Annotated in this window: 60 protein-coding genes and 1 pseudogene (1 of these 61 running past the window's edge); 29 read left to right on the forward strand and 32 right to left on the reverse strand. The window is 71.8% G+C overall.

All coding sequences use genetic code 11. From position 1 onward, the window contains the following. Positions 1–227: 227 nt before the first annotated feature. On the reverse strand, positions 228–773 hold the full coding sequence (locus VFZ92_RS32825; protein WP_330880132.1) for a zinc-binding dehydrogenase: 546 nt from the start codon (positions 771–773) through the stop codon (positions 228–230). A gap of 76 nt (positions 774–849) precedes the next feature. Beyond that, positions 850–1068 (reverse strand): annotated as a pseudogene (locus tag VFZ92_RS32830) (alcohol dehydrogenase catalytic domain-containing protein); the annotation flags it as partial. 193 nt (positions 1069–1261) lie between these two features. Between VFZ92_RS32830 and VFZ92_RS32835 the strand changes: the two are divergent. The 3 genes from VFZ92_RS32835 (at position 1262) to pflA (ending at position 4852) form a co-directional block, all read left to right on the forward strand. Beyond that, positions 1262–1705 carry a hypothetical protein gene (locus VFZ92_RS32835; RefSeq protein WP_330880134.1) on the forward strand — a complete coding sequence of 148 codons (444 nt, stop codon included), beginning with the start codon at positions 1262–1264 and terminating at the stop codon, positions 1703–1705. A 178-nt stretch (positions 1706–1883) separates the two neighbouring features. Continuing rightward, a complete protein-coding gene (gene pflB, locus VFZ92_RS32840; RefSeq protein WP_330880136.1) occupies positions 1884–4130 on the forward strand; it encodes a formate C-acetyltransferase in 2247 nt (748 codons plus the stop codon). After that, the gene (gene pflA / locus VFZ92_RS32845; RefSeq protein ID WP_330880138.1) at positions 4127–4852 is read left to right on the forward strand and encodes a pyruvate formate-lyase-activating protein; all 726 of its coding nucleotides are present in this window, start codon (positions 4127–4129) and stop codon (positions 4850–4852) included. Before pflB ends, pflA begins: the two co-directional genes overlap by 4 nt. A 23-nt stretch (positions 4853–4875) precedes the next feature. Here the strand turns inward: pflA and VFZ92_RS32850 are convergent, their stop codons facing one another. The 12 genes from VFZ92_RS32850 to VFZ92_RS32905 form a co-directional block, all read right to left on the reverse strand. After that, positions 4876–5307, reverse strand: a complete 432-nt coding sequence (locus VFZ92_RS32850) for a pyridoxamine 5'-phosphate oxidase family protein (RefSeq protein WP_330880140.1) — start codon at positions 5305–5307, stop codon at positions 4876–4878. A gap of 341 nt (positions 5308–5648) precedes the next feature. Next, entirely contained in the window at positions 5649–5918 is a 270-nt protein-coding gene (locus VFZ92_RS32855) for a DUF1918 domain-containing protein (protein WP_330880142.1), read from the reverse strand. A gap of 110 nt (positions 5919–6028) precedes the next feature. Beyond that, on the reverse strand, positions 6029–6226 hold the full coding sequence (locus VFZ92_RS32860; protein WP_330880144.1) for a DUF4342 domain-containing protein: 198 nt from the start codon (positions 6224–6226) through the stop codon (positions 6029–6031). A 45-nt stretch (positions 6227–6271) separates the two neighbouring features. Further along, positions 6272–6967, reverse strand: coding sequence for a CBS domain-containing protein (locus VFZ92_RS32865; RefSeq protein ID WP_330880146.1), 696 nt, complete (start codon positions 6965–6967; stop codon positions 6272–6274). Positions 6968–7016: 49 nt separating this feature from the next. Further along, positions 7017–8213, reverse strand: a complete 1197-nt coding sequence (locus VFZ92_RS32870; protein WP_330880148.1) for an HAD-IC family P-type ATPase — start codon at positions 8211–8213, stop codon at positions 7017–7019. 84 nt (positions 8214–8297) lie between these two features. Continuing rightward, positions 8298–8642, reverse strand: a complete 345-nt coding sequence (locus VFZ92_RS32875; protein ID WP_330880150.1) for a hypothetical protein — start codon at positions 8640–8642, stop codon at positions 8298–8300. A 103-nt stretch (positions 8643–8745) separates the two neighbouring features. Continuing rightward, the gene (locus tag VFZ92_RS32880; RefSeq protein WP_330880152.1) at positions 8746–11325 is read right to left on the reverse strand and encodes a cation-transporting P-type ATPase; all 2580 of its coding nucleotides are present in this window, start codon (positions 11323–11325) and stop codon (positions 8746–8748) included. 21 nt (positions 11326–11346) lie between these two features. After that, positions 11347–11868 carry a flavodoxin family protein gene (locus tag VFZ92_RS32885; protein WP_330880154.1) on the reverse strand — a complete coding sequence of 174 codons (522 nt, stop codon included), beginning with the start codon at positions 11866–11868 and terminating at the stop codon, positions 11347–11349. Positions 11869–11902: 34 nt separating this feature from the next. Beyond that, on the reverse strand, positions 11903–12784 hold the full coding sequence (locus VFZ92_RS32890) for a universal stress protein (RefSeq protein ID WP_330880156.1): 882 nt from the start codon (positions 12782–12784) through the stop codon (positions 11903–11905). Positions 12785–12809: 25 nt separating this feature from the next. Continuing rightward, complete coding sequence (locus VFZ92_RS32895; RefSeq protein ID WP_330880158.1) at positions 12810–13850, reverse strand: zinc-dependent alcohol dehydrogenase family protein; 1041 nt, start codon at positions 13848–13850, stop codon at positions 12810–12812. Between the two features lie 61 nt (positions 13851–13911). After that, positions 13912–14301, reverse strand: a complete 390-nt coding sequence (locus tag VFZ92_RS32900; protein WP_330880160.1) for a hypothetical protein — start codon at positions 14299–14301, stop codon at positions 13912–13914. A gap of 93 nt (positions 14302–14394) precedes the next feature. Next, on the reverse strand, positions 14395–14841 hold the full coding sequence (locus VFZ92_RS32905) for a universal stress protein (protein WP_330880162.1): 447 nt from the start codon (positions 14839–14841) through the stop codon (positions 14395–14397). A gap of 175 nt (positions 14842–15016) precedes the next feature. On the opposite strand from VFZ92_RS32905, the gene VFZ92_RS32910 reads away from it, so the two are divergent. Beyond that, positions 15017–15469 carry a universal stress protein gene (locus VFZ92_RS32910; RefSeq protein ID WP_330880164.1) on the forward strand — a complete coding sequence of 151 codons (453 nt, stop codon included), beginning with the start codon at positions 15017–15019 and terminating at the stop codon, positions 15467–15469. On the opposite strand, the gene VFZ92_RS32915 is transcribed toward VFZ92_RS32910, so the two are convergent. Further along, positions 15444–16061 carry a hypothetical protein gene (locus tag VFZ92_RS32915; protein ID WP_330880166.1) on the reverse strand — a complete coding sequence of 206 codons (618 nt, stop codon included), beginning with the start codon at positions 16059–16061 and terminating at the stop codon, positions 15444–15446. The genes VFZ92_RS32910 and VFZ92_RS32915 overlap by 26 nt on opposite strands. 167 nt (positions 16062–16228) lie before the next feature. Between VFZ92_RS32915 and VFZ92_RS32920 the strand changes: the two genes are divergently transcribed. Together VFZ92_RS32920 and VFZ92_RS32925 are read left to right on the forward strand one after the other, a co-directional pair. Continuing rightward, positions 16229–16723 (forward strand): universal stress protein, encoded by a 495-nt coding sequence (locus tag VFZ92_RS32920; RefSeq protein ID WP_330880168.1) that lies wholly within the window; start codon positions 16229–16231, stop codon positions 16721–16723. 143 nt (positions 16724–16866) lie between these two features. Continuing rightward, a complete protein-coding gene (locus VFZ92_RS32925) occupies positions 16867–17523 on the forward strand; it encodes a response regulator transcription factor (protein WP_330880170.1) in 657 nt (218 codons plus the stop codon). Between the two features lie 2 nt (positions 17524–17525). Here the strand turns inward: VFZ92_RS32925 and VFZ92_RS32930 are convergent, their stop codons facing one another. Continuing rightward, positions 17526–19217 (reverse strand): GAF domain-containing protein, encoded by a 1692-nt coding sequence (locus tag VFZ92_RS32930; RefSeq protein WP_330880172.1) that lies wholly within the window; start codon positions 19215–19217, stop codon positions 17526–17528. 218 nt (positions 19218–19435) lie between these two features. Here VFZ92_RS32930 and VFZ92_RS32935 point away from each other — a divergent pair, with 218 nt between their 5' ends. The 5 genes from VFZ92_RS32935 (at position 19436) to VFZ92_RS32955 (ending at position 24024) form a co-directional block, all read left to right on the forward strand. After that, a complete protein-coding gene (locus VFZ92_RS32935) occupies positions 19436–20446 on the forward strand; it encodes an Acg family FMN-binding oxidoreductase (protein ID WP_330880174.1) in 1011 nt (336 codons plus the stop codon). Positions 20447–20626: 180 nt separating this feature from the next. Continuing rightward, entirely contained in the window at positions 20627–21448 is an 822-nt protein-coding gene (locus VFZ92_RS32940) for a universal stress protein (protein WP_330880176.1), read from the forward strand. Positions 21449–21604: 156 nt separating this feature from the next. Beyond that, on the forward strand, positions 21605–22627 hold the full coding sequence (locus VFZ92_RS32945; RefSeq protein WP_330880178.1) for an Acg family FMN-binding oxidoreductase: 1023 nt from the start codon (positions 21605–21607) through the stop codon (positions 22625–22627). Further along, on the forward strand, positions 22624–23406 hold the full coding sequence (locus tag VFZ92_RS32950; protein WP_330880180.1) for a universal stress protein: 783 nt from the start codon (positions 22624–22626) through the stop codon (positions 23404–23406). Before VFZ92_RS32945 ends, VFZ92_RS32950 begins: the two co-directional genes overlap by 4 nt. Positions 23407–23409: 3 nt before the next feature. Further along, positions 23410–24024: a CBS domain-containing protein gene (locus VFZ92_RS32955; RefSeq protein ID WP_330880182.1), complete on the forward strand. Its 615-nt coding sequence runs from the start codon at positions 23410–23412 to the stop codon at positions 24022–24024. Positions 24025–24081: 57 nt separating this feature from the next. Here the strand turns inward: VFZ92_RS32955 and VFZ92_RS32960 are convergent, their stop codons facing one another. From VFZ92_RS32960 to VFZ92_RS32975, 4 genes are read right to left on the reverse strand one after another with little or no spacing between them, the layout of a single operon-like run. Next, on the reverse strand, positions 24082–24414 hold the full coding sequence (locus VFZ92_RS32960; protein WP_330880184.1) for a BON domain-containing protein: 333 nt from the start codon (positions 24412–24414) through the stop codon (positions 24082–24084). Beyond that, positions 24411–24719 carry a CBS domain-containing protein gene (locus VFZ92_RS32965; protein WP_330880186.1) on the reverse strand — a complete coding sequence of 103 codons (309 nt, stop codon included), beginning with the start codon at positions 24717–24719 and terminating at the stop codon, positions 24411–24413. Before VFZ92_RS32965 ends, VFZ92_RS32960 begins: the two co-directional genes overlap by 4 nt. A gap of 15 nt (positions 24720–24734) precedes the next feature. After that, positions 24735–25826, reverse strand: a complete 1092-nt coding sequence (locus VFZ92_RS32970) for an acetate kinase (protein WP_330880188.1) — start codon at positions 25824–25826, stop codon at positions 24735–24737. Further along, positions 25826–28216 carry a phosphoketolase family protein gene (locus tag VFZ92_RS32975; RefSeq protein ID WP_330880190.1) on the reverse strand — a complete coding sequence of 797 codons (2391 nt, stop codon included), beginning with the start codon at positions 28214–28216 and terminating at the stop codon, positions 25826–25828. Before VFZ92_RS32975 ends, VFZ92_RS32970 begins: the two co-directional genes overlap by 1 nt. A gap of 266 nt (positions 28217–28482) precedes the next feature. Between VFZ92_RS32975 and VFZ92_RS32980 the strand changes: the two genes are divergently transcribed. From VFZ92_RS32980 to VFZ92_RS33000, 5 genes are all read left to right on the forward strand, one after another. Next, on the forward strand, positions 28483–29067 hold the full coding sequence (locus tag VFZ92_RS32980; protein WP_330880192.1) for a DoxX family membrane protein: 585 nt from the start codon (positions 28483–28485) through the stop codon (positions 29065–29067). Positions 29068–29150: 83 nt separating this feature from the next. Next, positions 29151–29393, forward strand: coding sequence for an SHOCT domain-containing protein (locus VFZ92_RS32985; RefSeq protein WP_330880194.1), 243 nt, complete (start codon positions 29151–29153; stop codon positions 29391–29393). A gap of 38 nt (positions 29394–29431) precedes the next feature. Next, positions 29432–30823 (forward strand): wax ester/triacylglycerol synthase family O-acyltransferase, encoded by a 1392-nt coding sequence (locus VFZ92_RS32990; protein WP_330880196.1) that lies wholly within the window; start codon positions 29432–29434, stop codon positions 30821–30823. 94 nt (positions 30824–30917) lie between these two features. Further along, a complete protein-coding gene (locus VFZ92_RS32995) occupies positions 30918–31631 on the forward strand; it encodes a hypothetical protein (RefSeq protein ID WP_330880198.1) in 714 nt (237 codons plus the stop codon). Between the two features lie 101 nt (positions 31632–31732). Next, positions 31733–33154 carry a hypothetical protein gene (locus VFZ92_RS33000; RefSeq protein WP_330880200.1) on the forward strand — a complete coding sequence of 474 codons (1422 nt, stop codon included), beginning with the start codon at positions 31733–31735 and terminating at the stop codon, positions 33152–33154. A gap of 137 nt (positions 33155–33291) precedes the next feature. Here VFZ92_RS33000 and ppk2 read toward each other — a convergent pair whose 3' ends face one another. Genes ppk2 through VFZ92_RS33015 form a run of 3 tightly spaced genes read right to left on the reverse strand, consistent with a single transcriptional unit; the run spans position 33292 to position 35161 of the window. Beyond that, positions 33292–34101 carry a polyphosphate kinase 2 gene (gene ppk2 / locus VFZ92_RS33005; protein ID WP_330880202.1) on the reverse strand — a complete coding sequence of 270 codons (810 nt, stop codon included), beginning with the start codon at positions 34099–34101 and terminating at the stop codon, positions 33292–33294. Further along, a complete protein-coding gene (locus VFZ92_RS33010; protein WP_330880204.1) occupies positions 34101–34544 on the reverse strand; it encodes a CBS domain-containing protein in 444 nt (147 codons plus the stop codon). Before VFZ92_RS33010 ends, ppk2 begins: the two co-directional genes overlap by 1 nt. A 23-nt stretch (positions 34545–34567) precedes the next feature. Further along, positions 34568–35161 (reverse strand): hypothetical protein, encoded by a 594-nt coding sequence (locus VFZ92_RS33015; protein WP_330880206.1) that lies wholly within the window; start codon positions 35159–35161, stop codon positions 34568–34570. A 200-nt stretch (positions 35162–35361) separates the two neighbouring features. Between VFZ92_RS33015 and gap the strand changes: the two genes are divergently transcribed. Both gap and VFZ92_RS33025 read left to right on the forward strand, forming a co-directional pair. Next, positions 35362–36372, forward strand: coding sequence for a type I glyceraldehyde-3-phosphate dehydrogenase (gene gap / locus VFZ92_RS33020; protein WP_330880208.1), 1011 nt, complete (start codon positions 35362–35364; stop codon positions 36370–36372). 26 nt (positions 36373–36398) lie between these two features. Beyond that, positions 36399–36869, forward strand: a complete 471-nt coding sequence (locus VFZ92_RS33025) for a Crp/Fnr family transcriptional regulator (protein ID WP_330880212.1) — start codon at positions 36399–36401, stop codon at positions 36867–36869. Between the two features lie 282 nt (positions 36870–37151). Here the strand turns inward: VFZ92_RS33025 and VFZ92_RS33030 are convergent, their stop codons facing one another. After that, a complete protein-coding gene (locus tag VFZ92_RS33030) occupies positions 37152–39788 on the reverse strand; it encodes a GNAT family N-acetyltransferase (RefSeq protein ID WP_330880214.1) in 2637 nt (878 codons plus the stop codon). Positions 39789–39822: 34 nt separating this feature from the next. Beyond that, positions 39823–40335, reverse strand: coding sequence for a universal stress protein (locus VFZ92_RS33035; protein WP_330880216.1), 513 nt, complete (start codon positions 40333–40335; stop codon positions 39823–39825). A gap of 183 nt (positions 40336–40518) precedes the next feature. On the opposite strand from VFZ92_RS33035, the gene VFZ92_RS33040 reads away from it, so the two are divergent. Continuing rightward, the gene (locus VFZ92_RS33040) at positions 40519–40944 is read left to right on the forward strand and encodes a universal stress protein (RefSeq protein ID WP_330880218.1); all 426 of its coding nucleotides are present in this window, start codon (positions 40519–40521) and stop codon (positions 40942–40944) included. 56 nt (positions 40945–41000) lie between these two features. Here VFZ92_RS33040 and VFZ92_RS33045 read toward each other — a convergent pair whose 3' ends face one another. The 3 genes from VFZ92_RS33045 to VFZ92_RS33055 form a co-directional block, all read right to left on the reverse strand. Beyond that, positions 41001–41879 carry a universal stress protein gene (locus VFZ92_RS33045; RefSeq protein ID WP_330880220.1) on the reverse strand — a complete coding sequence of 293 codons (879 nt, stop codon included), beginning with the start codon at positions 41877–41879 and terminating at the stop codon, positions 41001–41003. Then, positions 41876–42454 carry an HPP family protein gene (locus tag VFZ92_RS33050; RefSeq protein ID WP_330880222.1) on the reverse strand — a complete coding sequence of 193 codons (579 nt, stop codon included), beginning with the start codon at positions 42452–42454 and terminating at the stop codon, positions 41876–41878. The genes VFZ92_RS33045 and VFZ92_RS33050 overlap by 4 nt, the downstream gene beginning before the upstream one ends. 94 nt (positions 42455–42548) lie before the next feature. Continuing rightward, positions 42549–43019: a universal stress protein gene (locus tag VFZ92_RS33055; protein ID WP_330880224.1), complete on the reverse strand. Its 471-nt coding sequence runs from the start codon at positions 43017–43019 to the stop codon at positions 42549–42551. 162 nt (positions 43020–43181) lie between these two features. Between VFZ92_RS33055 and VFZ92_RS33060 the strand changes: the two genes are divergently transcribed. From VFZ92_RS33060 to hypE, 5 genes are all read left to right on the forward strand, one after another. Continuing rightward, positions 43182–43634 (forward strand): universal stress protein, encoded by a 453-nt coding sequence (locus VFZ92_RS33060; protein WP_330880226.1) that lies wholly within the window; start codon positions 43182–43184, stop codon positions 43632–43634. A gap of 123 nt (positions 43635–43757) precedes the next feature. Then, positions 43758–46004, forward strand: coding sequence for a carbamoyltransferase HypF (gene hypF / locus VFZ92_RS33065; RefSeq protein WP_330880228.1), 2247 nt, complete (start codon positions 43758–43760; stop codon positions 46002–46004). Positions 46005–46011: 7 nt separating this feature from the next. Further along, complete coding sequence (locus VFZ92_RS33070) at positions 46012–46257, forward strand: HypC/HybG/HupF family hydrogenase formation chaperone (RefSeq protein ID WP_330880230.1); 246 nt, start codon at positions 46012–46014, stop codon at positions 46255–46257. Continuing rightward, the gene (hypD, locus tag VFZ92_RS33075) at positions 46254–47351 is read left to right on the forward strand and encodes a hydrogenase formation protein HypD (RefSeq protein WP_330880232.1); all 1098 of its coding nucleotides are present in this window, start codon (positions 46254–46256) and stop codon (positions 47349–47351) included. Before VFZ92_RS33070 ends, hypD begins: the two co-directional genes overlap by 4 nt. After that, positions 47348–48388, forward strand: a complete 1041-nt coding sequence (hypE, locus tag VFZ92_RS33080) for a hydrogenase expression/formation protein HypE (protein ID WP_330880234.1) — start codon at positions 47348–47350, stop codon at positions 48386–48388. The genes hypD and hypE overlap by 4 nt, the downstream gene beginning before the upstream one ends. Positions 48389–48777: 389 nt before the next feature. Here hypE and VFZ92_RS33085 read toward each other — a convergent pair whose 3' ends face one another. Then, entirely contained in the window at positions 48778–49722 is a 945-nt protein-coding gene (locus VFZ92_RS33085) for a TerC family protein (protein ID WP_330880236.1), read from the reverse strand. Between the two features lie 243 nt (positions 49723–49965). On the opposite strand from VFZ92_RS33085, the gene VFZ92_RS33090 reads away from it, so the two are divergent. Continuing rightward, a complete protein-coding gene (locus VFZ92_RS33090) occupies positions 49966–50343 on the forward strand; it encodes a MarR family winged helix-turn-helix transcriptional regulator (protein WP_330880238.1) in 378 nt (125 codons plus the stop codon). 197 nt (positions 50344–50540) lie between these two features. Here VFZ92_RS33090 and VFZ92_RS33095 read toward each other — a convergent pair whose 3' ends face one another. Then, on the reverse strand, positions 50541–51143 hold the full coding sequence (locus VFZ92_RS33095; protein WP_330880240.1) for a DUF21 domain-containing protein: 603 nt from the start codon (positions 51141–51143) through the stop codon (positions 50541–50543). Positions 51144–51244: 101 nt separating this feature from the next. Continuing rightward, on the reverse strand, positions 51245–52609 hold the full coding sequence (locus tag VFZ92_RS33100) for an MBL fold metallo-hydrolase (RefSeq protein ID WP_330880243.1): 1365 nt from the start codon (positions 52607–52609) through the stop codon (positions 51245–51247). 253 nt (positions 52610–52862) lie between these two features. Between VFZ92_RS33100 and VFZ92_RS33105 the strand changes: the two genes are divergently transcribed. From VFZ92_RS33105 to VFZ92_RS33120, 4 genes are all read left to right on the forward strand, one after another. Further along, positions 52863–53486: a hypothetical protein gene (locus VFZ92_RS33105; RefSeq protein WP_330880245.1), complete on the forward strand. Its 624-nt coding sequence runs from the start codon at positions 52863–52865 to the stop codon at positions 53484–53486. After that, on the forward strand, positions 53483–54385 hold the full coding sequence (locus VFZ92_RS33110) for an ABC transporter ATP-binding protein (RefSeq protein WP_330880247.1): 903 nt from the start codon (positions 53483–53485) through the stop codon (positions 54383–54385). Before VFZ92_RS33105 ends, VFZ92_RS33110 begins: the two co-directional genes overlap by 4 nt. Next, positions 54375–55178 (forward strand): ABC transporter permease subunit, encoded by an 804-nt coding sequence (locus VFZ92_RS33115; protein ID WP_330880249.1) that lies wholly within the window; start codon positions 54375–54377, stop codon positions 55176–55178. The genes VFZ92_RS33110 and VFZ92_RS33115 overlap by 11 nt, the downstream gene beginning before the upstream one ends. Positions 55179–55276: 98 nt before the next feature. After that, a complete protein-coding gene (locus VFZ92_RS33120) occupies positions 55277–55657 on the forward strand; it encodes a hypothetical protein (protein ID WP_330880251.1) in 381 nt (126 codons plus the stop codon). Between the two features lie 45 nt (positions 55658–55702). Here VFZ92_RS33120 and VFZ92_RS33125 read toward each other — a convergent pair whose 3' ends face one another. After that, positions 55703–55886 carry the final stretch of a lycopene cyclase family protein gene (locus tag VFZ92_RS33125; RefSeq protein WP_330880253.1) on the reverse strand. The gene runs 947 nt beyond the window's last position, so only the last 184 of its 1131 coding nucleotides appear in the window; the start codon falls outside the window, past its right edge; its stop codon occupies positions 55703–55705.

A 55886-nucleotide genomic window follows, 5' to 3' on the forward strand; every position in this document is an offset into this window, starting at 1 on the left:
CTTCGGGTCCGACTCTCGGTACAGCCGGACGGCACGGGTCCTCAACTCGTCAGGGTACTTCTTCGGTGGTGCCACGGACGACTCCCTTCAGGTCCTATCGGACCATGTTTGGAAAGCCTCCGAGCTATCGGGGGAACCTCAGCTGGAGTGGTGGCGGAGGAATGAGCCGGACTGACGTGACCCCGTTGGGTTTACCCAGATCACCTGGTCCAACTATCGGGGTCCCGTCAGATGCCCCTGAGCACCACGTCGAACACCGGCAGGTCCAGCCGGCCGTCCGCGGGCCGCCCGCCGCGGACCAGCCGACCACCGCGACGAAGGGACGCAAAGGCCTGCTCGAAGCTCCGCGGTGACGCCGCTAGGGCGATCGCCACGTCGGCGCCGCCCAGTGCCTGGATCTCGGCGACCGGGTCGGACGTGGCGGCGTTGACGGTGTGGTCTGCGCCCAGGCGCAGGGCCGGCTCCAGCTTGGTGTCCTCCACGTCCACCGCCACGGTGAACCCCCCGGCGATCCGGGCGTACCGCAGCTCCAGGTGGCCCAGTCCGCCGATGCCGAACACCGCGACTCGCTCGGCGGACCGCACACCGGCCACCTTGACGGCCTTGTACGTGGTGACACCGGGGCGCGTCAGCGGTACCGCGTCCACACTGGACACCCCTTCGGGCACCGGGACGACGTACCGGGCGTCGGCCAGCACGTGCTCCGCGTAGCAGCCGTCGACCGAGCAGCCGGTGTTCTGCTGCTGCTCGCACAGCGTCTCCCACCCCGACACGCAGCAGGAGCACTCCCCCGCAGGCGTGTCCGAGCCACGGGATCGCCACCCGCGTCCCGATGCGCGTGGCGCTGACGCCTTCGCCCACGGCCTCGATCACGCCGACGCCGTCGTGCCCCGGCACGAACGGTGGTGTCGGCTTCACCGACCAGTCGCCGTGCGCGGCGTGGATGTCGGCGTGGCGGATCCCCGATGCCTCCAGCCGCACCCGAACCTGGCCGGCACCCGGTTCCGGCACCGGCACTTCGTGGATCTCCAGCAGTGCGTCCAGCGTCGCGACGACTGCTTCCCCCACGGTGGCTGCTCATCGTGGTGGTGCGTCCGAGTCGGAGTTTTCGCCGACCGCATCGCTAGCGACGCGGTCGGAGGTCCCGTGTCAGCAGGTTCCTTGAGCCCTTCCGCCCGCTCGCCGGGGCGAGAACGCTCGAAGGTGGAGGGGTTCCACTGGTCGACCCGATCCGTGGACGGTGCACCGCGCGGAGGCGACCATGACGAGCACATCGGCTCGATCGACCCGTGGGACGGCGCAGCGGACGGGCTGCTTCGTCGCCGCGCTGGTCGACGTGGTCCTGTTGGTGTTGATCAACGTGTCGCCGGGGTGGCGGGTGGTTCCGTTCTTGACCGAGCAGGCAGGCGATGTAGTTCGAGTGGCCGACATCGGTCTGGCGGTGGGGATCGTGGTCAACCTGGTGTGCCTGGTCGTGCCGCGACGTCAGGTAGCTCTGCTCGGTGACGTGGTGACCACGGCGGTCGCCCTGGCCGTCCTGTGGCGGATGTGGGTGGTGTTCCCGTTCGACTTCGACGACCTCTCGGTCGACTGGGCGACCATCGCGAGGATCGCGTTGCCGATGGTGGGCGTGGTGGTGTTCATCGCGCTCGTGGTCCAGGCAGTGGCATTGGCGCGCGCGCTGGTGCGACCCGAAGCGCGGTGATCCCCGGTCCGCGGCCGGAAGTCCGTGCTCAGGACCTTCACCGGAGTGCGATGGGACCTCGGGCCCTGTCACCGGATGCGCACCGGCCGGAAGATCGAAGTGGGAAATGAGATCCGAGGAGGGGCGACATGGCAACGCTGGTCGAGGACCGGACGAGGAGCTCGATGGTGGTGAGGGCATGACCACCACCGAGGAACGTCTTGACGCCTGGCGCGGATTCCGCGGGGAGGACTGGCGCGGCGGCATCGACGTGCGCGGGTTCATCCAGGCCAACTACACGCCCTACGAGGGCGGCGCGGGTTTCCTGTGCGGGCCGACCGACCGGACCTCGAACCTGTGGAACGGCCTGGAGGGCTTGTTCGCGCTGGAGCGCGAGCGCGGTGTCCTCGACATCGACACGCACACCCCCTCGTCGATCACCGCGCACCGACCCGGTTACCTCGACCGGTCCACCGAGATCATCGTCGGCTTGCAGACCGACGCTCCGCTCAAGCGCGCGATCATGCCCAACGGTGGGCTGCGGATGGTGCAGGCGAGTCTCGACGCCTACGGGTACGAGATGGATCCGCTGGTGCGGGAGGTCTTCACCAAGTACCGCAAGACCCACAACGACGGCGTGTTCGACGCCTACACCGAGGAGATCCTGCGGGCCCGCCGGGCCGGGATCGTCACCGGCCTGCCCGACGCCTACGGGCGCGGCCGGATCATCGGTGACTACCGGCGGGTCGCGCTCTACGGCGTGGACCGGCTCGTGGCCGCCAAGAAGGCCGAACGATCCCTCCTGGACGTGGTCCCCTCCACCGAAGCGGTGATCCGCGACCGGGAGGAACTGGCCGAGCAGGTGCGAGCGCTGGACGAACTCCGGACGATGGCCGCGAGCTACGGGGACGACATCTCCGGGCCCGCGACAACCGCTCGGGAAGCCGTGCAGTGGTTGTACTACGCCTACCTCGCGGCGGTGAAGGAGCAGAACGGTGCCGCGATGTCGCTCGGTCGGACCTCCACGTTCCTCGACGTCTACCTCCAGCGCGACCTCGACGGGGGAACGCTGACCGAGGAGCAGGCCCAGGAACTGGTCGACGACCTGGTGATCAAGCTGCGGATCGTGCGCTTCCTGCGCACCCCTGCCTATGATCAGTTGTTCTCCGGCGACCCGACGTGGGTCACCGAGAGCATCGGTGGCATGGGCGAGGACGGGCGTCCGCTCGTCACCCGCACCAGCTTCCGGTTCCTGCAGACCCTCTACAACCTCGGCCCCGCACCGGAACCGAACCTCACCGTGCTGTGGTCGCCCCGGTTGCCCGAGGGCTTCAAGCGGTTCTGCGCCGGGGTGTCGGTGGACACCAGCTCGATCCAGTACGAGAACGACGAGCTGATCCGGCCGAGGTTCAGCGACGACACCGCGATCGCCTGCTGCGTGTCGGCCATGAAGGTCGGCGAGCAGATGCAGTTCTTCGGCGCGCGGGTCAACCTCGCGAAAGCACTGCTGTACGCGATCAACGGTGGACGCGACGAGGTCAGCGGTGACCAGGTCGCTCCCCCGTTCCCCGCGATCACCGGCGAGTACCTGGACTACGAGGTGGTCCGTGCGGCGCTCGACCAGACGACGGACTGGTTGGCCAAGACCTACGTCGACGCGTTGAACATCATCCACTCCATGCACGACAAGTACGCCTACGAGCGCATCGAGATGGCGCTGCACGACCACCCGGTGCAGCGGCTGCTCGGGTGCGGCATCGCGGGCCTGTCGGTCGTCGCGGACAGCCTGTCGGCGATCAAGCACGCGCGGGTGCGGGTGGTCCGCGACGAGTCCGGCATGGCCGTCGACTACGCCGTGGAGGGCGAGTTCCCGCGCTACGGCAACAACGACGACCGCGCCGACGCCATCGCGGTCGACTTGGTCGAGGACTTCATGGCCAAGGTGCGGCGCTACCCTGCCTACCGCGACGCGGTGCACACCCAGTCGGTGCTGACCATCACCTCCAACGTCGTCTACGGCAAGCACACCGGCAACACCCCCGACGGACGACGAGCTGGTGAACCGTTCGCGCCCGGCGCCAATCCGATGAACGGCCAGGACCGGCACGGGCTGGTCTCCGCCGCGCTGTCGGTGGCGAAGCTGCCCTACGACCAGGCGCTGGACGGGATCTCGCTGACCGCGAGCATCACGCCCCCCGGTCTGGGCCGCACCCCGGAGGAGCGGGTGACCAACCTGGTCGGTGTGCTGGACGCCTACGTCGACGCGGGCGGCTTCCACCTCAACGCCAACGTGCTCAACCGGGAGGTCCTGCTCGACGCGATGGAGCACCCGGAGAACCACCCGCAGCTGACCATCCGCGTCTCCGGGTACGCGGTGAACTTCGTGCGGCTGACCCGCGAGCAGCAGCGGGACGTGATCAGTCGAACCTTCCACGGGTCGCTGTGAGCACCGGGGCGGTCCACTCGTGGGACATCGCGACCGCGGTGGACGGTCCCGGCACCCGCTTCGTCGTCTTCACCGCGGGATGCCCGTTGCGCTGCCGGTACTGCCAGAACCCGGAGACCTGGCACGAGCGCGACGGGCAGCGCGTGTCCGTGGACGAGCTGATGGCCGAGATCGTGAAGTACCGGCGGTTCATCGAGGTCGCGGGCGGCGGTGTCACCGTCAGCGGTGGGGAACCGCTGCTGCAGCACACCTTCGTGGCCGAGCTGCTGCACCGGTGCAGGGAACTCGGTCTGCACACCGCGCTGGACACCTCGGGATTCCTCGGCCACCACGCGACGGACGCTCTGCTGGCCGACACCGACCTGGTGCTGCTGGACATCAAGTCCTGGGATCCGGCCACCTACCTGCGGGTGACCGGCGAGGAGGTGGCACCGACGCTCGAGTTCGCCCGTCGGCTCTCGGCCATGGGCAAGCCGATGTGGATCCGGTTCGTCCTGGTGCCCGGACTGACCGACGACCGGGACAACGTGGAGGGGATCGCGGAGTTCGTCGCGACGCTGGAGTCGGTCGAGCACGTGGACGTGCTGCCGTTCCACAAGCTCGGCGCGCCCAAGTACGCGCGGCTGGGCATCCCGTTCCCGCTCGCGGACACCCCGACGCCCGACGCGGCACTGGTCGGGAGAGTTCGCGGGCAGTTCATCCGCCACGGTCTGCGCGCTTGATCCGACGGGCTCCGGAGCCGCCGTCAGCCTTGTGGCTCCGGAGCCGTGGACAGTTCGAACCCGGTCACCATCTCCGGCACGATCCGGATGACGTGGTCCATCGACCCGCGCACCCAGGGCCGCAGGACCTCCTCGAACCCGGCCGCGTCGTCGAGGTCGAAGACGCGCTTCGCCACGCCGACCACGATCACGCTCCACCCCAGGCGCGACACGGGATCGATCGCATCGGCTTCGTAGGCGACCACCATGCCCACGGCGGAGAGCACGGCGGCACCGAGGTGCGTGCGGATGATGATGGTGCCCCGGTCGACGACGTGGTTGACCGGACGGATCGCGGGCAGCGCGTCGCGCGAGAACACGACACGGCCGAAGGGCACGCCGGCCAGCAGGTCCAGGGACTTCGCCTCCGACAACCGCACCAGTCCCCTGGGCTCGTCCTGCGTGGCGCCGCTCATCGCGCGCCGCCGAGGTGAAGGTCCCGCGGTGACCGTCGCACCAGCGGCAGGGTCCTGGAGGAGGGTATCCGGGTCACCGGGAGCTCGCTCCGCCCACACGCGTGGCAGCTCGGCATCTCGACCGCAGATCGCACCGCGGTTCCGTGGCGCGTTTCTCGCTGGCGCAACTCGACTCCTGTGGCACTGTCGACACCGCGCACGAGGCGGACGGGCCATCGCCGCCACCGGATGCACCGCGCGTGCTGGCGTTCATTGTCGACAGCGGTGATTCGGGTTCAGCAGGGCACAAAGTCCCTGATGATCAAGCGCCAGGACCCTGGCGGGACGATTCGACGAGCACGTCAGGACCCGCGGTGGCGGGCGCTGATGAGCCGTTGCAGCGCGACGGCCCGGTTTGCGGTGCGCGCGTCCGACTCGGCCAGTTCGACAGCCGTCACCACGTGGGCGTCAGGTCCGGGGTAGACGAGCGTCTCGTGCCCGGTGTCGAGCCATCGCACGAGGTAGGGCGGCCCGCCGTCAGCACGGCGGACGCCGACGATCCGTCCCCTGCGCGCTGGTCTGTCTACGCTGGACTGCTCGACGAGCAACCAGTCACCGGTCTGGGCCCGCATGGTGTTCTCCTCCGTTCACCGGACGTCCCACGCCGTCGGCTGTTGTTTCGGACAAGGTCTTCCGGGAGCGCGACTGAGCGCGCACGACCGGGTGTTCGGTGCCGTCGCGCTCACTCGATCTCGGCGGACCAGTCGTTGGCAGGCGCGGCGACGGTTCCTACGGCGGCCACCAGCGGTGCGACCACCGCGGCGAGCACACCCGCGTCCATGGACACCTCGACGACCGGGTGGCCGCTGCGATCCCTGACGACGATGTGGTGGGCGTGGTGCGCCGCGGCGTCGACAGCGGGTTGTTCGAGGGTCGGCACGACGGTCTCCCGGTGGGATGTTTCCGCGGATCGACTCGGCAGGGTTCAGTACCTGGGCCTCAGACCCGATTCGGCCTTGACGACCGTGTCGTCCCAGCCATAGGTGAGGTCGGACTCCACGTCGACCACTCCCGGCATCGCCTGGATCAGGCGGACGGCCAACTCGGTGTCGCCACGTCGTTCCAGCCGCCCTCGCACGGACACGACGCCGCCCTTGGCGTGGACCTCGAAGGTGGCGGGGTCGGCGAGCAGCACGCGGTGGAACACCTGCTGGAGCACGTCGGCGCGCAGTTGCTCGTCGTCGCGGAGGAACAGCCGCAGCAGGTCGCGCCGGGAGACGACCCCCACCAGTGTCCCCTCCGGGTCGACCACGAACAGTCTGCGCACACCGGACCTCGCCAACTGGCGCGCTGCGGCGCTCACCGGCGCCTCCGGGGTGATGGTGATGACAGGAGCGGTCATGATCTCACCCGCGGAAACGGCTCCGGACTTGCGCCACCTGTCCTTGCGGGCGCGGGCGGCGAACAGCGCGGGCGACGGTGCGGTGCCGCCGAGGAACTCCTCCTTGGCCAGCAGGTCGGCCTCCGACACGACGCCGATGGCCCGCTTGCGCTCGTCCACCACGGGAAGCGCGCTGAAACCACCGCTGTCGAGCAGCTCCACCAGTTCCTTGAACGGGGTGGCCGTCCCGACGGTGACCACCTCGCGGGTCATCACCTGATCAACGCTGGGCTCTCGCATCTCGACCTCCAACTCCGGGGACTTCTCCTTCCAGCTTCGACTCCGCCGGTCACGGATCGCAGTGGCCAAAGTCCGCCGAACCGGGGCGAAGGTCCCGGCTTCCCCTGGCGGCGGGTTCGGCGTCGGCTCCGTGCGGCGCTGTGGTGCCCGCGGCCGGACTCCGCGGACCTGACCGGGACGGCTGGGGCTCGGCCGCACGCTCGGCCGCGGCCGAGCCCCAGCCGCCCAAGGCCACTCCGACGTCCGCGGCGGCCAGCGCGGGAGCGTCGTCGATGCCGTCGCCGACCATCGCGGTCACCCCTGCCGCTTTCTCCGCCCTCACCCTCGCGACCTTGTCCGCCGGGTCGCACGCGGCGTCCACCTCGTCGAAACCGAGCCCGTCCGCGGTCCTCAGCGCGACCGCCCAGCGGTCACCGATGAGCAGCACGAGCCTGGTCAACCCGGCCGAGCGCAGCCTGCCCGTGGTCTGGGCCGCGTCGGACCGGACGGGGTCGCGCACGAGGAGAACGCCGACGGGGTCGCCGTCGGCGGAGATCCACACGGTGCCCGCGCCATCCTGACGGGCGCTGGTCTCGGCTTCCCGGATCCAGTCCGCTCGGCCCCGCTGCGCGGGATCGAGCCCACCCACGGCGATCCGGTGCCCGTTCACGGTGCCCGCGGTCGCCTGTCCGGACCGCTCGACCACGTCGGTGGCGGGAGCCGGTCCACGGCCTGCCGTCTCGGCTGCGACGACCACGCACGCCGCGAACACGGGGGAGGACACCTGCTCCACCGCGGCGGCGGGGTCGAGCACGTGGTCGCGGGACCGGCCCGGAGCGGTCAGCACCCCGGTCACGGCGGGTCGTCCGAGCGTGATCGTCCTGGTCGTGTCCAGCACGCCGGTCCGGAGGTCGCCGAGCACCTCCAGCGAACGCCCGTCACGCACGACCACACCGACCCGCGAGGCCCTGGACATGCCCGCGGTGATGGCGACCGGCACCGCGAGCGGCAGCGGGCACGGCGTCGCGGTCACCAGGACGGCGACCGCGCGGGTGAGGTCGTGGGCGAGGAACGCCGCGAGGCCGGCCACGGCGAGCGCCACCGGCAGGAACACGGTCGCGACCCGGTCGGCGAGGCGGATCGCGGACGCGGTGGTAGCCGCGGCGTCCCGTGCCAGGTCAAGCGCACCGGCGTAGGTGCTGTCGCGTTCGGTGGCGACCGCACGCAGGTCGACCGACGCTCCCGCGTCGACCACGCCGCTGCGCACCCGGTCGCCCGCCGGGCGCGGCTTGGCCGGTCGACGCGGATTCGTCGGGGGTGGCCGGTCCGAGCGGCGTGGGGCCCACCGGGGTCACCTCGCCCTGGCCGAGCACCAGGTGCTGCCCCGGTCGCACGTCCCGCACGGGGAGCAGCCGCAGTCCGGTGTCGGTGCGCAGCCGGACGGCGCGCGGTCCAGCAGTGCGCTCAGGTCGCGGCCTGCTCGGCGCTGGGCGTAGGCGTCGAGCGCGCGTCCGCCGCCGAACATGACCGCGACGACGGCACCCGCGAAGCCCACCAGGACGGTGCCCACGAGGGCGAGCACGTCGGCTCCGAACCGGCCGGAACGCAGGTCGGCGGCGACCCGCACGACCGCGGGCACCGCGGCGACGACCGCCGCCGCGGTCCACGCCCACTCGGCTCCCGGAACCCCGGCCACCCACAGCCCGACACGGCGGCGAGGAGCAGGCTGACCGCGCTGAACAGCAGGACCTCGCCCGCGAACTTCCGGCTCGCGCGGCTGCGGGTTCGCTCGAACGCGGTCACCCGACCGCTGCCCTGGTGGCGCGGCGGTTCGCCCTGATCGACTTGTGCAGGGTGTCCGCCGCGAGGACAGCGGGTACCGCGCAGGCCGCCAGGACCCAGCCCAGCGCCGAGGGGAAGGTGCCGCCCAGCAGGTCTGCGACCGGTGGCACGCCGAGGAACGCGAGCAGCAGCACCAGTTCCACCAGGATCGCCCAGCCGAGCAGCCGGTTGCCGCGCAGGCCGACGCCTGCCACCGTGCGCGAACCGCTGCGACAGGCGAACGCGTTGGCCAACTGGCCGAGCACGACCGCGGCGAACGCGGTGCCCGACGCGACCGTCAGCAGTTCGGCGTCCGGTGTGCGGCCCAGTGCCCAACCGCCCGCCAGGAGCACGCCGAGGAAGGCGCCCATCTCGACGACGGCCTCGCTGGGGCCCAGGACGCCGAACACCCGGACGAGCACCGTGCGGTCGATGAGCGCGCCCGTGGGTGCCTTGCCGTGCATGGTCTTGGGGTTGGGTGGTTCCGCGCCCAGTGCGAGCGCGGGCAGCAGATCGGTGCCGATGTCGAGCGCCAGCACCTGGAGCACGGTCAGCGCGAGCGGGATGGAACCGCCGGACAGAGCCCAGACCACGAACGGCGTCAGTTCCGCGACGTTGTCGGTCAGGTGGTAGGTCAGGAACCGGCGGATGTTGGCGAAGGTGGCGCGGCCGAGTTCGACGGCGGCGACGATGGTGGCGAAGTGGTCGTCCAGCAGGACAAGGTCGGCTGCTTCCCTGGCCACGTCGGTGCCGGACGCGCCCATCGCCACGCCGATGTCCGCGGCGCGCAGGGCGGGCCCGTCGTTGACGCCGTCGCCGGTCATGGCGACCACGTGTCCCCTGGCCTGCAACGCCTTCGCGATCCGCAGCTTGTCCTCGGGGGTGACCCGCGCGACGACCGCGCCGTCGCGGTCGAGCAGCTCTCCCAACTCGGCCTCGTCCTGCGGCAGACCCGCTCCTTCCAGCACGAGCTCGTCCGGTCCGAGAAGCCCCACCTGGCGGGCGATCGACCGCGCGGTGGCGGGGTGGTCGCCGGTCACCATGAGCAGCCGGATCCCGGCGGTGCGGCAGGACTCGATGGCGGAGGTGACGTCGTCGCGCGGCGGGTCTTGCAAGCCGACCAGGCCTACGAGTTCCAGGTCGCGTTCGGCGGCCTCCCACCCCGTGTCGTCACCGGCTCGCCGTTCCCGGCGCCGGGCCACGGCCAGCACCCGCAGGCCGCTGTCGGCCAGGGTCGTGATCGCCTCCGCGGCACCGGTGGTGGACGCGCAGAGCGGCAGGACGGAGTCGGGCGCGCCGGACACGTGCACGCCGTCCGCATCGACCACAGAAGAGCGCCTGCGCCGCGGGTCGAAGGGGTGCTTGACCTCGGCGGTGGTCGGGACTTCCGCACCGGATCGAGCGGCCAGCACGTGCAGGGCGACCTCCATCGGGTCGCCCACCGGGAGCCACTTCCCGTCGCGGTGTTCCACGTGCGCGACCGGTGAACACCGGGCCGCGCTGACGGCCAGTTCGCGCACCCGTACCCGGACCGCCTCCGATCCAACGACCTCGCCGGCCGGGTCGTAACCCACGCCCTCGACCTTCGCTTCGCCGATCGGGGTCCAGACCGTCACGACCGACATCTCGTTGCGGGTCAGGGTTCCGGTCTTGTCGGTGCAGATGAAGGTGGTGGCGCCCAACGTCTCCACGGCGTCGAGCCTGCGCACGAGCGCGTTGCGCCCAGCCATGCGCTGCGCGGCACGGGCGAGCGACAAGGTGACGGTGGGCAGCAGGCCCTCGGGCACCAGAGCGACGGTCACGCCGACGGCGAAGAGGAACGCTTCGATCGGCGGCAGGCCGAGCAGTACTGCGATGCCGAGGAACGTGGTACCGACCGCGATGGCGGTGAACCCGACCACGCGCACGACCTTGTTGAGCCGCAGTGTGAGCGGACTCGGCGGCCGGGTCGCGCGGCCGGTGAGGGCGGCGATGGCCGCCAACCGGGTCCTCGCACCGGTGGCCGTGACGACGGCGGTCGCCTCGCCTTCCACGAGGTGGGTGCCCGCGAGCACCGCGCTCCCCCGCTGGGTGCGCACGGGCTTGCTCTCACCGGTCAGCATGGACTCGTCCACGGCCAGACCGGCGAGGTCGACGACCTCGGCGTCCGCGCTCACCCGGTCGCCCGCCGCCAGCAGCACCACGTCGCCCACCACCAGGTCGGTGGCGTCCACGAGGACGGGTCGGCCGTCGCGCAGTACCTTGGTCTTGACCGGCAGCAGGTCGCGCAGCTTCTGCGCGGCCCGGTCGGCCCGGTACTCCTGGGCGAAGGCGAACGCGCCGTTGAGCAGCACGACCACGGCGATGGCCACCGACAGCGACGGCATACCGGCGATGTGGGCGAGCACGGCCGCGACCCAGAGCATGACGGCGAAGATGTGCACGAGTTGCTTGGCCAACAGCACCAGCGGATGCGCGCGCTTGCCAGTGGGCAACGTGTTGGGGCCGTCGCGGCGCAGCCTGATCGCCGCTTCGGCCCCGCTCAGCCCCTCCCTGCCGGTGGTCGAGGTGGACAGCACGGTGTTCGCCTTCCTCTTGGGTCAGTTGACGTGCTGGCGCGCCGAGTGCGTCGCCGCGAGCTTCGCTCCCCAACTCCGGGCGCGGTCGATCTCGCCGTCCTTGAGCGGGCCTGGTGTGCCGTGGACGTAGAAGCTCTCGGACCGCAGGAGCGGCGGGAAGCCGAGCCTGCGCAACCGACCGAGCGCCCGGCGGGCCGCGGAACCGGGCATCATGGCGAGCTTGACCCGCGTGTCGAACGCGGAGACCACCGCGGTGCCGGGCGTCAGCTCGTCCAGCCACTCGCGCAAGCCGATCCCGGTGGAGACGATCTCCCCGACCGCCTGGTCGGCCGCCGACTTCCTGGTGGTGGGCCTGCTCAGCCCGAACGCGTGGGTGGGAGCGCCGACGACCAGCAGGTCGACGTCGTCGGGCAGCGGGACCGGAGCCTCCCCCACCTCCACCAGGTCGACGGTTCCCGCGTCGGCGAGGCCTTCCGCCACCGCTTTCGCGACCTCCCTCGTGTTGCCGAACATCGATTCGTAGACGACCAGCACTCGTGTCATGGCTCTCCCCTTCCTGCTGGACAACGGTTCGACGTCAGTGCCGCTGCTCGTCGCGGACGATCACGACGGGGCAGGGCGCGTGGTGCAGCAGCGCTTGGCCGGTGGAGCCGAGCAGCAGACCGGCGAAGCCGTCCCGGCCGCGGGATCCGACCACGACCAGGCGAGCGGTGTCGGAGTAGTCGACCAGGCGCCGGGCCACGTGCCCTTCGGCGACGACCCGTTCCACGTGCACGTCGGGGTGCTTCTCCTGCCACCCCGCGAGCCGCTCCGACAGCAACCGGTGGTGCTCGGCCTCCCTCTCCACCCGGTCGCGTTCGTCGAGGGCGATCGCGTCGATCCAGGTGGGCAGGCGGTGCCACACGTGCACCGCGACCAGGTCGGTCCCCTCCAGGTCGGCCTGCTCGAACGCGCGGCCGATCGCCTGTTCGGACGCGGGCGACCCGTCGACCCCCACGACGACCGGCCCACGGCCCGTGACGGAGCCGCGGACCACGACGACCGGGCTGTGGGCGTGCGCGCTCAGCGCCATCGCGGTCGAGCCCGCCATCAGCCCGGTGAAGCCCCCGTATCCGCGGGAGCCGACCACGACCTCGTAGGCGGAGGCGGACAACCCGATGAGTGCGGTCACCGGCTCACCGGCTTCCAGGCGCACTTCGGGTTCGAGGCCGGGTGCGGCCTCGCGGGCGACGTCGGCGGCTTCGTGCAGCCACCGCCAGGCCACCCGGTGCAAGTCGTCGCGCAGCCGGTCGGTGAGTTCGAGGTTGTCGAACGGCAGCGGGAGCTGCGCGTGCACCACCAGGAGCCTCCGGTGTCGCCGCTGGGCTTCCCGTGCTGCCCAGGCGACCGCGTCCAGCGCGGACCGGGACCCGTCGACACCCACCACCACGGCGGCGCCCTGTTCGTTGTGGACTGTCATGTCCGCTCATTCCCTCCTGGTCGTTCTAGCCTCGGGACAGGACGACCTTGAGGGCGCCCGTTTCCTGGGGTCGGGCGAACACGTCGTAGGCGGCCTCCATCTCGTCGAGGCCGAACCGGTGCGTGAGGAACCTGGTCGCGTCGAGCTGGCCGGTGGCGAGCATCCGCAGCAAGGCTGGGGTGGACCGCGTGTCGACCAGACCGGTGGTGATGGTGACGTTGCGGATCCACAGGTCTTCCAGGTGCAGCGTGGCGGGCTTGCCGTGCACACCGATGTTGGCCACTCGACCGCCCGGACGGACCAGCCTGGTGCAGAGCTCGAAGCTCTCGGGCACGCCGACCGCTTCGACGACCACGTCGGCGCCCAAGCCTTCGGTCAGCTCCGCGACGACCGCCTCGGGATCGTCGGTCAGGGTCACGGTGACGTCGGCGCCGAACTGCTTGGCCGCGTGGAGCCTGGCTTCCGAGAGGTCTACCGCCACTACGTGGCGGGGACTGAACAGGTGCGCGGTCATGATCGCGGCGAGACCGATCGGGCCCGCACCGACGACGACCACGGTGTCACCGGGGGCGACCTGGCCGTTGAGCACACCGACCTCGTAGGACGTGGGCAGGATGTCCGCCAGCATCAGCGCGGCCTCGTCACCGACCCCGGAGGGCAGCAGGTGGGTCGAGGTGTCGGCGAACGGGACCCGCACGTACTCGGCCTGGGTGCCGTCGATGCGGTGGCCGAGGATCCAGCCCCCGCCGCCGAGGCACTGGCCGAACATGCCGATCCGGCAGTACCGGCACCGGCCGCACGCGCTGATGCACGAGACCAGCACCCGGTCGCCGGGCTTGATCCCGCGCACCGCGGCGCCGACCTGCTCCACGGTGCCGACCGCCTCGTGCCCGAGGATCCGGCCGGGCTCGACCGCGGGCACGTCGCCCTTGATGATGTGCAGGTCGGTGCCGCAAATGGTCACCGCGTCGACCCGCACGACCGCGTCGGACACGTCCTGGACCTCCGGACGGGGCACGTCGTCCCACGAGCGCTTGCCGGGTCCGTGGTACACCAAGGCCTTCATGACTTCTCCTGTTCCCGGCGGGCTCGCCGCCGTCCGAGTGATCGGCAACTGCGGTGCGGTGTCACGGCCGCGGGGAGCCTGCGCGGCCGTCGTCGTCGGCCATGGCCGCGGTGAAGAGCCCGGTGTGGCGCAGCGTCGCGAATCCCCACAGCCCGACGATGTTCAGCACGAACACGAAGAGCAGCAAGGAGTGGGCGGTGATCAGCGTGGCCACGCCGAGCAGGGTCGCGGTCGTGCCGAGGACGGCACCCACTCGCATGGCCAGGTCGTCGGTGGCGCGGTGCCGGCCACCGACCGCCGCGGCGCTGACGCCGAGGGCGAAGCACACGGCCGCGACCACGCGCACGTCCCCGAGGAACGGCTGAGACGTCAGCTCGAGGTGCTCGGTGTACAAGGCGACGGCCGCGATGACCAGGACCGTCGCCCAGGTGTCCTTCACGTTCGGTCTCATGTGGACCTCCAGTCCCGGCCGGGCTTCGCCTTCAACGGTGTCGCGTCGCGGTGGGGTGGCACAGGGCCTTTGGTCCGCTCGACACCGGGCCGGTCAGCTCACACGGGGGGCGTTCACGCCGGCGGGCAGCACGACTACCGGCACGGTCGACCGCCGCGCGCACGCCGTGCTCACCGAACCGAGGACGGCCTTGCGCAGGCGTTCACCGCGATGGCTCGCGACGACCAGCAGAGCGGCGTCCTCCGAATGGCGGATCAGCACCTCCGCCGGGCCTCCTTCGGCGCTGACCTGCTCGATCGGCGGGGTCTCGCTCCGCCCGCCCACCACGGCGGCCACGGCCTTCGCCAGCTCGACCGCCGCCCAGTGCTCGGCTTCTCGCAGCGCGGCGAGAGCGGTGAGCCCCAGCGGCTCGAAGACCCACGCGCGGACGGCGCGCACGCCGCAGCCCCGCAGCAGTGCCTCGTCGAGCGCCCGGTCCAGTGCGCGCTGGGCCGCCTCCGACCCGTCGACACCCACCACGATCGGCTTCGGACCGCTCATCACGCCACTCCCTTCGGCTTCGCCCCGCCCCAACGGTCGTCGCATCGGCGAGGTGCGACGAGAGCCGGAAGTCACCGCCGACGGGGACCATTCGTCACTGCCGGATCCGGAGCGCCCGGACGACAGTGGGAGTCGCGATCGGGTGCACCGTTCCAGTCCGATGTGGAGGAGTGCCGTGGAGAACTCGCCCAAGACCATCGTGGTCGGCGTTGACGGATCACCCGCGAGCGCCGCCGCACTGCGGTGGGCGCTGGAGGAAGCGGTGCGCGGGGGAGCGGAGGTGGAGGCGATCACGACGCGCGAACGCGAACCGGCGTTCGCGCCCGCCACGTCGACGGGCTTCTTCCCGCACGGCGAGAAGCCGCACCGGCATCTGGTGCGCGAACTGCACGAGATGGTGCGGGACGTCTCCTCGCGGCTGGAGAACCCGCCGGAGGTGACCGAGGCGGTCCTGCTCGGTGATCCGGCGGTGGAGTTGGCGCGCATGTCGCACCACGCGGACCTGCTCGTGCTGGGCGCCCACGGTCACGGCAGGGCGGCCGGGATGCTGCTCGGCAGCGTCGTCTCCGAGTGCCTGCGCCACGCCGCCTGCCCCGTTGTGGTCATCCCGCCGGGTGCGGCTCGCTGATCCCGGAGACGGTGAGCGAAGCCCACACGTGCGCAGGCAGCGGGCCGCGGCCCACCGTCGCCGTCAACCCCAGTTCCCGAGCCTTGAGCCGGACCGCCTGAAGGGCGGCACCCGCGAGCAGCACATCACGCCTGCTGTCCCCCTCGGTCGACACGTGCAGCGTGACCGAGCCGCCGGTGTCGACCGGCCGCACCCGCGTTCCCTCCCAGTGGTTCGCCGCCACGAGAACAGGCAGCACGGCCGGGTCGGACGTCCCCCGCTCCTCCACCGCCTGTCGGCCAACAGCTGCCAGCACCGCGAGGAGGTCCGGCTTCGCCGCGTCCCTCGGCAGCGACACCTCGACCCGCCAACCGGCCGCACGGAGAGCCGCGTGGAGGTTGTGCAGGACACCGCCGCAGGTCAGCAAGCGGCCGATGCCGAGCCGGTCCCGGAACGAGTGGCGCGGCAGCTCGTAGAGGGCCACAGCGCGCCCGTGCGGTTCGAGCACCCACGGGTGCCCGCCGCCGTAGACCGGTGCGCTGCGCGCTGCGCGGACCAGCAGGTCCACCTCGCTGGAGCTCCACTCCGGTGTTTCGGTCCGCGTCCCGCGCACGTCGGCCACCTCCCCCCACCACGGTGCCGAGGAGCGCGGCGCGCCGACAGTGCGCCGAGTCCCCTCACGGGCGGCGATGGCCCCGTCCGGACGGGGCCCTTCGCCCCTCGCCCGGCCCCCTCGCCGGACTAGAGCATCGAGGGACCACAGACGAGGAGTTGACCACCATGAAGACCGCACAACGGATCATCGTCGGCATCGACGGCTCGCCCGCGAGCACCGCCGCCCTCGCCTGGGCGGTCCGCCAGGCCAAGTCCACCGGGCATTCGGTGCTGGCGGTGTCGGTGTGCAGGCTCGACGCCAAACCCCCGTCCAGCACACCGCTGCCGGTCACCCGGCCCGTGGGGAGCGACCCGTTCCGCGAGCAGCACGCGCGTGCCCTGCGGACAGCGGTCGAGCGGGTGGGCCAGGACGCCGACGGGGTGCTGGTCGACCAGCTCGTGCCGACCGGCGACCCCGGCAAGGTCCTGGTGGAACTGGCCGCCGAGGCCGACGCGCTCGTGCTCGGCGGCCACGGCTACCGCAAGTCGGGGCTGACCGTGATCGGGTCGGTGGCCGCGTACTGCCTGCGGCACGCGACCTGCCCGGTGACCGTGGTCCCGCCGGCCGCCGTCGATGCGGGCGGTCTGGTCACACCTGGGGCGGCGCAGGAGTTCCGCTGACCGTCGGGCCTCGGCGGGCAGAGTCCTTGGACCCTGTTCGCGCACGGTCGACACCGGCACCGTCACCACCGACGGCGTAATGTGCACTGGGGCTCAAACGCGTGACGGCAGGCCGGGGCCTGCGCTCTCTGGAGGTGGTGGGGGTGCCCACGAAGATCTTCCTGGTGGACGACCACGAGATCGTCCGTCGCGGTGTCGCGGAACTGCTCGGTGAGGAGGAAGACCTCCAGGTGATCGGTGAGGCGTCGTCGGTGACCGAGGCGCTCACCCGCGTCCCCGCCAGCGGCGCCGACGTGGCCGTGCTCGACATCCGGCTGCCCGACGGCAACGGCATCGAACTGTGCCGCGACCTGCGCTCCCGACTGCCCGACCTCAACGTGCTGATGCTGACCTCGTTCGCCGACGACGAGGCCCTGTTCGACGCGATCATGGCCGGGGCATCGGGTTTCGTGCTCAAGCAGATCCTCGGGGGCGACCTGGTCAACGCCGTGCGCACGGTGGCGAGCGGCCAGTCGCTGCTCGACGCGAAGTCGACGTCCGCGCTGCTCAACAGGATCCGCCGGGAACGCGAGACCGGCGACCCGCTGCGGACGCTGACCGACCAGGAGCGCACGGTGCTCGACCTCATCGGCGAGGGCCTGACCAACCGGCAGATCGCCGACCGCATGTTCCTGGCCGAGAAGACCATCAAGAACTACGTGTCGCACCTGCTCGCCAAGCTCGGGATGCAGCGCCGCACCCAGGCCGCCGTCTTCTCCAGCCAACTGCGCAAACCCGGCCAGATGTCCCCCGAGGAGTGAGATCAGCCCAGGGGCACCCGCCAGGTCACACGGGTGCCCCTGCCCGACTCGGAGGCCACCGACAAGGTGCCGTCGAACTGTTGAGCTCGGCTTTCGAGGTTGCGCAGGCCGCTGCGCGCGACGTCCTCCGGCATCCCGACCCCGTCGTCGACCACGGAGATGACCAAGTCCGCTCCGGCCTCGACCGTCACGGTGAGGGACGTGGCGTTCGCGTGCCGGACCGCGTTGGTCACCGCTTCGCGGATGACCGCCTCGACGTGCTCGGCCAGCTCGTCGGACACGGAGTTGTCGACCGTCCCGGACATCCGCACGGCCGGTGACAGGTCGGTGTGCTCGGTCAGCTCGGCGATCAGGTCCAGCAGCCGTCTGCGCAGGCCCACGCCCTCGTCGCCCGCGCTCTGGAGGTCGAAGATCGACGTGCGGATCTCCCGCACGGTCTGGTCGAGCTGCTCCACGGCGGTGGTCACCCGGCCGTGGACCTCCTTGTCGGTGATCCGGCGCAGGCTGCCCTGCAGGCTCATGCCCGTGACGAACAGCCGCTGGATCACGTGGTCGTGCAGATCGCGGGCGATGCGGTCGCGGTCCTCCAGCACGTCCAGCAGCCGCAGCGACCGCTGCTTCTCCGCCAGCTGCAACGCCAGCGCCGCCTGGTCGGCGAAGGAGGCGAGCACGGGCATCTGGTCGGCCACGAACGGTGGCTCGCCCTTGCTGCGCACGGCGACCAGCACACCCGTCACGACCGAGCCCGCGCGCATCGGCACCGCGATGCCGGGACCGAACTCGGTGGAGGCGTTGACGAACTCCTCCAGGGTTTCGACGACCTTGGGCACACCCGTCCGCAGGACCTCCTCGATGGTTGACTCGTGGTCGGGTGCGGTTGACCCGACGACTTCCTCCGCTTGCGGACCCGCACCAGCGGTGATGAACAGCCTGCTTTCCTCCGACAGCACGATCATCGAGGAGTGCGCGCCCGTGAGCTCCACCGTGCGCAGCGCGATCAGCTGGAGGGCGTCCTGGGCGGAGGCGCCGCCGAGCAGCTCGGAGTTGATCTCCGCGGTGGCCTCCAACCAGCGTTCCCGCAACCGGGACCGCTCGAACAGGCGCGCGTTCTCGATCGCCACCCCCGCCGCGGCCGCCAACGCCTGCAACACCACCTCGTCATCCGGGGTGAACTCCGACATCCCCTTCTTCTCGGTCATGTACAGGTTGCCGAAGATCTCGTCCCGCAACCGGATCGGCACACCCAGGAAGCTGTGCATCGGCGGGTGGTTGGGCGGGAAGCCCACCGACGCGTCGTGCTTGCTCAGGTCCAACAACCGGATCGCCCGAGGATCCTTGATCAGCAGACCCAGCAGACCCTTGCCCTCCGGCAGGTGCCCCATGTGCGACCGCGTCTCCGCGTCGATGCCCTCGTACACGAACGCCGACAGGTCGTCCCTGGTGCCCAACACCCCCAACGCCCCGTACCGCGCCCCCACCAGGTCCACCGCGACCTGCACGATCCGCTGCAACGTCGAGTCCAGCTCCAACCCCGACCCGACCGCCAGAACCGCGTCCAACAGGCTCTGCATCTGGTCCCGCGACGCCGCGATCTCCGTGAGCCGCTCCTGGACCTCGCCCAGCAGCTCATCCAGGCGCAGGCCGGCCAAGCTCACCTTCGCTCCACCACCGCTCGGATCAGGCCCGTAAACCATCTGTCTACCTCTTCCCCGACACACGTGGACGCGAACGTGCCGATCCACCCAGCCTGTCACGGTGGTTGTCGGGAGACCAGGTCACCAATCGCTCCACGATCGTTTCACGGAGGACGGCCCTGTCGGCAGAGGACCTTCGACGGTGTGCGCGTCCCCCATGACGAACGACAGTGGATCGTGACAGGTCAGCCGCCCCCTGTGCGACGAGGTGAGAAGTCATGAGTCCGGTAGTGCCGGCTTTGGGTCTGGCGGAGGGCGACGTCCGCGGCGTGCTCGAGGTCGCCGCACTGGCCCCGTCCATCCACAACAGCCAACCGTGGCGGTTCGCGCTGCACGCCGACCGGATCGAGTTGCACTGCGACCCGACCAAGCAGCTGCACGCGACCGATCCGGAATCCCGCGAACTGCGCCTGTCGTGCGGCGCCGCCCTGCTGAACATGCGACTCGCCCTGCAAGGACTGGGCATCCGGCCGCTGGTCACCCTGCTGCCCGGCCGGGAGGCCGAAGGAGCACTGGCCGTCGTCCGGCGCGGCGGGCGGTTCACCCCGACGGAGCAGAGCCGTTCGCTGCTCAAGGCGGTGCGGTCGCGCAGGACCAACCGCCACCCGTTCGTCGACAGCGAGGTCCCCGCCACGCACCGGCAGCACCTGGTCCGCGCCGCCGAGCAGGAACGGGCCTGGCTGCACGTGATGGCCACGCGCGAGGAGAAGGTGCGGTTGCGGGAGCTGATCGGACGGGCGCACCAGGAGCAGCTCGCCGATCCCCGCGTGCAGGCCGAACTGGTCGGCTGGACCGGGAACCGGGCCGACCCCGGCCACGGCGTGCCACCCGGCTCGGCCGGACCAACGCCCGCGCCCCAGGACGAGTGGGCACTGCGCGACTTCTCCCCCGGCACGGTGATCGACCGACCTTCCGGGAAGGACTACGAGCCGGACCCCTTCGTGGTGGTGCTCTGCTCCTTCTACGACGGGACGGCCGCCGAACTCCAAGCAGGCCAGGCCTTGCAGCGCGTGCTGCTGACCGCGACCGCGCTGGGGTTGTCGGCGTCCTTCCTGTCGCAGGTGGTCGAGGTGCGCCGGGTCCGGGAGGACCTGCGCCGCTCGCTCGGCGGTTCTCTCTTCCCGCAGACCGTGCTGCGCCTGGGTTTCGGGTCGCCCGTGCCAGCGACACCGCGCAGGCCGGTCGAGGAACTGGTCCTCGAACCCTGCACCACCGAATCGGGGTCCTGACCCCCGGTCCCGACCCGCAGGGCCTTTCGTCCCGCCGGAGGAGGTCAGGTGAGCTCTGCCGTCGCACAGGTCACCGCGCGACCGTTGAGGTGCCGGGCCCGTGCGAACACTGGAGCGCTCATGCACGACGAACCGAGTCCAGCAGACCGTGTCGAGGAACCCGGACGGTTCCCTCCGCCGGTGGTCGTGGGCAACGACGGGTCGCACTGGGGGCGAACAGCCCTGTGGTGGGCCGCCGAGCACGCGTGGCACACGGGCGCGGAGCTGGACGTCTGGCTGTGGGACCCGGCTTCCGAGGTTCCCGGCACGGTGCCCGCCAACAGCGGGCTGAACCACGTGACCAGCGACTTCCCCCTGCTGCGGGTGAGGGTGCACGAGTCGGGCCGCGACCCCGTGCGGGCCCTGGGAGCGGCGGGACGTGCCGCGGGCTTGATCGTGGTCGGCTACCAGGGGCACTCGACGAACCCGCTCCGCCTCGGCGGACTCGTGCTGCCCCTCGTCTGCCGGTCGACGTGCGACACCGTCGTCGTCCGCGGCAGGCCGACGGCGGTGCGCGGCGACAACCGGCGGATCACCGCGTTGATCAGCGGTGGCCAGGACGACGACCTGGTGATCACGCGAGCCGCGGCCATGGCGCTCGACCGCCGCGCCGCGCTGCGCGTGGTGCACGCGCTCCCCCTGCCGACGACCGGGGACGCTCTCGCCACCGATCACCAGTTCGTGCTCGACCACGCTGCCCGGCTGCTGGAGAAGCTCGACCAGCACCCGCCGCACACCGTCGTCCTGCTCCACGGCCAACCTCACGAGGCCGTCGCCCGCCACACCGACAGCGACCTGCTCGTGGTCGGCCCAGGAGACCAGCCCACCCGGACCGGCCGCTGCGGCTCGGTCACCAGATCGGCCCTGCACCAAGCTGCCTGTCCCGTCCTGGTCGTCCGGCATCCCCACGTGCTCGAACCACCCCGCCAAGTCGTCGGGCACCTCGCCCGCGCCTTGCACTGACCGTCCTCTGTCGACGGTGGATGCGGGACCTCAGCCCCGCTGAAGAGGACCTTCGACTCTCCGATGTCCAGGGCGGGCAGGGGAATCTGGGAGTGGGAACCGCGGATCACGTCGATCCGCCCAGTTGCCCGGACCGCAGAGCAGGAGGTGTTCGCGATGCCGCAGGACGCACCGGACCGCAGGACCATCGAGGCCGTGATCGCACTCGCGACCCGCGCGCCGTCGATCCACAACACCCAGCCGTGGCGGTGGGCGATCGGTGACAGCTCGGTGCACCTGTTCGCCGACCCCGAGCGCGCCCTGCCCACGACCGACCCGGACGGACGCGACCTGCTGATCAGCTGCGGCGCGGCGCTGCACCACCTGCGGGTCGGCTTCGCCGCACTCGGCTGGGCCACGGTCGTGCACCGCCTGCCCAACCCCGCCGAACCCGACCACCTGGCCGCGGTCACGTTCATCGCCCGGCAGGCGACCGCCGACGACATCGCGCTGGCCGCCGCCATCCCGCACCGCCGCACCGACCGCAGGCGCTTCAGCTCCTGGCCCGTGCCCGCCGCGATGGTGGACGTGCTGGCCGAGCGCGCGTCGTGCGAAGGCGTCGTCGCCGTGGCCGCCGAGGACCCGCGCGACCGGTTCCGGCTGACGGCGGCCATCACGATGGCCGCCTGGCAGCAGGGCATGGACGCCGCCTACTCCGCTGAACTCGCCGCGTGGGCAGGCCGGGGCTACGCCGCCGTGGACGGCGTGCCCGCGGCCAACACCCCGTCGACTCCGGTCCGGCACGGTGACGTGACGATGCGGACCTTCCCCGATGGCGCGCTCGACGCACCGCCGGCGGCGTCCGAGGAGGACTCGGGCGAACTGCTGGTGCTCGCCACGACCGCGGACGACCGGGTCTCCCGGCTGCGCGCCGGGGAGGCCCTGAGCGCCGTCCTGCTGGCCGCCACCGACTTCCGGCTCGCCACCTGCCCGCTCAGCCAGCCGATCGACTTCGGCCCGACCAGGGACGCGCTGCGCGAGGACGTGCTCGACGGCATCGCCTTCCCCCAGATCGTGCTCCGCGTCGGCTGGGTCCCGGTCGGCGGCGAACCGCTCCCCGCCACGCCCCGCCGTCCCACCGCCGAAGTGCTCGGCGGCTACCCGTCGGTGAAAGCCCCCCATCTCGGAGGTACCCGATGATCCGCCACCCCGGCCACGACGACGATCCGGTCGTCGTCGTGGCGACAGCCCGGCGCGACGCCGTCCGGTGGGCGGCGGGCTACGCCCACCGGCGCGGATCACCGCTGTTCGTCCTGCACCTCTCGCCGCTCGCGGCCGATCTGCTGGACGAACTGCGCGGGCGTCACCCCGGCCTGCGCGTCGACCACCGGTTCGTGGCCGACGCGCTCGGCGACGCGCTGGTCACCGAGTCCGAGCACGCCCACGCGATCGTGGTCGACGACTCCGGCGAGGAGAACTTCGACGGGGAGTCGGTGGTGACCGCGCTGAGCGCCATCGCCGGATGCCCCGTGGTCAGCGTTCCCCCCGGCGCCCGGTGGCAGGAACAGCCCGCGCCGGTGGTCGTCGGCGTCCACCACCGGGAGCGGACGCCGCAGAAGCTCGAGTTCGCCTTCGCCGAGGCCCAGCGGCTGGGCACGGGCGTCCGCCTGGTGCGCTGCACCTCACCGCGGCGGCCCGCGGACCTGGACGAACTGCTCGCCGAACTGGCCGCTCGCCACCCGGACGTGCCGGTGCACTCCGAGGTGCTCGCCGCGAGCGCGCCACGTGCGCTGGCGTGGCACGCCCACTTCGGCGCGATGGTCGTCGTCGGCTCGCGGCGCGGAGGAATCGTCCGCGGCGCGTTGTTCCGCTCGATCAAGCGCGCGGTCCTGCGCCACGGCGGCAGCCCCGTCGTGGTGATCGGCAGACAGGCCCGCCGGTCCGCGGCGGTGTCCGAACTCGGCAGTGCGAGGAGCTGAACCATGCGAGCGGAAGACGTCATGTCCAGTCCGGCCATCACGGTCCGACCCACCACACCGGTCAAGGCCGCCATCGGCCTGATCACCTCGCACGGGTTCACCGCGCTGCCCGTGGTGGACGACGACCGGCTGATCGGCATCGTCACGGAGGCCGACCTGGTGCGCGACCGCGTCATCCCCGACCCCCGCACGCTGATCTGGCGCGAGGACCCGACCCCGGCGGCACCACCCCCGGCCACGGTGGGTGAGGTGATGACCAGTCCGGCGATCGCGGTCCGGGTCGGCGCCGACATCGCCGAGGTGACGAAGGTGATGCTGGACGGCCACCTGCGCTGCACGCCCGTCGTCGACGGCGAGCGGCTCGTCGGCGTCGTGAGCCGCCGCGACCTGCTGCGCACGCTGGCGCGCGATGACGAGGCGATCGTGGCCGATGTTCGGCACGTGCTCGCGAGGTACGGCGGACACGGTCGCTGGGTCGTCTCCGTCGCGGACGGGGTGGTCGCGATCGTCGACGAGTTCGACAGCGCCGAGGACCGGCACGTCGCCTCCGTGCTGGCCCGGAGCGTCCCCGGCGTCCAAGCCGTCACGGTGTCGTCGCGGCTCGACGAGAAGGTCTGAACCGTCCGTCGCCCCCAGGTCGCAACGTCGACCTGGGGGGCGATTTCGCTGGTCCGCCTACCGGTCGTCGCAGCCGAGTTCGCCGTGCACGTCCACGACGCCGGGCAGGAGCCTGACCAGTGCGACTGCGCGGTCGACCTGATCGCGCCGCTCCAGCCATCCCGAGAGCCGCACCCGCCCGTCGCGGATGGAGGTGGTGACCGGGTGGGGGTCGATGCCGACGTCCTCGCGGAGCACCCCGAGCACGTCGGCCCGGACGTCGTCGTCCTCGCGCAGGTAGTCCCGGAGCAGGTCGCGTCGCGCGACCACACCGACCAGCACGCCGTCGCGGTCTACCACGAACAGCCGTCGCACGGTCGACTGGGCCAGCAGGCCGAGGGCTTCGCTCACCGGCGCGTCGGGGCGATGACGATCGCGGGTGTGGTCATGACGTGGCTCGCGGTGGCGCCGAAAGCCTTGCGCCACCGCGCCCGCCCGCCACCCGTCGTCGGCGCGGGAACGCTGCCGCCCCGGTACTCCCGGTCGGCGAGCAGGTCCGCCTCGGACACCACACCGGCAACCCGGCCGCCGTCGAGCACCGGGACGGCGCTGACCCCGTGCTCGACCAGCAGCGCGGTCACCTCCTTGACGGGCGTGCCCAGCTCCGCGGTGACGACCGGGCTGGTCATCACCGATGCCACGGTGGGTTCACCCACGGCTTCTCCTCCCGGTCACACCGCCAGCCTGGCCAAGTCGACCTGGTGGGCGATCTCGACGTCCTCCCCCGCCTTGATCAGCAGCACCCGCGTGCGCGCGGTCTCCGGGCCGACCACCCGGTCCCCCGTGCCGTGCCCGGCGTCCGGCACGACGGCGAGGCCCAGGTGGGCCAGACCGTCGACCAGTTCGGCCATCAGACCCGGCTGGTGCTCGGCGACTCCCCCGGTCAGCACGAGCGCGTCGAGGCGGTCGAGCGACACCCGTGCCGCGGCGATCTCCCGACGCAGCCGGTGCAGGTACACCCCGACCGCCAGGTCGGCGCGTTCGTCGCCCGCCGCACGAGCCGCGAGCACCTGCCGCACGTCGCCGGTGGTGCCCGACATCCCCGCCAGCCCGGACCGGCGGGTCAGCGCCGACTCGACCTCGTCCACCGACAGCCCGCTCGTGCGCAGGACGTGCAGCAGCAGGCCGGGGTCCAGACCGCCGGACCGGGTCGCCATCGCGACACCGTCCAGCGGCGTGAACCCCATCGAGGTGTCGACGCCACGCCCACCCGCAATCGCCGTGACGGACACGCCCGCGCCGATGTGGCAGCAGATCAGGTTCAGCTCACCGGCATCGCGGTCGAGCATCCCGGCGGCGGTCCGCAGCGCGTAGGCGCAGGACAGGCCGTGAAAACCGTAGCGGCGCAACCGGAACCGCTCCGTCCACTCGCGGGGCACCGGGTACGTCGTGGCGCGCGCCGGCATCCCGGCGTGGAACGCCGTGTCGAAGCAGCCCACGACCGGCACGCCCGGCAGCAGTTCGGCGACCAGCCGCGCCAACGCCAACGCCTTGGGCTGGTGCAGCGGGGCCAGCGGCACGAACTCCTCCAGCGCCCGCAACTCCGCCTCGTCCAACACCCGCGGCCCGTCCCGATCACCGCCGTGCACGACCCGCACGCCGACCGCGTCCACCGGTCCGGCGGCCGCCAGAACGTCCTGGAGCGGCCGCCGGGTAGGTGTGCCGTCCCAGTCCTGCTGCGTCCGCGAGTCGATCGGGACACCGTCGTCCACGACGGACAGCTTCAGGCTGGACGAGCCGGGGTTGACCACGAGTGTCCTCATCACCGGGTCCAGGTCCAGTCGCGGATCTCCGGCAGGTCCTCGCCGGTGCGGCGGATGTGGTTGTGGTGCGCGGTGTGCTTGTCCTGCAAGTGCTGCCGCAGGTGCCCGATCCGACCCGCCACCCTCGGCACCCGCTCCAGGGCGGCGAGCGCGAGGGTGTAGCGGTCGATCTCGTTGAGCACGCACATGTCGAACGGCGTGGTCGTGGTGCCGTTCTCGTGGAAACCGTGCACGTGCATCCGGTCGTGGCCGGGCCTGCGGTAGGTCAGCCGGTGGATCAGCCACGGGTAGCCGTGGTAGGCGAAGATCACCGGCGCGGTACCGGTGAAGATCTCCTCGTAGGCCTTGTCGGTGATGCCGTGCGGGTGCAGCTCCGCCGGGGCGAGCCTGGCGAGGTCGACCACGTTGACCACCCGGATGCGCAGGTCCGGCACCAGGCCGAGCAGGACCTCCACCGTGGCCAGGGTTTCCTGGGTCGGCACGTCCCCCGCGCAGGCCAGCACCACGTCCGTGTCGCCGTCGAGGTCGGTGCTGGCCCAGCTCCACACCCCGAGTCCCTGCTCGCAGTGCGCGACGGCCTCGTCGATGTCGAGGTACTGCAACGCGGGCTGCTTGCCGGAGACGATGACGTTGACCAGGCCACGGCTGCGCAGGCAGTGGTCGGCCACGGCGAGCAGGGTGTTGGCGTCCGGCGGCAGGTACACCCGCGCCACCTCGGGCCGCTTGTTCAGGACGTGGTCGACGAAGCCGGGGTCCTGGTGCGAGGCGCCGTTGTGGTCCTGCCGCCACACGTGCGAGGACAGCAGGATGTTCAGGCTCGGCACCGGACGCCGCCAGGGGATGTCGGCGGCGGTGTGCAGCCACTTGGCGTGCTGGGCGACCATCGAGTCGATCACGTGCGCGAACGCCTCGTAGCTCGACAGCATCCCGTGCCTGCCGGTGAGCAGGTAGCCCTCCAGCCAGCCCTCGCACAGGTGCTCCGAGAGCACCTCCAGCACCCGCCCGTCGGGAGCCAGGTGGTCGTCGCCGTCCTCGATCGACAGCCCCCACCGCCGGTCGGTCACCTCGAACACCGCGTCCAGCCGGTTGGAGGCGTGCTCGTCGGGCGAGAACAGCAGCAGGTTGCGCTGTTCGGCGTTGAGCACCACCGCGTCACGCAGGTAACGGCCGAGCACCCTGGTGGCCTCGCCGCGCTCACCTCCCGGCTTCGTGATCGTGACGGCGTGGTCGCCGACGTCGGGCAGGCGCAGAGCGTGCTGGGTGGCGCCGTGGGCGTGGGGGTTGGCGCTCATCCTGGAGTCGCCCGTCGGGTGCAGGGTGTCGATCAGCGGCGCGGGCGCACCGGTCGCGGTGAACAGCTCCTGCGGCCGGTAGGAGTGCATCCACTCCTCCAGCCGGGCCAGGTGTTCCTGGTTCTCCCGAACGGCGGTGAGCGGCACCTGGTGGGAGCGCCAGTTGCCCTCCACCTCGTGGCCGTCCACGGTGGAGGGACCGGTCCAGCCCTTGGGCGTGCGCAGCACGATCATCGGCCACCGGACGCGGCCGCGGTGCCCGCCCTCGCGGGCGTCCTGCTGGATCTGCTGGACCTGGTCCAAGCAGTCGTCCAGCGCGGCGGCGTAGGCCTCGTGGACCTCCATCGGGTCGCTGCCCGACACCACTATCGGGCGCCAGCCGTGGCCGCTGAGCAGTGCGCCGAGGTCGGCGTGGTCGAGCCGGGACAACACCGTCGGGTTGGCGATCTTGTAGCCGTTGAGGTGCAGCACCGGCAACACCGCCCCGTCGTGGACCGGGTCCAGGAACGCCGGGGCGTGCCAACTCGCCGCCAGCGGACCGGTCTCCGCCTCACCATCGCCGACCACGCAGGCCACCAGCAGGTCCGGGTTGTCCAACGCCGCACCGGTGGCGTGGGCCAGCGAGTAGCCCAGTTCACCGCCTTCGTGGATCGACCCCGGCAGGTGCGCCGAAGCATGACTGGGGACCCCGCCCGGGAAGGAGAACTGCCGGAACAGGCCGCGCATCCCATCCACATCCCGCGAGATGTGCGGGTACAGCTCGGAGTAGGTGCCCTCCAGCCACGCGGCCGAGTTCAAGCCCGCGGCCCCGTGGCCGGGTCCGGCGATGTAGAGGGCGCTCAGGTCCCGTTCCACGATCACCCGGTTGAGGTGCGCGTAGATCAGCGTCATGCCGGGCACGGTCCCCCAGTGCCCGAGCAGGCGCGGCTTGACGTGTTCGGGGAGCAGCGGCTCGCGCAGCAGCGGGTTGTCCAGCAGGTAGATCTGGCCCACGGACAGGTAGTTCGCCGCCCGCCACCACGCGTCCAGCCTGGTGAGCCAAGGCGTTTCGGGGGTTGCCGACCTGGCCGGGATGCCTGCCGCGGTGTCGGTGGACATGGGTGCTCCTGTTCGGGTCTGGGCTCCTGGGGTTCCTCGATTCAGAGACTGCTCGACTCGACGTGTGAGCGGCACCGCAGGCAGTCCCCTCTGCACCGGGACCTTCGACCCTGACCGTGCTTGGGCGACCCCAAAGTCCTGCCGGACGACGACGTTGTGCCCTGCCCGCCGACGGGGGCGCGGACCACGCTGGAAGCAGCGGATGACGGCTCCGAGCGTCATCACGAAGGCCGCCCGATGAGCGGTCGACGACCAAGGAGGATTCGATGTCCACCAAGCACATCCCCGTCCAGTCCCGCGGCGTGTCGCCGAGCGTTCAGACGGCTGTGCCGGCTGACCGCGCGGCCCGATCGCTGGCGGTCCTGCGCATCGTCACCGGTCTGACGTTCTTGTGGGCCTTCCTGGACAAGGCCTTCGGCCTCGGCTACAGCACCGTCTCCGAACGCGCCTGGATCAACGGCGGCTCCCCCACCAAGGGCTTCCTCAGCCACGTCGCCGTCGGCCCCCTGGAGTCCACCTTCCACAGCTGGGCGGGCGCTGCCTGGGCCGACTGGCTGTTCATGATCGGTCTGCTCGCCATCGGTGTCGCGCTGGTGCTGGGCATCGGCCTGCGCGTCGCCGCGGTCTCCACCGCCCTGATGATGCTGATGATGTGGGCCGCCGAATGGCCGCTGGCCCAGCACACCTCGGCAGGTGAGCCCAGCGGCTCCACCAACCCGCTGATCGACTACCACGTCATCTACGCCCTCGTCGCCATCGCACTGGCCTACGCCGCCGCGGGCAACACCTGGGGCCTGGGAAGGATGTGGGCGAAGCTGCCCTTCGTCCAGACCAACCAGTGGCTGCGCTGACAGCGCGGACCTGACCGGTGACCCGTGACGGTCACCGGTCGGGCCGCATCCCCGATCACGGTGTCGGATGGAGGCGTTCAACGATGATGTACTGGTACGGCAACGGAATGAACGGCTGGGGCTACGCGGTCATGACGATCGGGATGGTCCTGTTCTGGGCGGTCGCGATCCTCGGCGGTGTCGCCCTGGTGCGCCACCTCACCCGCCCGGCGGGCACGACCCGCGGCTCCGCCGCGGAGCAGGTCCTCGCCGAGCGGTTCGCTCGCGGCGAGGTCGATCAGGAGGAGTTCGAGCAGCGGCTCAAGGCGCTGCGCTCCTCGGTGTGAGTCGACGAACCGCTGGAAACGCGACCGTTGGAGGAGAAGTGGACCGGTTGAGCACCCTGGACGCGGCGTTCCTGGAGATCGAGGACGCAGATCCCCGCGCTTCACTGGCGATCGCGTCGGTGGCGGTGCTCGAAGGACCACCTCCCAGCCGCGACGAGTTCACCGCGTCGGTCGGCACGCGGCTCGCGGCGGTCCCCCGTGCCCGGCAGAAGGTCCGCCGCGTGCCCTGGGACCTCGGTCTGCCGCTATGGGTCGACGACCCGGAGTTCGACCTGTCCTACCACCTGCGACGCACCGCGCTGCCCGCGCCGGGCGACGACCGGGCGTTGACCGACCTCGTGGCCCGGATCATGGCCCAGCGGCTCGACCGCGACCGGCCGCTGTGGGAGAACTGGGTGGTCGAAGGCCTGGCAGGCGGGCGTTGGGCCATGCTGACGAAGGTGCACCACTGCCTCGTCGACGGCGTGGCCGGGACCCGCCTCTACAGCGCGGTGTTCGACGACTCGGCGCCACCCGCCCCGGACGAACTCGTGCCCCGGTCCGCGCCGGGCGCGGTCCAGCTCCTCGCGCGCGCTCTGGTCGACCTGGCCGTCAACCCGGTGGAGCAGGCACGGCTCCTGCTCCAGCTGCCCGCCAGGCTCGCGGGGCACGTCACCGACACCGTCAAGGGCGTCGCCGCGCTCGCGGGCGCGCTCGTTCCCGTCAGGGCGTCGTCGCTCTCCGGACCGATCGGCGTCCCCCGGCGCTACCGGGTGACCCGTGTCGCGCTGCCCGACGTGGTCGGGGTCGGCAAGAGGTTCGGCGTGACCGTGAACGACGTGGTGCTCGCCGCGATCACCACGGGGTTCCGCGCCCTGCTCCTGCACCGCGGCGAGACCCCGACGGCCGACAGCGTGCGGACGATGGTCCCGGTCTCCGTCCGCACGACGGACGACCTGGACAACCAGGTGTCCGTCCTGCTGCCGTTCCTCCCCGTCGAGCTGGACGACCCGGTGGACGTGCTGCGCGAGGTGCACGAGCGCACGCGAAAGCTCAAGGCGGACAAGGAGAGCGAGGCGGGTGCGGCCCTCACCGCGCTCGCGGGGCACGAGCCGCACGCACCGCTGTCGTGGGGAATCCGGCTCGTGGGCGCGCTGCCGCAGCGCACCGTCGTCACCGTGACCACGAACGTGCCCGGCCCGCCGGTGCCCGTGCGGGTGCTCGGGAGACCGATCGTCGACATCCTCCCCTACGTCCCGATCGCACTCCGGCTGCGGACGGGTGTGGCGGTGCTCAGCTACGCGGGGACGCTGGCCATCGGCATCACGGCCGACTACGACAGCACCCCGGACATCGACTTGCTGGTCGGCACCGTGGAGAGCACCGTCAAGTCCTTCATCGTTTCCGCCGCTCTGGTCGACCCGGCACCGTCGATCCGGGCCGGCGGCTGAGGGTGTGCGGACACCTGCGGCGAAGCCGGAGGTGTCCGCCTGCGCGGGGCCACGGACCCCGTTCGACCCTCCGTGGCGGAGGTGGGCCGGGGACGTGGAGTTCAAGGCCGAGAACGGTGTGACGTCCACCCGTCGGAGTAGTCCGGTGGTGAACCGGGTGGTGCTGCTCCTGCTCGGCTCGGCGGCACGTCGGCTGGTGGGCCGGAAGGTGTGCGGGTTGCGCTGCCGCACGGTGGGCGGCGCCATCGTCGGACTGCCCGTGCGGTGCGTCTGCGACGGCGACCGGTTGGTCGTGGTCGCGGGTGGGGCGTCGGGCGAGCGGTGGTGGCCGCACTTCCGCGCCGACGCGCCCGTCGAGGTGCCGGTGGGCGGCGACCGGGTCACCGGGTCGGCCGTCGTCCTGCGCGGAGCCCAGCACCGCGTGGCGCTGAACGCCTGTCGCGGCGCCTTCCCCCGCGTGACCGCCGACGCCGAGGTCGTGGCGATCACGGTCGACCAACCCCCTGCTGCGGGACTCGGCGCTCCTGCGCCACCACGTGCCGCGGGCGGGCAGCTGGATCGCCACCACCGCGGCCGCCTGGCTGCTCGGACCGGCCGCCTTCGTCGGGTTCGCCACGCCGCTGTGGCAGCCCGGCCAGCCCCTCCCGCTGACTGTGCTGATCGGTGTCGCAGGGGTCTGCTGATGGCCGCGACCACCACAGTCACCGGGTACGCCCTGCACCGCCTGCTCCCCGCACCGGTGAACCCTGGCCGATCCACCGGTGCTCACCAGGGGTTCCGGAGCACCCCGAAACCCTCCTCGACGTAGTCCCCCTGGACGTGTGTGCTCGTCGAGGTGCCACTGCTCCGAGGCGAACGACGAACCAGCGGGCACGCGCGGTGACGCGAGCCCGCGGGAACGACTGAACGGTGAGACCTGTCGAGATCGCGTTGCTGACCGCGGAAGTGATCGGTTTCGCCCCGGTGGTGCTCCCGCTGCTCGGCGCTCCCCGGTGGCCGCGCCACGGGGTGTTCCTGCCCCTGCCCGTCGCGGGGCTTCAAGTCCTCGTCGAGGGGACGCGCTGGCAACTGGTCCCGGCCTACGTCCTGGGCGGGGTGCTCGTCGTCCTCGGCCCGGTCCAGCCGGCACGCCGAGACGGCCGGAAAACCGGCAGAACACGCCGGCTCTCCCCAGGGGTGGGTGCAGCGACGGGCGTTCTCGCTCTGACGGCGTCCGCGGTGCTGCCGACCGTTGTCCCGGTATTCCGCTTCCCGCCGCCGACCGGCCCCTACGGTATCGGCACGCTCACCTACCACTGGGCGGACACCGACCGCCGCGAAGTGTTCACCGCCGACCCCGGAGACCACCGTGAAGTGGTGGTGCAGCTCTGGTACCCGGCTCGCGTCGACGCCTCCGCACCGCGCGCCGCCTACGTGCCCGACTCGCAAGCACTGGCACCGCTGGCGCGCCTGGTCGGTCTGCCGGGATTCACCCTTTCGCACCTGGAGCACGTCACCACCAACGCCGTGCACGCCGCACCGGTGGCCGACGCCGACCACGCCTACCCCCTGCTCGTCCTGGCGACCGGTCGCGGTGGCTACCGGCAGCACAACACCCCGGGTGTGGAGGAACTGGTGTCGCGCGGACACGTCGTCGCCGGCATCGACCACCCGTGCTCCGGCGCGGCGGTGGTGTTCCCCGACGGTCGCGTCGCTTCCTCCGACCAGCGCACGTTCGACCACGATCTCGTCGACTCGATCGTCCCCTTCCTAGCCCAAGACTCCCTGTTCACCCTCGATCAGGTGACCTCGCTCAACCGGGCCGACCCTCGAGACATCCTCACCGGGCGGATCGACCTGGACCACGTCGGCCTGTCACTGGGCGGCGAGACAGCCGCCGAGGGGTGCAGGCTGGACCCCCGTTTCCGGGCGTGCCTGCCGATGGACGTGTGGATGCCGCCCAGTGTGGTCGACGCCGGTCTCGAGCAGCCGACCACGTGGCTGACCCGCGACGCCGCGACCACGCGGCTCGAAGGCTGGACCGAACCGGACATCGTCCGAACGTTGGACACCGTGCGGGCCGTGTACGAGAACCCGCGTGCGGACGGCTACTTCATCCACGTGCCAGGCGTGTTCCACCCGGACCTCGGCGACACCCAACTACTCTCGCCGCTCGTCCGCGCGCTGGGCATCAGCGGACCGGTGGACGGCGAACGCGCCCACGCCATCGTCAACACCTACACTACGGCCTTCTTCGACCGCTACCCGAAGGGCGAGCCGTCGGCCCTGCTCGACGGCCCCGTCGAGGAATATCCCGACGTGATCTTCGCGCACCGCACCGGCAGCGCGTGACCGCTGCCGCCCCCGCGTCACGGGCGCGAAGGTCAACAGCGATCATCCGGATGACGCAGGCGCTCGGCGACGAAGCCGACGGTCGAGCACGTGCGACTCGAGTCCTCCTGCCAAGCCTGCGTGGGGACCCATGCCGCTCAGCTCCTCCCGGCCCTCACGGACGCGCTGTGGTCGGGCACGAACGTCTGCAGGTGGCGCGGCGCCCGCAGGTAGCCGGTGGACACGGGTCTGCCCGGCAGTTCCAGCGCGGGCGGGCGGACGTCGTGGTAGTCGATGCCGGACAGCAGGTGCGCGATCACGTTCAGGCGGGCCCGCCGCTTGTCGTCGCCGTCGACCACGAACCAGGGGGACTCCGCGATGTCGGTGTGCACCAGCATCTCGTCCTTGGCGCGCGAGTAGTCCTCCCAGCGCGAGAGCGACTCCAGGTCGACCGGGGACAGCTTCCAGCGGCGCATCGGGTCCTCGAGCCTGCGGCGGAACCGCTGCTCCTGCTCGGTGTCGCTGACCGAGAACCAGTACTTGCGCAGCAGGATCCCGTCCTCAACGAGCAACCGCTCGAAGATCGGGCACTGTTGCAGGAACCTGCGGTGCTCCTCGGGGGTGCAGTACCCCATGACCCGTTCGACGCCCGCGCGGTTGTACCAGCTCCGGTCGAGCAGGACGATCTCACCCGCGGCGGGCAGGTGCTCGACGTAGCGCTGGAAGTACCACTGGGACCGCTCGCGTTCCGTCGGTTTCGGCAGCGCCACGATCCGGGCGACGCGCGGATTGAGGTGCTCGGTGATCCGCTTGATCGCACTGCCCTTCCCCGCCGCGTCCCGCCCCTCGAACACGACCACCAGCCGCGCGCCCTCGGCCCGGACCCATTCCTGCAGCTTCACCAGTTCGGCCTGCAACCGGTACAACTCGCGCTCGTAGGGTTCGCGGCGCATCCGCTTGCCCGCCATCACCCTGGCTCCTCGTTCCGCGCGAGCAGTCGGAGCAGGTCACCTCGGGTCACCACGCCCACGAGTTCGTCGTCACCGAGGACGAAAAGCCTGCGCACCCCGGATTCCGCCAGTCGCCGCGCGGCCAAGCCGACCGGGTCCTTCCGGTCGACGGTGACCACCGGGCGGGTCATCACCTGCCAGGCGACGAGTCCGCCTGCCTTGCGCAGCCTGCTTTTGGCGGCCCGGCTCGTCGGAGGAACCGCGGACCGCCCGCCGAACTCGATCCGAGCGACCAGGTCGGCCTCGGACACCACCCCCGCGACGAGACCGAGGTCGTCGATGACCGGCACCGCGCCGAAGCGGTGCTCCGACAGCGTCCGGACGATGTCCTCGACGGGGGTGTCGATGCCGACGGTGACGACCTCGTCGGTCATCACCGAGTTGACGGTCGCTTCAGCCATGCCGGTCCTCCGGTCCTCGTCGCCTAGCGACGTCGTCGTGTCCACTCGGGTTCGACCGCCGCCCATTCGGCTTCCCACCGCCGGGCGTTCCGCCGCCTGTTGAGGTGGACGGTCAGCAGGTGCGCGGAGCACAGCGCGCACACGAGCCCCAGCAACATCGTCGCCGTCCAGCCGATGGCGGTGATCACCGCACCCTCCGACGTGAGCGGCGGGGTGGTGACCGCCCCGTTCTCGTCGATCCACACCAGGACCGTGCTGCCGGTCTTCAGGTCGTAGGCCGCGGTGACCCCGCCCTGCCGCGGTGTGCCGTCCGGCGACTGCCATGACGCTCGGACCACCGGGCCGGTCACCCCGGTCGCGACATGCGTTCCGGTGTCCTCCAGCAGGGTGGCCTCTACCTGGTGGCGGGTGCGCAGCTGCTCGGCCGAGCTGACCGACTCCCGCGCGTACACCTCGGAGCCGGTCGCCGCGGCGATCGGCACGCCGAGCAGGGCGATCAGGAGTGCCGTCATGAACACCGCGCTCTCGACGCGGTCGCTCGTCCGCGTGAGGGGGTTGCGTCCGTGGAACACGCGCCTCGCCAGGCGCGCGGCCGGTGACATCGACTGGGTGCTCACGACTTCCTCCCTCGGTTGCTCGGCAACCAGGGTTCTCCGCGCGGCGGCGCGGTCACAGGGTCGCCCGTCGGACCGGTTCGCGCGGCACGTCCTGTGACGACAAGGTCTTTGGTCCCTCGGCCTGGCGCCCTCGTTCTCTGGAACGCGAAGCCCGGTGGGGAGAGCATCGACAGGTCAGGACTTTTCACGAGGAGGGCACCATGGTGGTACGCGTCGGCATCAACGGGTTCGGCCGGACCGGGCGGGACGTCCTGCGCAGCGCGGTCGAGCGCGGCGACACCGCGTTCGAGGTGGTCGCGGTCAACGACCTCACGACACCGGACACGCTGGGCCACCTCCTCGCGTTCGACTCGACCTACGGCCCCTGGTCCCACACCGTCGCGGTGGAGGGGGACGAACTCGTGGTCGACGGGCGGAGCATCGCGGTGACCTCGGAAGCCGGTCCGTCCAAGGTGGACTGGGGCAGGCACGGGGTCGACATCGTGATCGAGGCCACCGGCCGGTTCCGCACCCGTGAGGCCGCCGGGGCGCACTTGACGAGCGGGGCCCGGAAGGTGATCATCACGGCGCCGGGCAAGGACGTCGACGCGACCATCGTGATGGGCGTCAACGACGACGACTACGAGGCGGAGCGCCACCACGTCGTGTCCAACGCCTCCTGCACGACCAACTGCGTGGCTCCGATGGCCTGGGTCCTGCACGAGCGCTTCGGCGTCCAGGCCGGGCAGATGACCACGATCCACAGCTACACCAACGACCAGTCGCTGCTCGACGGACCGCACAAGGACCTGCGCCGAGCGCGCTCGGCGGCGGTCAACATGATCCCCACCTCCACCGGCGCCGCCCGCGCGGTCGGCCAGGTGATCCCCGCGCTGGACGGCAAGCTCGACGGGCTCGCGGTGCGCGTCCCCCTGGAGGACGGGTCCTTGACCGACCTCACCGCCATGCTCGACACGCCGGTCACGGCCGCCCAGGTGAACCGGGCGTTCAAGGACGCCGCCGAGGGCGGGCTCAAGGGCTACCTGCGCTACACCACCGACCCGATCGTCTCCAGGGACATCATCGGCGACCCGTCCTCCTGCGTCTTCGACGCGAGCCTGACCAAGGCCAACGGTCGACTGGTCAAGGTCTTCGGCTGGTACGACAACGAGTGGGGCTACGCCAACCGCACGATCGACCTCGCCAACCTGGTCGCCCGCACGCTGCCGTAGACCGCTCCTACCGCTGGGAGAAGACGATGACGTCCGCGGTCATGATCGAACTCGACGGGCTGCCGCTGCTGGCGGCCCTGTCGCACACCCATCGCGCCGCGATGGCCGGGATCAGCAGGCGCGAGGACTACTACCCCGGCACCACGCTGTTCGAGCAGGGCACGCCCGCGGACCGCTGCTGGATCGTCCTCAAGGGGTGCGCCGTGATCGACTCCGACGCGCCCGACCACGGTCGGATGGCGGTGCAGAGCGTCGGTCCCGGCGAGCTGCTCGGCTGGTCCTGGCTGATCCCACCCTACCGGTGGCACTTCGGCGCCACCGTGGTCTCCCCCACCACCGCCGTCGTGGTCGACGCCGAGGAGCTGCGCAAGCTCGCCAACGCCGATCCGGCGCTGGGCTACCAGCTCTCGCTGATCCTCGTCGAAGCGCTGCTCAACCGTCTTCAAGCCACCAGGACCCGGCTGCTCGACCTGCACGACCACCCCGCGCTCGACTGATCTCGACGCACGCCGGATCCGCGCCATCCCCCCAGGGTTGCGCGGATCCGACGTCTCCTCATTCCGGTCGGGCACTTCCCGCCGACGGGCTGTTGCGCGCTCCCGCCACTTGTCCGGCGAGGTGTCGGAGGCGAGCCACCAGTGGAGCACGCCGAACTACGCCCCGAGCAGGACGGTCGACATGAACGGGATGCCGCCGCGCGAGCGTGCTCGTGCGGCGGCATCCCGTGGTGAACGGCGGTGTGCACGTGTTCGGCGGTGGTGGGGGGGAATGGTCAGTCCTTAGCCCTTCGCGCGCAGGCCGCGCAGGAACGGGTCCACCGGCGGCGCGGGCACCACACGCACCCGCGCGTCCACGACCTGGCAGCGCTCAGCGGTGGCGATCACCGGGTTGAGGTCCAGTTCGACCACCTCGGGTAGGAGATCGGCCAGCTTCGCCACCCGCAGCAGCACGTCGCGCACCGGGGCCTCCGCCACGTCGCGGAACACCCCTCCGGCGGCGCGGAACCCGTGCAGCAGGTCATCGGCGGCGGCGTCGGACAGCGGGGCGAGCGCGGCGGCGCGGTCGTCGAGGAGGTCGGTGTCGACACCGCCGAGCCCGGTCACCACGAGCGGGCCGAACTGCTGGTCGTTGACCACGCCCACGAGCAGTTCCCGGCCACGGCCCGCCATCGGCTGCACGAAGGCACCGCCCAGCCGGTCGCCGAACGACGTCCGGAACCGGTCGTACGCCTCCGCCGCGGCGTCCGGTGCGTCCAGGTCGAGCACGACACCGCCGCCCCTGCTCTTGTGCAGCAGGTCCGCAGCGATGGCCTTGAGCACGACGGGGCAGCCGAACCCGCGCTGCGCCGAGGCCGCGGCCTCGGCCGTCGCCACGACGATCCCGCCGAGGACAGGCAGCCCGAACGCGCCCAGCAGTTCGACGACCTGGTCCGGGCCGAGCCATCCGCCGTCGGGTTCGTCGGCGAGGTGGTCGGTCACGACCGACCGGGCCTTGGCCGGGTTGATCCCGTCGAGTTCATCGCCTCCGGTGGGCGGGCGCGCCAGCCATTCCGCGCGCTCGGCCAGCTTCGCGAGCACGGCGGCGGCCTGGGCGGGATCGGTGTAGCTGGGCGCCGCGCCGGACCGCACCGCCTCGTCCTGCCCGGCGTCGACCGCGAGGACGGGCTTGCCACCGGGCACGGGGTGGACACCGGCCGCCGGGTCGCCGAGCGCGGTGGGGACCGTGACGGCGATGACGGCGTGCACACGGGGATCGGCGGCCATGACGTCGAGGCACCGGGCGAAGGTCTGCTCGTCCACGACCGCGGTGGTGTCGACGGGGTTGTGCACGCTGGCGGTGGCGGGCAGCAGCGCGTGGAGCGCGGCCACCGTGGCGGGTGACAGCTCGGCCACGTCGAGGCCGTTGTGCACGCACGCGTCGGCCGCCAGCACGCCGAGTCCGCCCGCGTTGCTCAGCACGGCCACCGCGCGACCGGCGGGCAGCGGCTGGGTGTGCAGGGCCGCGAGCACGTCCACCAGTTCGGACACGCCGTCCACGGCGGTGATCCCGGCTTGGCGGAACAACGCGTCGCGGGTGACCGTGGGGGTGGCGGTCGCCGCGGTGTGCGACGCGGCGGCGCGCTGCCCCGCCGCGGAACTGGCCGACCGGATCGCCAGCACCGGCTTGCGCCGGGCGACCCGGCGGGCCAGCCGGGAGAACTTGCGCGGGTTGCCGAAGGACTCCAGGTACAGCACGACCGCACGGGTCTGCTCGTCGCGTTCCCACCACAGCAGCAGGTCGTTGCCGCTCACGTCGTACTTGTCGCCGGTGGACACCAGGTTGGACGTGCCGAGCCCGATGCGGCGCAGGCGTTCGACCACGGCGATCGCGATCCCGCCGGACTGGGTCACCACGCCGATGTCGCCCGCGGTGGTCTTGTTCCGGGCGAACGTGGCGTCCATCCGCACACCGGGTTCACCGGTGGAGCCGCCGAGGCAGTTGGGCCCGACGATCCGCATCCCGTGCTCGCGGACCGCCGCCGCGAGCCCGTTCGCCAGTTCCGGGTGTTCGGTGACGCCCGCGGTGATGACGACCAGTGCCTTGACGCCTCGACGTCCGCATTGCTCGGCGACCGCGGGAACCTGCGCGGCGGGGACGCACAGCACCGCCAGTTCGGGCACGTCGGGCACCTCGGCGACCGAGCCGTAGCAGGACACACCCGCGATCGAGGTGGCGTGCGGGTTGACCGCGTAGAGGTCGCCGGTGAAGTCGCCCGACACCAGGTTGCGCAGCACGGCGTTGCCGACGCCGCTCTCCTCGCGGCTCGCGCCGATGACGACGATCGACGTCGGTTCGAGCACCGCGCGCAGGCTGTTGACGTCCGCGGTCAGCTCCCGGTCGGCGACCGCGTCGAGGTACGCCTCGACCGGTTCCAGGCCGAGGTCGACGTGCACGACGTCGCGGTCGGCTGTGACCGTCCACACCAGACCCATGTCGGTGAAGACGTGCAACATCCGGGAGTTGATGGTCATGACGTCGGCGACGAAGCGCCGCACCCCCCGGCGGACCGCCAGCGAGCTGAGGCGTTCGAGCAGCAGCGTGCCGACGCCGTGCGTCTGCTCGGCGTGCGTGACGACCAGCGCCACCTCCGCCTCGGACGGCTCGTCCAGCACGATGCAGCTCGCCGCGCCGAGCAGCCTGCCGTCGCGGAAGGCGCCGACCGTGACGTGCCTGGGGTCGTCAGGCGTCATCACCCGGCTGACGAAGTCCTCCACCTGCCGGGGCGAGGTCGAGAAGAACCTGAGGTAGCGGTCCTCCAGCGGCAGCGACTCGTGCAGCTCCAGCAGCGCACCGGCGTCGCCCGCCCCCAGTTCGCGCACCGCCACCACTGTGCCGTCGGTGAGCAGGGCGCGGTCGGGTTCGAGGTTCACGGCCATGACGAGCCTTTCTCGGCATCGTGGTCGAGCGTGGTCAGCAGAGGGGTCCGGGCGTGATCGGCTCGGTGGAGCGCAGCGAGGGCTCCGGCACCGGCTCCGCGGCGGCGGGGTCGTTGATCACGACGACCGGGCAGGACGCGTGGTGCACGCAGTACAGGCTCACCGAGCCCAGCAGCGTCGCCATCGCCGCGCCGAGGCCCCTCCTGCCGACGACCAGCAAGGAGGCGTGCTCGGAGGCCTTGGTCAGGGCGAACTTCGCCTCCTCGGTGGCCGGGGCGGTGCGGATCTCCGCGGAGGACGTCACCCCGGCGATCGCGTCGTCGAGCACCTTCTGTTGTGCGGCGCGCAACTCCTCGGGCAGCAGCCCGAGCACCATGTCGATCGGCACGGCGCCGACCGCCATGCCGAAGTCCCGGTGCTCGCCGGTGATCGCCTCGACGGCGCAGCCGCGCCGCTCGGCCTCCTCCGCCGCCCACGCCAGCGCCGCCCGGCTCGCCGGGGACCCGTCCACGCCCACCACGATGGGCCGGGGATCGATGTTCGTCATGGTCCGCTCCTCCTGTGCTGGTTCCACCGAGCTTCGCCGTTCGGCTCGGAACCGGGTCAGTGGCGGCGGTCCCGCGTGGCCGGGACCTTCGTCACTGGATGGGCCGGCGCGTTCGCCACTGCCGAGCGGTGCGACCGGGGAGCAGCCTTGAACCAGGAGCTCGGCAACCCCAGGAGGTTCGGCATGACGTCATCCGTGATCGTGGTCGGCGTGGACGGATCACCCGCCAGCAGGACAGCGCTGCGCTGGGCGCTCGGGGAGGCGACCCGCACCGGCGCGTTCGTCGAGGCGACGACGGCCTGGCAGCGCGAACCGGCCGTGGCGACCGGTGGCGGGCCGCCCGTGCGCAAGCACCCGGCGCGGGACCTGCACCAGGTGGTCGAGGAGGTCCGCGCCGAGGTCCCCGGCGCACCTGAGGTGGCCGAGGTGACGGTCGTCGGCGATCCCTCGTCCGTACTGGTCGGCGCGTCGCGGCAGGCGGACCTGCTGGTGGTCGGCACGCGGGGAGGCGGACCGCTGGTCGACCTGGTGATGGGCAGCGTCGCCTCAGACTGCGTGCGGCACTCCGCGTGCCCGGTCGTGGTGATCCCACCCGGCATGGCGCTCTGACGCGAACGGGCCGCGTCCCCTCGCCCAGCAAGGGGGACGCGGCCCGTTCCGGTGCTCTAGGACGTCGGGCGCACCACGGCGAGCGGGCACGGGGCGTGGTAGACCAGAGCCTGGCTGGTGGAACCCAGCAGCATCCCGGTGAACCCGCCGTGTCCACGGCTGCCGACGACGAGGAGCTGCGCGTCCTCGGCCAGCTTCAGCAGTGCGCGGACCGGACGGTCCCGCAGCACGAGGCGGTTCACGCGCACGTCGGGGTACTTCTCCTGCCACCCGGCCATCCGCTGGGCGAGCAGCCTGCGCTCGGCCTCCTCCACCCGCTCCCAGTCGATCGCCAGCCGCGCCTCGTTGTACGGGCTGTCCACCAGGAAGTCGGTCCACGTCATCACCGCCGTCAGCGGCGCACCACGCGTCGACGCGGCCTCGAAGGCGAACCCGATCGCCGCCTCGCTCGCGGGAGACCCGTCCACGCCGACGACCACCGGGGCGTCAGGGCCCGGGTCGCCGCGGACCACCACGACCGGACAGAGGCCGTGAGCCGACAGCCCCACCGCCGTCGAACCGACCAGCAGGCCGGTGAAACCACCGAGCCCCTGCGAGCCCAGCACGACCATCCGGGCCTCGCGGGACTCCTCGACGAGCACCGGCACCACCGCCCCGCTCAACCGCACGGCCTCGACGTCGACGGTCGGCGCGGCGGCGCGCGCGGCCTTCTCCGCCTCGGCGAGCCAGGCCTCAGCCTGGCCTTCCATGGCCTGGCGCGCCTCGTGCGCGCTGATCAGGAGTTCGGGATAGCCCTGAACGGGGATCAGCAGGGCGTGCACCAGGCGCAGCGGCACCCGGTGCCGCGCGCACTCCCGTGCCGCCCACTCCACGGCGTCAAGCGCGGAACTCGACCCGTCGACGCCAGCGACGATGGGTGCGGGTGTTGTGGTCATGACGAGTCCCTTCCGGTGCGGACGGTCGCGGTCGCGACGCCCAGCACTCCTTCTGCCAGCGCGGTGACGACCCGTGCGGACTCGGTGTCGACGAATTCCGCGCTGATGGTCACGGCACCGTCGTGAACGTCCACGGACCACTCGCGCGGTCCGCCGTAGATATCCAGCCTGCGGCGCACGTCCGCGGCGATGGCGGTGTCGGTCCTGGCCAGCGCGCGGACCAGGTCGCGCCGCGTCACCACGCCGACCACCCGCGAGGTCTCGATGATCGGCAGGCACCGCACGCGGTCGTCGAGCATGACCCTGGCGAGCAGTTCCACGGACGACCCCGCTCCCATGCCGAAGGCGGGCGAGGTCATCACCTGCTGGACCGGGGCGCTGGGCGACTCGGACCGGGTGTCGTAGCGGCTGTGCAGCAGGTCGGCCTCCGTCACGATGCCGACCATGCGCTGGTCCGCGTCGACCACGGGCAGCGCGGTGAACCCGTGCGACACCAGCAGGGCCGCCGCTTCGCGGATCGGCACGTCGGGTGTCACGGTCACCGCCGGACGGGTCATGATGTCCTGGGCGCGCATGGTGTTCCTCCTCCTCGGGATTCCACTTCCCAAGCTAGGAGGACGACCTGCCCCGCGACGTGGTCCTTGGTCCCGAGAACGCGGGGTCCGACGGTCATGCCCACGCTTTCTCGGCGTCCTCGACGTCGGCGGTCAGGTCGAGCTTCGGCGGCAGCACGACGACGGGCACGTGGGACTTCCGGACGCAGGCCGAGCTGACCGAGCCGAGCACCACCTTGCGGAGCCGTTCACCGCGGTGTCCCGCGACGACCAGCAGCGCCGCGTCGTGCGCCGCGCGAACCAGTTCGGTGGCGGCGTCACCCTCGGTGGTGACCTGTTCGACCGGGGGCGCCTCCGACCGGCCCGCCACGGCCGTCCGCACCGACTCGGCGAGCGCCTCCACGGCGCTCGCCCGCACCTCTTGAAGGGTCGTCGGCACCCAGTCGGACATCGGCTCGAAGTTCCACACCCGCACGGCGCGCACGGCGCACCCGCGGATCCGTGCCTCGTCCAGCGCCCAGTCCAGCGCGTGCTGCGCCGCCTCGGACCCGTCCACACCGACGACGATCACCTTCTGCTCGTCCATCACCACTCCCGACTCGTCCGAATCCGCTGTGTCGGTTCCAGCCTGGGATCGGACGTGGCCGCGGAACAGGTCCGAAGGTCCACGGCACGGGGACCGGAATACCCTCGCCGCCGCTCGGCCACCGGAGGAGCCTTCGTGGTGGGGGCCGAGAGGAGAATTCCGGTGTCGCACAGAAAAGTCATCGTCGTGGGCGTGGACGGCTCCGCGGCGAGCAAGAGCGCCCTGCGGTGGGCCATCGCACAAGGCGACAACACGGTGGAGGCGGTGGTGGCGGCCGTCCGCGAACCGGCGTTCGTGCCCGCGACGTCGCTGGGCGTCTACCCGTACGCCTACAAGCCCGAAGCAGAACGCCGCCGCCCGGCGGACCGGCAGCTGCACGACGTGGTCACCGAGGTCACGGCCGGGGTACCGGGCGCGCCCGAGGTCGCGGAGATCGTCGTGGCCAGCGACCCGACCGTCGCACTGGTGCAGGCGTCGCGGCGGGCCGACCTGCTGGTGCTCGGCGCCAAGGGGCACAACCGGATCGCGGACGTGTTCCCCGGCAGTGTGACGGCGCACTGCGTGCGGCACGCCGCCTGCCCCGTGGTGGTCATCCCTCCTGCCGCCGTCGACTGATCCCGTCACGCACACCTCCCGGGCACGGGTGCCGACAGTCCCTGGTGTTCGGGGACCTCTGGCACTCAAACACCCGAGCCGGCTGTGCCACGGTCGGGTTCCACCGCGTGGGAGGGAGACCCGGTGACCGAGACGCACCGCATCGAGGTGCACGGCACGGTGCAGGGTGTCGGCTTCCGACCTCACGTCTTCCGGGTCGCCACCACACTGGGCATCCGCGGTGACGTGCGGAACGTCGGCGGCCACGTGGTGATCACCGCGACCGGTTCGCACGAGGTGCTCGCCGACTTCCAGCGGACCGTGCGCGACGACGCGCCCCGACACGCCAGGATCGACGGGATCACCGTCACCGCGTTGCGCGGGAACACCGCGGCGGACCGGTTCGTGGTGCGGGAGAGCGGATTCGGCTCCGGTCCGCGCGACGTGCCGCCGGACCTGGTGTCCTGCGCCGCGTGCGTCGCCGAGCTGTTCGACCCCGACGACCGCCGCTACCGCTACCCCTTCACCAACTGCGCCGAGTGCGGACCGAGGGCGACGATCGTCGAATCGCTGCCCTACGACCGGTCCCGCACCGCGATGCGCGACTTCCCGGTGTGCGACGAGTGCGCGGCGGAGTACCGGGACCCCGACGACCGCCGCTTCCACGCCGAGCCCGTCGCGTGCCCCGACTGCGGCCCGCACCTGCGCTGGCACGACGGCGCGGTCCGCGCGGCCGCACTGACCGCGGCCGTGGAGGTGGTCGCGAGCGGCGGGGTCGTCGCGATCAAGGGGATCGGCGGCTACCAACTGGTGTGCGACGCCGACGACGAGGTCGCCGTGCACCGGCTGAGGACCGTGAAACAGCGTCCCAGCAAGCCCTTCGCGGTCATGGTGGCCGGTCTCGACGACGCCCGGAGGCTGTCGGCGGTGACCTCTGCCGACGAACGGGCGCTCTGCTCCGCGGCGGCGCCGATCGTGCTGCTCCCCCGGCTGCCCGGCGCGCCGCTGTCCGCGGCCGTGGCCCCCGGACTCCCCGAGGTGGGGGTGTTCCTGCCGACCAGCCCGCTGCACCACCTGCTGCTGGCCGACCTGGGGCGACCACTGGTGGTCACCAGCGGGAACGTCGGTGGTGAACCGATCGTGACGTCCGATCGGCGAGCGTTGAGGACGCTGGGACCGCTGGTGGACGGCGTCCTGTCCCACGACCGGGCGATCGTGCTGCGCCACGACGATTCGGTGGTGCGCGCGGGACGGCTGGTGCGCAGGGCGCGGGGCCACGCACCCGGCACGCTGCCGCTGCCTTCCGCGGCACCTGTTCCCCTGCTCGCCCTCGGCGCGCAGCTCAAGCACACCACAGCACTCGCGATCGGCGGTCGCGCCGTGCTGGGCCCCCACACTGGTGATCTGGAGGACGCGGAGACCTACGCCGCGTTCGAGCGCACCGCGGAGGCCCTGTGCCGGTGGTACGACGTCGAACCGGGGTTCTGCGCGCACGACCAGCACCCCGGCTACCTGTCGACCAGGCACGCGGCACGGCACTGGCCGCGGGAACGGCGCGTGCCCGTGCAGCACCACCACGCGCACGTCGCCGCGACGGCCGCGGAGCACGGTGTGCGCGGACGTTTTCTCGGCGTGGCCTACGACGGCCTCGGTTTCGGCGACGACGGGACGCTGTGGGGCGGTGAGGTGCTGCTCGCGACCTACCGGGGGTTCCGGCGGATGGCCCGCTTCGGGCGGGCCCCGCTGCCCGGTGGCGCGGCGGCGGTGCGCCACCCGTCCCGGATGGCGCTGGGCTACCTGTTGGGAGCGGAGGACTTCGGCGCTCCCGCGCCTCCCCTGGACCTCCTGCCCGAGCAGCGCGACCGCGAGATCGTCCGGCGCATGATCGCGCGCCGGGTCAACAGCCCGCTCGCCTCCAGTGCGGGAAGGCTGTTCGACGCGGCGGCGTCGGCGCTGGGGCTGTGCCAGGACAACTCCTACGAGGGCGAGGCGGCGGTGCTGCTGGAGGCCGCCGCGACCGGGCACCCCGACGGGAAGGCACTGGAGTGGGCGCTGCACCGGCGGGACGACCTGTGGGTGTACGACCCGGTGCCGACGTTGGCCGACCTGCTGACGGCGGGTGGCCCGCCGGGGGTGCTGGCCGCCCGCTTCCACACCACGGTCGCCGAGGTCACCGCGGCCTTGGTGGAGAAGGTCTCGGACGCGACGGGTGTGCACACGGTGTGCCTGGGCGGCGGTGTGTTCCAGAACCGGAGGCTCACCGACGCGGTGGTCCGCGGCCTGGACGCACTGGGCTACGAGGTGCACGTGGGCGAACGGGTGCCGGTCAACGACGGCGGCATCGCCTACGGGCAGGCCGCGGTGGCGGCGGCTCGGCTGGCGGGGAGGTGAGGGAACCGTGTGCCTCGGCATCCCCGGACGGATCGTGAGCGTCACCGACGACGGGCTGCGCGTCGGGACGGTGGACTTCGACGGCGTGCGCAGAGCCGTCTGCCTGGCCTACACGCCGGGGGCCGACGTCGACGACTTCGTGATCGTGCACGTCGGGTTCGCCATCAGCGTCGTGGACGAGGACGAGGCCGCGAGGACCCTCGCGGTGCTGCGGGCGATGCCGGACGCGGTCGAATCGGAGCTGGGACCGTGAAGCACCTCGACGAGTACCGCGATCCTGTGCTGGCGGGCAGGCTGCTCGCCGAGCTGCGGGCCACCGCGACCCGGCCGTGGACGGTGATGGAGGTGTGCGGCGGGCAGACGCACACCATCGTCCGCCAGGGCATCGACGAGTTGCTGCCCGCCGGGATGAGGATGGTCCACGGGCCGGGGTGCCCGGTGTGCGTGACACCGCTGGAGACCATCGACAAGGCCCTCGCCATCGCCGCCCGTCCCGGCGTGGTGTTCACCAGCTACGGCGACATGCTGCGGGTGCCGGGCACCTCGGGCGACCTGCTCGGGCTCAAGGCGCGCGGAGCGGACGTGCGGGTGGTGTACACGCCGCTGGACGCGGTGCGCGTCGCGCGGGAGAACCCGGACCGCGAGGTGGTGTTCCTGGCGGTCGGGTTCGAGACGACGGCGCCCGCGAACGCGATGGCCGTGCTGCACGCGGCGAACACCGGGACGGCGAACTTCAGCGTGCTGGTGAGCCACGTGCTGGTGCCGCCCGCGATGACCGCGCTGCTCGACGACCCGGACAACCAGGTGCGGGCCTTCCTCGCCGCGGGCCACGTGTGCGCGGTCATGGGGTGGACCGAGTACGAGCCGATCGCGGCCCGCTACGGCGTGCCGATCGTGGTGACCGGGTTCGAGCCGCTGGACCTGCTGGAGGGCCTGCTGATGGTGGTGCGGCAGCTGGAGGCGGGCCGTTCCGTCGTGGAGAACCAGTACGTCCGCGCGGTGCGCCGCCAGGGCAACACCGCCGCAAGGGACGCGGTCGGGCGGGTGTTCCGGGTGACGGACCGGACGTGGCGGGGCATCGGGCCGATCGCCGCCAGCGGCCTCGCGCTGGCACCCGAGTTCAGCGCTCACGACGCCGAGGCGAGGTTCGACACGGCGGGGGTGGTGACCCGTGAGCCACCGGTGTGCGTCGCGGGCGAGATCCTGCGGGGCACCCGCCTGCCGACCGAGTGCCCCGCCTACGGGCGAGCGTGCACACCCCGAACGCCGCTGGGGGCGCCGATGGTGTCCAGCGAGGGCACCTGTGCGGCCTTCCACAACGCGGGGCGGGGGCTGGTGGCGCGATGACCGGGGAACCGGTGTGCCCCGTGCCCGCGGTGGAGACCGAGCGCGTGCTGCTCGGCCACGGCTCGGGCGGGCAGCTGATGGCCGAACTGCTGGACGAGGTGGTGAACACCGAACTCGGGGTGACGGGCCCGCTCGAGGACGCGGCGGTGGTCGCGGTGGACGGCGCGGAGGTGGTGTTCAGCACGGACGGGTTCGTGGTGACCCCGAGGTTCTTCCCCGGCGGCGACATCGGCTCGCTCGCGGTGCACGGCACCGTCAACGACCTGGCCATGCGCGGCGCGCGGCCGGTCGCGCTGAGCCTGGCCTACCTCGTCGAGGAAGGGCTGCCCCTCGCCGAGCTGCGCGCGGTCACCCGGTCGGTCGCCCGCGCCGCGCACGCCGCGGGCGTCCGGGTCGTCACCGGCGACACGAAGGTCGTCGGCCGCGGCGCCGCCGACGGCCTGTACGTCACGACCACCGGGATCGGCACCCGGCTGCCGAGCGCGCGGCCGTCGGCCGCGAACGGAGTGGCGGGCGACGTGGTGCTGCTGTCCGGTCCGATCGGCCTGCACGGCACCGCGATCCTCAGCGCACGCGAAGGACTCGGCTTCGAGTCGGGGATCGAGTCGGACAGCCGTGCCCTGCACGACCTGGTCGCCGCGATGGTGCGAGCGGGCGGCGGCGACGTGCACGTGCTGCGCGACCCGACGCGCGGCGGCCTGGCGAGCGCGCTGAACGAGGTCGCCACGGCGTCGGGGGTGGCCATCGAGATCGTCGAGTCCGCGCTGCCGGTGCCGAGGCAGGTGGCCGCCGCGTGCGAACTGCTGGGCCTCGATCCCCTGCACGTGGCGAACGAGGGCTGTCTGGTCGCCTTGGTGGCGCCCGCGTCGGCTGGCGCGGTGCTGGACGCGATGCGCGCCTGTCCGGAAGGAGCGCACAGCGTGGTGCTCGGCGAGGTGCGGGAAGGTCCCGCGGGCCGGGTCACCGCACGCACACTGGTCGGGTCGTCCCGCATCGTGGACGTTCTGGTGGGCGAACAGCTCCCCCGGATCTGCTGACGCGGAATGCCTCGGGCCGCGGTGCCCCTTCAGGTCCGGGGCCGCACGTCCGGCGGGCATCGGCGGGTGCCGGTCCTGCGAACCCGCTACCAGGGCGAGGACCACCTGGTAGCGCTCGCCGGGGAGTCCCAGCGGGTCAGGAACGTCCGGGGCCGCCAGGGGCCGAGCCGTCATCCGCCGCCGCCACGCCCGACCCGTCCATCGACGACATCCGGGCGATCGTGGAGCACCACCCCGTGTGTGGCGTCGACCACTCGAGCTGGACCACGCTGACGACAGGGTCACCCAGTCACGCCGACGGTCTTGTCGAGGAACAGCGGCCAGTGGTCGTAGTCGGCGCGTCCGCCACCGGTGGTGCGCGTGTGCCGGGATTCGCCGCGGTGCTCGCATCATCCCCGTTCCGCGCCGGACGCCTGCGCCTCCGGCGCGGTTCGAGTGCGGATCCAGCTGGTGGTCACCGCGATGGCGAGGGTCGCGGCCACCACCGCCAGGGACAGCCCGGTCGGGATCTTGCAGAGGTCGAGCAGCAGCATCTTGACCCCCACCCACACCAGCACGAGCGCGAGGCCGAGCTCGAGGTAGACGAAGCGGTGCATCAGGTCGGCCAGCAGGAAGTACAGGGCGCGCAGGCCGAGGATCGCGAACGCGTTGGAGGTGAACACCAGGAACGCCTGCTGCGTGACGGCGAAGACGGCCGGGATGGAGTCGACCGCGAACACGATGTCGGTGACCTCCACGAGCACCAGCACCGCCAGCAACGGGGTGGCCGCCCAACGCCCCGCCCGCCGGATCACGAACTTGTTGCCGTGGTAGGTGTCGGTGACCGGGACCACGCGGCGGAACAGCTTCAGCACCACGCTGCGGTCGGGGTCGATGGTCTCGTCGCGGTGGAGTGCCATCCGGACACCGGTGGCCACGAGGAACGCGCCGAACACGTACAGGACCCAGGCGAAGCTCGCGATGAGGACGGAGCCCGCGGCGATGAACGCCGCTCGGAACACCAGTGCGCCGAGCACCCCGTAGAACAGCACGCGGTGCTGGTACTCCCGCGGCACGGCGAAGTAGCCGAAGATGATCGCGAAGACGAACACGTTGTCCACGGCCAGCGACTTCTCGATGACGTAGCCCGCGAAGTACTGCGCGGCGAACTCCCCGCCCCACGCCCACCACACGACGGCGCCGAACCCCAGGCCGAACGCGACCCAGACGCCCGACCACACGGCTGCTTCCCGCACACCGACCACGTGCGCCCTGCGGTGGGCGAACAGGTCGATCGCGAGCATCACCAGGATCACGCCGAGCACTGCGGCCCACGCCCACAACGGCACAACCACGACAACGCACCTCCGGTCCACTCGGATGAACCAGAGGTCTCCCCGACCACCACGTCCAGCGGTGGCGTCCGGGACCGGGCAGCCGCACGGGGCTTCCGTAGTGACGATCCCGGATGAGGCGGGTACTCCCCTCCGCACCACCAGAATGACGAACCACGGTTCGTCTGTCAACCCGAGACAGACGAACCGCGGTTCGTCGATGTCACGGCACGCACCGTGGAGGAATGGCCTATGGTCTGCGCCATGAGGCCCACCGATCCCTCCGCCGACCACGACTCCGCCGTGACGCGCGCTGGGACGGCGAGCGGGTCGTGGACGTTCCTGAGCAACCACGGCCACGTCCTGCTGTGCCTGGCCGCGGACCCGCACCAGACACTGTCGACGATCGCCGAGCAGGTGGGCATCACCAGCCGCGGGGTCCAGCTCATCCTGGCCGACCTGATCCGGGACGGCTACGTCGAGCGCACCAAGGTCGGCCGCCGCAACCAATACCGCGTCAACACCGAGGGCCGCCTGCGCCACCCGCTGGAAGCCCACCACAGCATCAGAGACCTCATCACCGCCCTCGGCCCGCCGCGTCGAACGTCCCGCGCCGTCCGGCCGTCACGGGGAACCGCCTGACCGCACACTTGACAGGCGAACCACAGTTCGTCATTCTCGAACGGCGTCGACGACCCCGAGGTCATCGCCGACGCCGTCGACGAACTCATCGAGACCGTGCTGTGCCGCGGCGGCTGGATCGCCGTGCTCCCGCCGGGAGCGCTGCTCGGGGTTGGGACCTCTCCGGGTGGCGACCAGATCCCGCGGTTCCTCGGGGCTCAGGTCCTCGTCGCCCGCGTCGGGGTACCACCGAACACCCGCACGACCACGTTGGTCCCCGCGCTCAACGTCCACACGACTGGACGGGAGATCGTCGACAGGAGATCCAGCGGACGCACGACCAGCAGCGCCCGCCCCTGGGCGTGCTGCATCGCCGGCCGCTTGGGCGCCAATTCCCCGAACACCAGGGTCAGGAGCGTCAGCACGATCGTCACCAACGCCACGGCGACCGCGTTCGCCGCGCCTCCCAGGAAACCCAGCAACGGCACCAGTGGTTGGGCCTGCGACACCGCGGCGGTCGCCGAGGCGAGGAATCCCGCCAGCGCGATGCCGATCTGGATGGTCGCCGGGAAACGGTTCGGGTCGCGGGCAAGCCTCACCAGCGTGGGCGCACCGCGTCCGCCGTCGCGCTCCAACGCCCGCAACTGCCCTTCGCGCAACGAGATCAACGCCATCTCGCCGCCCGCGAACACCGCGTTGGTCAACGCCAGCGCCGCGACCAGCACGATGTCGAAGCCGTACCCGACCGCACCGGTCGATCTTCGGCTACACCGGCCCGCCGGACAGGTCGAGACCGCCGCGGACGAGACGGCGCGGATCACGGCCTCCCCGTCTCGCGCACCACGGCGACCGAGCACGGCGAGCAGTGCACGAACCTCGGCGGCGAACGGCCGCGCGCACGGCTCCGCGGTCGAAGGCCAGTTCACAGCAGGACGCGTTCACCGTCCTCCGGCACGACCGCGGTCCACCCGTGCTTCGCGGAAAGGCGGTACGCCAGCGCCGTCGCCCCCGCGGGCTCGCCGTGCACGAGGTAGGTCGTGGTGGGCGGTGGTCCGGCCGTGGCCCAGTCGACGAGTTCGTCGGCGACGGCGTGTGCGCTGAACGCGTCGATCACCACCACCTCGGCCCGCACCGGGACGTAGCGGCCGTGGATCTTGATCTCCCGTGCGCCGTCGACGAGCCTGCGTGCCCTGGTGCCCGCAGCGGCGTAGCCGACCACGAGCACGGTGTGCTTCTCCTCGGGCAGCACGCGCTCCAGGTGGTGCAGCACCCGCCCGCCGGTGGCCATGCCCGACGCCGAGATGACGATCGACGGCGTGCGCGGCTCGTTGGCCGTCATGGACTGCTGGGCGGTGTGCAGTTCGGCGAGGTGGCCCGGATCGAACGGGTCGGCCGCGCCCACCAGCTCGGGGCGGACCTCGGGCCACGCCGCGTCTACCGCCCGGCGGTAGACGCGCAGCGATGCCAAGGCCATCGGGCTGTCCACCAGGACCGGCACGTCGGGAATGTCGCCTTCGCGGACCAGGCGGGCCAGCTCGACGAGGATCACCTCGGTGCGGTCCACCGCGAACGCCGGGATGAGCACGCTACCGCCGCGGCCGATCGTGCGGCGGATCGTGTCGGCGAACAGGGTGGCCGCGGCCGCATCGTCGTGGGTGCGGTCCTCGTAGGTCGACTCCAGCAGCAGCGCGTCGCACGCGGGCCGGGGCTGCGGTGGCCGGAGCACCCGGTGCACCGGCCGGCCGAGATCGCCGCTCACCACGACATCGCGGCCCGACAGGCCCAGGTGGGCCCACGCCGACCCCAGGATGTGGCCCCCGCGACCGAGTTCCAGCTCGACGCCGTCCGCGATGATCCGGCTCACGTCGAAGTCCACCGGTCGGAACAGCCGGGTGGTGCGCGCGGCGTCGTCCGCGCCGTAGAGGGGCAGGGCGGGGTGGTGCTTGGTCCAGCCGCCCGCGTTGGCCTGTGCGGCGTCCTCCGCCATCAGGTGGGCGCTGTCGGCGAGGACGATCGCCGCGAGGTCCGCCGTGCCGGGGGTGCAGTGGATCGGACCGTGCCAGCCGTTGCGAACCAGCACCGGCAGGTAGCCGCAGTGGTCGAGGTGCGAGTGGGTCAGCACGACGGCGTCGAGTGCGCCCAGGTCCAGTGGCGGCGGCCGCCAGTTGCGCCGCCGCAGCGGGGCGAGCCCCTGGAAGAGACCGCAGTCCACGAGCACCCGCGACCTCCCCGATTCGAGCAGGAACTTGCTGCCGGTCACCGTGCCCGTTCCGCCGAGGAACGTCACCGCGGCCGTTCTCCCGTGATGTGCCATCGCGTCCGTCGTTCCCTTCGATGTCGGCCAGTTCGCCAGATCACCGTGCTCGTGATCTGAGCGCTGCTCCACCAGCGCCGGGCCCCGGTGTGCGGGGACTTCGGTCCCGCCGTGGAGGTTGCGCCCAGCTCTGTCGGGCCGCACCCGCGCGCGCGACCGTGGGGGCAGGTCGGGCGACGCCGCGTCGCGCTGCCGCGTTCCGCACCACACGAGGAGGTCCTCCGCCATGTCCCAGATCTACGCCGAGCACCCGACGACCGTCCCGCGGGAGCTGCTGATCGACCGCTTCGCGCCCCGGTCCGACTTCGCCCTGGCCGGCCACCGGGTCGTGGACGCCGATCCGGAGACGGCGTACCGCGCGGTGCGCGAACTGGACTTCACCGAGGTCCACGGCGCGCTGGTCGACGCGTCGCTGTTGATCCGCGCCATCCCCGAGCGGATGAGGTCGCGCAAGCGCGGTCCGGTGCGCGTCCCGACCAGGATGACGTTGGACGACCTCACCGCGGGGTCCGACTGGGTCGTGCTCGGCGAACGGCCCGGCGAGGAGATCACCTTCGGTGCCGTGGGCCGTTTCTGGCAGCCGGTGGTCGAATGGCGTCCGATCGAGCCGCGCGACTTCACCGACTTCGCCGAACCCGGTTTCGGCAAGATCGTCTGTTCGCTGTCCGTGCTGCCCTACGGCACGAGGCGCTCGCTGGTCACCTACGAGGTGCGCACGATCCTCGACGACCCGCTGTCCTGGGTGGGGTTCCGCAGGTACTGGCGGTTGGTCAGGCCCTTCGTCGGCGCGATCCAGCGCGCCACGCTGCGGACCATCGCCGACACCGCCGAGCACGGCGGACCGCGATGACCCCCGTCGTGCGGACCGAGCGGCTGACCAAGCGGTACGGGCACACCTCCGCGCTGCGCGACCTCGACCTGGAGGTGCGCGAAGGCGAGGTGTTCGGCCTGCTCGGCCCGAACGGCGCGGGCAAGACCACCACGCTGCGGCTGCTGCTCGACCTCATCCGCCCGACTCGTGGCCGGGTGCTGCTCTTCGGCCAGGACCTCGCGTCGCACTCTGTCGGAGCGCGTCGCCGGGTCGGCTACCTGCCGGGGAACCTCGCGCTCTACGACGACCTGACCGGCGTCGAACTGCTCAAGCTGCTGGCCGGGCTGAGGGGGCACCGCGACGTGACCGCCGCGCTGCGGCTCGCCGAGCGGCTCGAACTCGACCTCGGCCGTCGGGCGGGAGAGCTGTCGAAGGGCAACCGGCAGAAGCTCGGCGTGGTGCAGGCATTCCAGCACGAACCGGACCTGCTGGTGCTGGACGAGCCCGCGAGCGGACTGGACCCGTTGGCACAGCGCGAGTTGCACGCCGCCGTCCGCGAGCACGCCGCAGCGGGCGGGACCGTGCTGTTCTCCTCGCACGTGCTGTCGGAGGTCGAACAGGTCGCAGACCGGGTGGGCATCCTGCTCGACGGCAGGCTCGTGGTGGTGGACAGGGTCGACCACCTGAAGGCCACCGCGTTGCGCGCGTTGACGTTCACGTTCGCCGCGCCGGTGGACGCCGAGGTGTTCGAGCGGATCCCCGGTGTGCGGGAGGTGACGTCGAACGGTGCCACCGTCGCCTGCCACGTGGTGGGCGACGTCGGCGACCTGGTCCGCGCGGCCGCCGGTCTGGGCCTGGTGAACGTCACGAGCGCGGAGCCGGACCTGGAGGAGATCTTCCTGGACTACGTGGAGAGGCGGGAATCCCATGTCGCGTGACCTGGTGACCAAGTCGTTGCGGGACAACAGGTCGGGGACGATCGGCTGGGGCGCCGCGCTCGTCGCGAGCGTCGCCCTCCAGATGGCCGTCTACCCCACCGTGAAGCAGGCCGCCGGGGATTTCGAGCAGCTGCTGGCGTCCTACCCCGAGGCGTTCAAGGCCATGTTCGACGTGCAGGGCGCGTTCACGAGTGGCGTCGGCTACATCCGGGCCGAGGTGTTCGGGTTCCTGGCCCCGCTCGTGCTGCTCGGGGTCGTCATCGGTCAGGCCGGGCGGTCCACCGCGGGCGAGGAGCGGGCGGGCACCATGGACCTGCTGGCGGTCAACCCGGTGTCCCGGCGGGAACTGCTGCTGGACAAGGCCCTTGCCGTGCTGGTGGACCTGCTGGTGGTCGCCGCGGCGCTCGCGGCGGTGCTCCTCGCGTCGAACGCGCTGGTCGGTCTGGACGTTCCTCCCGCGGACCTGGTCACCGCGAGCCTGCTCGCCGCGCTGCTCGCCCTGCCGTTCGGCGCGCTGGCCCTGCTCGTCGGTGCGCTCACCGGCCGCCGAGGACTCGCCGTCGCGATCCCGATCGGTGCGGCGGTGGCGGCGTTCCTCCTGCAGACGCTGGCCGAACTCGCGGACTGGCTGCGGCCGTGGCGGGTGCTGTCGCCGTTCCACCACGCCGCGGTGGGTGACGCGCTGTCCGGGAACGCGAACGGGGTGGGCGCGGTCGTGCTGCTGTGCGCGACCGCGGTCCTGCTCGTGCTCGCCGTGCTCGCGTTCGAGCGCCGCGACCTCGCCTCACCGTGACGAACCGGGCCCAACGCCGCCACTCCGAGGACGTTGGGCCCTTCACCCTCCCGTCCGCGACGACGACGCTGGAGCTGTCGGGAAAGGAGGTGGAGACGATGAGGTTCACCTGGAAGGACACCCTGGCCGCGGTGCTCGTCGCGGCGGTCGTGGTTCCCTACTTCGGTTACCTGATCAGGGGCGACATGCCCTTCATCCAGGATCCCCGTGGCATGGCCGCCACCGGCATCGTGCTCGGCGCCGCGGCAGCTCTGCTGACCGGGCGGACCGCGTTGGCACGCGGGACGTTCGTGAGGGTTGCGCTGGTGCTCGGCATCGCCGCGCTCGGAACGGGCATCGCCGCGCTGTGGACGGAGGACGAGGTACTGCTGGCGACGTTCATCGGGTTGATGGTCGCCACGTGGGCGCTCGGAACGCTGATCCACACGAAGGTGCTGCCCGCGGGTCGTCACATGGGCACGACGGCCGATCACACCTGACGAACCACGTGGCCGTGGCCGCGCACCCGCGCGACCACGGCCGCGCTACGCCCGCAACCGCCTGCCGACCGCCTTCAGGTAGACCCCGACGGGCATCGCGGCGAACAGGCGGCTCTCCTGCGCGAACGAACTGCGCTCGTCGAGGAAGCGCAGCGCCGGTTCCGCCGAGGAACCCCGGAACAGCGCGGCGAACGCCCGCTCCAGTTCCCCCGGCTCGCGGGTGACCACG

It is taken from the genome of Umezawaea sp. (assembly GCF_036375055.1).
Classification (GTDB): Bacteria; Actinomycetota; Actinomycetes; order Mycobacteriales; family Pseudonocardiaceae; genus Umezawaea.

Bases quoted from the DNA above. Each gene is read 5' to 3' on its own strand.
- VFZ92_RS32895 (WP_330880158.1), bottom strand. From the start codon at position 13,850: ATGAAGGCCTTGGTGTACCACGGACCCGGCAAGCGCTCGTGGGACGAC.
- VFZ92_RS32835 (WP_330880134.1), top strand. From the start codon at position 1,262: ATGACGAGCACATCGGCTCGATCGACCCGTGGGACGGCGCAGCGGACG.
- VFZ92_RS33055 (WP_330880224.1), bottom strand. From the start codon at position 43,019: ATGGACGAGCAGAAGGTGATCGTCGTCGGTGTGGACGGGTCCGAGGCG.
- VFZ92_RS33115 (WP_330880249.1), top strand. From the start codon at position 54,375: ATGTCGCGTGACCTGGTGACCAAGTCGTTGCGGGACAACAGGTCGGGG.
- VFZ92_RS32945 (WP_330880178.1), top strand. From the start codon at position 21,605: ATGCCGCAGGACGCACCGGACCGCAGGACCATCGAGGCCGTGATCGCA.
- VFZ92_RS33090 (WP_330880238.1), top strand. From the start codon at position 49,966: ATGAGGCCCACCGATCCCTCCGCCGACCACGACTCCGCCGTGACGCGC.
- VFZ92_RS32920 (WP_330880168.1), top strand. From the start codon at position 16,229: ATGAAGACCGCACAACGGATCATCGTCGGCATCGACGGCTCGCCCGCG.
- VFZ92_RS32970 (WP_330880188.1), bottom strand. From the start codon at position 25,826: ATGAGGACACTCGTGGTCAACCCCGGCTCGTCCAGCCTGAAGCTGTCC.
- VFZ92_RS33035 (WP_330880216.1), bottom strand. From the start codon at position 40,335: ATGACGAACATCGATCCCCGGCCCATCGTGGTGGGCGTGGACGGGTCC.
- VFZ92_RS32890 (WP_330880156.1), bottom strand. From the start codon at position 12,784: ATGACAGTCCACAACGAACAGGGCGCCGCCGTGGTGGTGGGTGTCGAC.
- VFZ92_RS32935 (WP_330880174.1), top strand. From the start codon at position 19,436: ATGAGTCCGGTAGTGCCGGCTTTGGGTCTGGCGGAGGGCGACGTCCGC.
- VFZ92_RS33045 (WP_330880220.1), bottom strand. From the start codon at position 41,879: ATGACCACAACACCCGCACCCATCGTCGCTGGCGTCGACGGGTCGAGT.
- pflB (WP_330880136.1), top strand. From the start codon at position 1,884: ATGACCACCACCGAGGAACGTCTTGACGCCTGGCGCGGATTCCGCGGG.
- VFZ92_RS32985 (WP_330880194.1), top strand. From the start codon at position 29,151: ATGATGTACTGGTACGGCAACGGAATGAACGGCTGGGGCTACGCGGTC.
- VFZ92_RS32885 (WP_330880154.1), bottom strand. From the start codon at position 11,868: ATGACACGAGTGCTGGTCGTCTACGAATCGATGTTCGGCAACACGAGG.
- VFZ92_RS33050 (WP_330880222.1), bottom strand. From the start codon at position 42,454: ATGCGCGCCCAGGACATCATGACCCGTCCGGCGGTGACCGTGACACCC.
- VFZ92_RS32855 (WP_330880142.1), bottom strand. From the start codon at position 5,918: ATGCGGGCCCAGACCGGTGACTGGTTGCTCGTCGAGCAGTCCAGCGTA.
- VFZ92_RS33030 (WP_330880214.1), bottom strand. From the start codon at position 39,788: ATGGCCGTGAACCTCGAACCCGACCGCGCCCTGCTCACCGACGGCACA.
- VFZ92_RS32865 (WP_330880146.1), bottom strand. From the start codon at position 6,967: ATGCGAGAGCCCAGCGTTGATCAGGTGATGACCCGCGAGGTGGTCACC.
- ppk2 (WP_330880202.1), bottom strand. From the start codon at position 34,101: ATGGCGGGCAAGCGGATGCGCCGCGAACCCTACGAGCGCGAGTTGTAC.
- VFZ92_RS32930 (WP_330880172.1), bottom strand. From the start codon at position 19,217: ATGGTTTACGGGCCTGATCCGAGCGGTGGTGGAGCGAAGGTGAGCTTG.
- VFZ92_RS33040 (WP_330880218.1), top strand. From the start codon at position 40,519: ATGACGTCATCCGTGATCGTGGTCGGCGTGGACGGATCACCCGCCAGC.
- VFZ92_RS33120 (WP_330880251.1), top strand. From the start codon at position 55,277: ATGAGGTTCACCTGGAAGGACACCCTGGCCGCGGTGCTCGTCGCGGCG.
- VFZ92_RS33105 (WP_330880245.1), top strand. From the start codon at position 52,863: ATGTCCCAGATCTACGCCGAGCACCCGACGACCGTCCCGCGGGAGCTG.
- VFZ92_RS32850 (WP_330880140.1), bottom strand. From the start codon at position 5,307: ATGAGCGGCGCCACGCAGGACGAGCCCAGGGGACTGGTGCGGTTGTCG.
- VFZ92_RS33010 (WP_330880204.1), bottom strand. From the start codon at position 34,544: ATGGCTGAAGCGACCGTCAACTCGGTGATGACCGACGAGGTCGTCACC.
- VFZ92_RS32955 (WP_330880182.1), top strand. From the start codon at position 23,410: ATGCGAGCGGAAGACGTCATGTCCAGTCCGGCCATCACGGTCCGACCC.
- VFZ92_RS33110 (WP_330880247.1), top strand. From the start codon at position 53,483: ATGACCCCCGTCGTGCGGACCGAGCGGCTGACCAAGCGGTACGGGCAC.
- VFZ92_RS33025 (WP_330880212.1), top strand. From the start codon at position 36,399: ATGACGTCCGCGGTCATGATCGAACTCGACGGGCTGCCGCTGCTGGCG.
- VFZ92_RS32980 (WP_330880192.1), top strand. From the start codon at position 28,483: ATGTCCACCAAGCACATCCCCGTCCAGTCCCGCGGCGTGTCGCCGAGC.
- VFZ92_RS32975 (WP_330880190.1), bottom strand. From the start codon at position 28,216: ATGTCCACCGACACCGCGGCAGGCATCCCGGCCAGGTCGGCAACCCCC.
- gap (WP_330880208.1), top strand. From the start codon at position 35,362: ATGGTGGTACGCGTCGGCATCAACGGGTTCGGCCGGACCGGGCGGGAC.
- hypE (WP_330880234.1), top strand. From the start codon at position 47,348: ATGACCGGGGAACCGGTGTGCCCCGTGCCCGCGGTGGAGACCGAGCGC.
- VFZ92_RS32900 (WP_330880160.1), bottom strand. From the start codon at position 14,301: ATGAGACCGAACGTGAAGGACACCTGGGCGACGGTCCTGGTCATCGCG.
- VFZ92_RS32950 (WP_330880180.1), top strand. From the start codon at position 22,624: ATGATCCGCCACCCCGGCCACGACGACGATCCGGTCGTCGTCGTGGCG.
- VFZ92_RS32905 (WP_330880162.1), bottom strand. From the start codon at position 14,841: ATGAGCGGTCCGAAGCCGATCGTGGTGGGTGTCGACGGGTCGGAGGCG.